The sequence below is a fragment of the Pseudomonas sp. TMW22090 genome, from assembly GCF_022496665.1.
GTDB lineage: Bacteria > Pseudomonadota > Gammaproteobacteria > Pseudomonadales > Pseudomonadaceae > Aquipseudomonas > Aquipseudomonas gregormendelii.
On the sequence record NZ_SCFH01000009.1, the window covers coordinates 171,956 to 229,626 of the forward strand.

At 61.5% G+C, this 57,671-nt stretch carries 43 protein-coding genes, 1 other RNA gene and 1 pseudogene (2 of these 45 running past the window's edge); 23 read left to right on the forward strand and 22 right to left on the reverse strand.

The window, feature by feature from the left end; all coding sequences use genetic code 11:
• The 5 genes from EQV97_RS23560 to EQV97_RS23580 form a co-directional block, all read left to right on the forward strand.
• Positions 1–872, forward strand: partial view of a zinc transporter ZntB gene (locus EQV97_RS23560; RefSeq protein ID WP_240890161.1) — the 3' portion only. Its footprint begins 124 nt before the window's first position; the window shows 872 of its 996 coding nt (coding positions 125–996); its start codon lies beyond the left edge, outside the window; it ends in the stop codon at positions 870–872.
• Between the two features lie 63 nt (positions 873–935).
• Complete coding sequence (locus tag EQV97_RS23565; protein ID WP_045060997.1) at positions 936–1,184, forward strand: hypothetical protein; 249 nt, start codon at positions 936–938, stop codon at positions 1,182–1,184.
• Between the two features lie 2 nt (positions 1,185–1,186).
• Positions 1,187–2,011 carry a mechanosensitive ion channel domain-containing protein gene (locus EQV97_RS23570; protein ID WP_008048604.1) on the forward strand — a complete coding sequence of 275 codons (825 nt, stop codon included), beginning with the start codon at positions 1,187–1,189 and terminating at the stop codon, positions 2,009–2,011.
• Between the two features lie 88 nt (positions 2,012–2,099).
• Positions 2,100–2,690 carry an RNA polymerase sigma factor SigX gene (sigX, locus tag EQV97_RS23575; RefSeq protein WP_045060998.1) on the forward strand — a complete coding sequence of 197 codons (591 nt, stop codon included), beginning with the start codon at positions 2,100–2,102 and terminating at the stop codon, positions 2,688–2,690.
• 107 nt (positions 2,691–2,797) lie between these two features.
• Positions 2,798–3,832: an OmpA family protein gene (locus tag EQV97_RS23580; RefSeq protein WP_045060999.1), complete on the forward strand. Its 1,035-nt coding sequence runs from the start codon at positions 2,798–2,800 to the stop codon at positions 3,830–3,832.
• Between the two features lie 199 nt (positions 3,833–4,031).
• On the opposite strand, the gene cobA is transcribed toward EQV97_RS23580, so the two are convergent.
• From cobA to EQV97_RS23615, 7 genes and pseudogenes are all read right to left on the reverse strand, one after another.
• Positions 4,032–4,790 (reverse strand): uroporphyrinogen-III C-methyltransferase, encoded by a 759-nt coding sequence (gene cobA, locus EQV97_RS23585; protein WP_240890162.1) that lies wholly within the window; start codon positions 4,788–4,790, stop codon positions 4,032–4,034.
• A 13-nt stretch (positions 4,791–4,803) separates the two neighbouring features.
• The gene (locus tag EQV97_RS23590; RefSeq protein ID WP_240890163.1) at positions 4,804–7,518 is read right to left on the reverse strand and encodes a nitrate reductase; all 2,715 of its coding nucleotides are present in this window, start codon (positions 7,516–7,518) and stop codon (positions 4,804–4,806) included.
• A gap of 32 nt (positions 7,519–7,550) precedes the next feature.
• A pseudogene (locus EQV97_RS23595) lies at positions 7,551–8,750 on the reverse strand (FAD-dependent oxidoreductase); the annotation flags it as partial.
• A 368-nt stretch (positions 8,751–9,118) separates the two neighbouring features.
• Positions 9,119–10,789: a bifunctional protein-serine/threonine kinase/phosphatase gene (locus tag EQV97_RS23600; protein WP_240890164.1), complete on the reverse strand. Its 1,671-nt coding sequence runs from the start codon at positions 10,787–10,789 to the stop codon at positions 9,119–9,121.
• 7 nt (positions 10,790–10,796) lie between these two features.
• Complete coding sequence (locus EQV97_RS23605) at positions 10,797–12,008, reverse strand: nitrate/nitrite transporter (RefSeq protein WP_122838096.1); 1,212 nt, start codon at positions 12,006–12,008, stop codon at positions 10,797–10,799.
• Between the two features lie 356 nt (positions 12,009–12,364).
• Positions 12,365–12,940 carry an ANTAR domain-containing protein gene (locus tag EQV97_RS23610; protein WP_240890165.1) on the reverse strand — a complete coding sequence of 192 codons (576 nt, stop codon included), beginning with the start codon at positions 12,938–12,940 and terminating at the stop codon, positions 12,365–12,367.
• 15 nt (positions 12,941–12,955) lie between these two features.
• Complete coding sequence (locus EQV97_RS23615) at positions 12,956–14,167, reverse strand: CmpA/NrtA family ABC transporter substrate-binding protein (RefSeq protein ID WP_240890166.1); 1,212 nt, start codon at positions 14,165–14,167, stop codon at positions 12,956–12,958.
• A gap of 370 nt (positions 14,168–14,537) precedes the next feature.
• Here EQV97_RS23615 and EQV97_RS23620 point away from each other — a divergent pair, with 370 nt between their 5' ends.
• Both EQV97_RS23620 and EQV97_RS23625 read left to right on the forward strand, forming a co-directional pair.
• The gene (locus EQV97_RS23620; protein WP_240890167.1) at positions 14,538–14,897 is read left to right on the forward strand and encodes a winged helix-turn-helix domain-containing protein; all 360 of its coding nucleotides are present in this window, start codon (positions 14,538–14,540) and stop codon (positions 14,895–14,897) included.
• A 75-nt stretch (positions 14,898–14,972) separates the two neighbouring features.
• Positions 14,973–15,992: a quinone-dependent dihydroorotate dehydrogenase gene (locus EQV97_RS23625; RefSeq protein WP_240890168.1), complete on the forward strand. Its 1,020-nt coding sequence runs from the start codon at positions 14,973–14,975 to the stop codon at positions 15,990–15,992.
• 174 nt (positions 15,993–16,166) lie between these two features.
• Here the strand turns inward: EQV97_RS23625 and EQV97_RS23630 are convergent, their stop codons facing one another.
• On the reverse strand, positions 16,167–16,382 hold the full coding sequence (locus tag EQV97_RS23630; RefSeq protein WP_003223300.1) for a ribosome modulation factor: 216 nt from the start codon (positions 16,380–16,382) through the stop codon (positions 16,167–16,169).
• Positions 16,383–16,911: 529 nt separating this feature from the next.
• On the opposite strand from EQV97_RS23630, the gene rlmKL reads away from it, so the two are divergent.
• Together rlmKL and EQV97_RS23640 are read left to right on the forward strand one after the other, a co-directional pair.
• Positions 16,912–19,182, forward strand: a complete 2,271-nt coding sequence (rlmKL, locus tag EQV97_RS23635) for a bifunctional 23S rRNA (guanine(2069)-N(7))-methyltransferase RlmK/23S rRNA (guanine(2445)-N(2))-methyltransferase RlmL (protein ID WP_240890169.1) — start codon at positions 16,912–16,914, stop codon at positions 19,180–19,182.
• A 222-nt stretch (positions 19,183–19,404) separates the two neighbouring features.
• Positions 19,405–21,795 (forward strand): diguanylate cyclase, encoded by a 2,391-nt coding sequence (locus EQV97_RS23640; protein ID WP_240890170.1) that lies wholly within the window; start codon positions 19,405–19,407, stop codon positions 21,793–21,795.
• 134 nt (positions 21,796–21,929) lie between these two features.
• Here the strand turns inward: EQV97_RS23640 and dacB are convergent, their stop codons facing one another.
• Complete coding sequence (dacB, locus tag EQV97_RS23645) at positions 21,930–23,390, reverse strand: D-alanyl-D-alanine carboxypeptidase/D-alanyl-D-alanine-endopeptidase (protein ID WP_122838102.1); 1,461 nt, start codon at positions 23,388–23,390, stop codon at positions 21,930–21,932.
• Positions 23,391–23,623: 233 nt separating this feature from the next.
• On the opposite strand from dacB, the gene EQV97_RS23650 reads away from it, so the two are divergent.
• Positions 23,624–23,968, forward strand: a complete 345-nt coding sequence (locus tag EQV97_RS23650) for a YggL family protein (RefSeq protein WP_007896965.1) — start codon at positions 23,624–23,626, stop codon at positions 23,966–23,968.
• Between the two features lie 57 nt (positions 23,969–24,025).
• Here the strand turns inward: EQV97_RS23650 and EQV97_RS23655 are convergent, their stop codons facing one another.
• Positions 24,026–25,216: a benzoate/H(+) symporter BenE family transporter gene (locus EQV97_RS23655; protein ID WP_045060297.1), complete on the reverse strand. Its 1,191-nt coding sequence runs from the start codon at positions 25,214–25,216 to the stop codon at positions 24,026–24,028.
• A 272-nt stretch (positions 25,217–25,488) separates the two neighbouring features.
• Between EQV97_RS23655 and EQV97_RS23660 the strand changes: the two genes are divergently transcribed.
• Positions 25,489–26,253, forward strand: coding sequence for a GntR family transcriptional regulator (locus tag EQV97_RS23660; RefSeq protein WP_045060296.1), 765 nt, complete (start codon positions 25,489–25,491; stop codon positions 26,251–26,253).
• 249 nt (positions 26,254–26,502) lie between these two features.
• Here EQV97_RS23660 and guaD read toward each other — a convergent pair whose 3' ends face one another.
• The 4 genes from guaD to xdhA all read right to left on the reverse strand — a co-directional run bounded on the left by guaD (position 26,503) and on the right by xdhA (position 32,924).
• Entirely contained in the window at positions 26,503–27,807 is a 1,305-nt protein-coding gene (gene guaD, locus EQV97_RS23665; protein ID WP_122838104.1) for a guanine deaminase, read from the reverse strand.
• Between the two features lie 9 nt (positions 27,808–27,816).
• Positions 27,817–28,662 carry a xanthine dehydrogenase accessory protein XdhC gene (gene xdhC / locus EQV97_RS23670; protein ID WP_240890171.1) on the reverse strand — a complete coding sequence of 282 codons (846 nt, stop codon included), beginning with the start codon at positions 28,660–28,662 and terminating at the stop codon, positions 27,817–27,819.
• A 415-nt stretch (positions 28,663–29,077) separates the two neighbouring features.
• Entirely contained in the window at positions 29,078–31,477 is a 2,400-nt protein-coding gene (gene xdhB / locus EQV97_RS23675; protein WP_122838105.1) for a xanthine dehydrogenase molybdopterin binding subunit, read from the reverse strand.
• Complete coding sequence (xdhA, locus tag EQV97_RS23680) at positions 31,470–32,924, reverse strand: xanthine dehydrogenase small subunit (protein WP_240890172.1); 1,455 nt, start codon at positions 32,922–32,924, stop codon at positions 31,470–31,472. Before xdhA ends, xdhB begins: the two co-directional genes overlap by 8 nt.
• A gap of 302 nt (positions 32,925–33,226) precedes the next feature.
• Between xdhA and EQV97_RS23685 the strand changes: the two genes are divergently transcribed.
• The 6 genes from EQV97_RS23685 to ffs all read left to right on the forward strand — a co-directional run bounded on the left by EQV97_RS23685 (position 33,227) and on the right by ffs (position 42,628).
• The gene (locus EQV97_RS23685) at positions 33,227–33,886 is read left to right on the forward strand and encodes a GntR family transcriptional regulator (RefSeq protein WP_045060291.1); all 660 of its coding nucleotides are present in this window, start codon (positions 33,227–33,229) and stop codon (positions 33,884–33,886) included.
• 2 nt (positions 33,887–33,888) lie between these two features.
• The gene (gene smc / locus EQV97_RS23690; RefSeq protein WP_240890173.1) at positions 33,889–37,377 is read left to right on the forward strand and encodes a chromosome segregation protein SMC; all 3,489 of its coding nucleotides are present in this window, start codon (positions 33,889–33,891) and stop codon (positions 37,375–37,377) included.
• Between the two features lie 256 nt (positions 37,378–37,633).
• On the forward strand, positions 37,634–38,488 hold the full coding sequence (gene zipA, locus EQV97_RS23695; RefSeq protein WP_194690491.1) for a cell division protein ZipA: 855 nt from the start codon (positions 37,634–37,636) through the stop codon (positions 38,486–38,488).
• A gap of 154 nt (positions 38,489–38,642) precedes the next feature.
• Positions 38,643–41,000 carry an NAD-dependent DNA ligase LigA gene (gene ligA, locus EQV97_RS23700; protein ID WP_122838108.1) on the forward strand — a complete coding sequence of 786 codons (2,358 nt, stop codon included), beginning with the start codon at positions 38,643–38,645 and terminating at the stop codon, positions 40,998–41,000.
• 195 nt (positions 41,001–41,195) lie between these two features.
• Complete coding sequence (locus EQV97_RS23705) at positions 41,196–42,362, forward strand: putative zinc-binding metallopeptidase (RefSeq protein ID WP_122838109.1); 1,167 nt, start codon at positions 41,196–41,198, stop codon at positions 42,360–42,362.
• Positions 42,363–42,531: 169 nt separating this feature from the next.
• Positions 42,532–42,628: signal recognition particle sRNA small type (gene ffs, locus EQV97_RS23710), an RNA gene on the forward strand.
• A 152-nt stretch (positions 42,629–42,780) separates the two neighbouring features.
• Here ffs and EQV97_RS23715 read toward each other — a convergent pair.
• Entirely contained in the window at positions 42,781–43,548 is a 768-nt protein-coding gene (locus EQV97_RS23715) for a TSUP family transporter (RefSeq protein ID WP_240890210.1), read from the reverse strand.
• Positions 43,549–43,696: 148 nt separating this feature from the next.
• Between EQV97_RS23715 and EQV97_RS23720 the strand changes: the two genes are divergently transcribed.
• Entirely contained in the window at positions 43,697–44,566 is an 870-nt protein-coding gene (locus EQV97_RS23720) for a LysR family transcriptional regulator (protein ID WP_240890174.1), read from the forward strand.
• 11 nt (positions 44,567–44,577) lie between these two features.
• Here EQV97_RS23720 and EQV97_RS23725 read toward each other — a convergent pair whose 3' ends face one another.
• Positions 44,578–45,315: a transporter substrate-binding domain-containing protein gene (locus tag EQV97_RS23725; protein WP_122838110.1), complete on the reverse strand. Its 738-nt coding sequence runs from the start codon at positions 45,313–45,315 to the stop codon at positions 44,578–44,580.
• Between the two features lie 146 nt (positions 45,316–45,461).
• Here EQV97_RS23725 and dnaX point away from each other — a divergent pair, with 146 nt between their 5' ends.
• From dnaX to EQV97_RS23750, 5 genes are all read left to right on the forward strand, one after another.
• Complete coding sequence (dnaX, locus tag EQV97_RS23730; RefSeq protein ID WP_240890175.1) at positions 45,462–47,558, forward strand: DNA polymerase III subunit gamma/tau; 2,097 nt, start codon at positions 45,462–45,464, stop codon at positions 47,556–47,558.
• Positions 47,559–47,624: 66 nt separating this feature from the next.
• Entirely contained in the window at positions 47,625–47,963 is a 339-nt protein-coding gene (locus EQV97_RS23735) for a YbaB/EbfC family nucleoid-associated protein (protein WP_028621409.1), read from the forward strand.
• A gap of 306 nt (positions 47,964–48,269) precedes the next feature.
• Positions 48,270–49,304 carry an NADP-dependent oxidoreductase gene (locus tag EQV97_RS23740; RefSeq protein WP_225569175.1) on the forward strand — a complete coding sequence of 345 codons (1,035 nt, stop codon included), beginning with the start codon at positions 48,270–48,272 and terminating at the stop codon, positions 49,302–49,304.
• A gap of 65 nt (positions 49,305–49,369) precedes the next feature.
• The gene (gene recR, locus EQV97_RS23745; RefSeq protein ID WP_045060282.1) at positions 49,370–49,972 is read left to right on the forward strand and encodes a recombination mediator RecR; all 603 of its coding nucleotides are present in this window, start codon (positions 49,370–49,372) and stop codon (positions 49,970–49,972) included.
• 100 nt (positions 49,973–50,072) lie between these two features.
• Positions 50,073–51,221 (forward strand): acyl-CoA dehydrogenase family protein, encoded by a 1,149-nt coding sequence (locus EQV97_RS23750; RefSeq protein ID WP_240890176.1) that lies wholly within the window; start codon positions 50,073–50,075, stop codon positions 51,219–51,221.
• 249 nt (positions 51,222–51,470) lie between these two features.
• Here the strand turns inward: EQV97_RS23750 and EQV97_RS23755 are convergent, their stop codons facing one another.
• The 6 genes from EQV97_RS23755 to EQV97_RS23780 all read right to left on the reverse strand — a co-directional run.
• Positions 51,471–52,019: an adenine phosphoribosyltransferase gene (locus EQV97_RS23755; RefSeq protein WP_045060280.1), complete on the reverse strand. Its 549-nt coding sequence runs from the start codon at positions 52,017–52,019 to the stop codon at positions 51,471–51,473.
• 79 nt (positions 52,020–52,098) lie between these two features.
• On the reverse strand, positions 52,099–52,833 hold the full coding sequence (gene fnr, locus EQV97_RS23760) for a fumarate/nitrate reduction transcriptional regulator Fnr (RefSeq protein WP_045060279.1): 735 nt from the start codon (positions 52,831–52,833) through the stop codon (positions 52,099–52,101).
• 93 nt (positions 52,834–52,926) lie between these two features.
• Positions 52,927–54,309 carry an oxygen-independent coproporphyrinogen III oxidase gene (hemN, locus tag EQV97_RS23765; RefSeq protein ID WP_194690775.1) on the reverse strand — a complete coding sequence of 461 codons (1,383 nt, stop codon included), beginning with the start codon at positions 54,307–54,309 and terminating at the stop codon, positions 52,927–52,929.
• Between the two features lie 177 nt (positions 54,310–54,486).
• Positions 54,487–55,170 carry a sulfite exporter TauE/SafE family protein gene (locus EQV97_RS23770; protein WP_122838114.1) on the reverse strand — a complete coding sequence of 228 codons (684 nt, stop codon included), beginning with the start codon at positions 55,168–55,170 and terminating at the stop codon, positions 54,487–54,489.
• Entirely contained in the window at positions 55,163–55,381 is a 219-nt protein-coding gene (gene ccoS, locus EQV97_RS23775) for a cbb3-type cytochrome oxidase assembly protein CcoS (RefSeq protein ID WP_045060277.1), read from the reverse strand. Before ccoS ends, EQV97_RS23770 begins: the two co-directional genes overlap by 8 nt.
• 24 nt (positions 55,382–55,405) lie before the next feature.
• A protein-coding gene (locus tag EQV97_RS23780; RefSeq protein WP_240890177.1) for a heavy metal translocating P-type ATPase crosses the window boundary here: on the reverse strand, positions 55,406–57,671 show its 3' portion. The gene runs 185 nt beyond the window's last position; the window shows 2,266 of its 2,451 coding nt (coding positions 186–2,451); its start codon lies beyond the right edge, outside the window; the stop codon is at positions 55,406–55,408.

The window sequence follows — 57,671 nt, forward strand, 5'->3', positions numbered from 1 at the left end:
TGTGGCTGCACTGGGACCGCAGTCATCCGCAGACCCAGACCTGGCTGCGCAAATACAGCGGCCTGACCGAGTTCAGCTGCGACCTGCTGCTTGAGGAGAACACCCGGCCGCGCCTGTTGCCGCTGCCGGACTGCGAATTTTTACTGTTCCTGCGCGGCATCAACCTCAATCCCGGGGCGGAACCGGAAGATATGGTCTCCGTGCGCATCTTCGGTTCGGCGCAGCGGGTCATTTCCCTGCGCCTGCGCCCGTTGCGGGCCACCGATGAATTGCTGGCGCAGCTCGAAGAAGGCAAAGGCCCGAAAACCGCCTCTGAACTTATACTTTATATGGCCCAGCTGCTCACCCACAAGGTGCAGGATCTGGTCAGTTGCCTCTCGGAAGTGGTCGATGAGGAAGAAGAAAAACTGGATGCCGACGAACGGTATACGCCCGAGCATGGAGCCATTTTGCAGATCCGTCGCAGGGCGGCTGCGCTGAAGAGATTCCTCGCTCCGCAGCGCGATATTTTCGGCCAGCTGACGCGGATAAAATTGCCCTGGTTCGTCGATGACGATGCCGATTACTGGAACGAATTGAACAACAGCCTGACGCGTTATCTCGAAGAGCTGGAATTGACCCGGGAGCGGGTGGGGTTGGTCCTCGAGGCCGAAGATCGGCGTTTGAGCGTGCGCATGAACCGCACGATGTACCGTTTTGGCATCATCACCGGGATCTTTTTGCCGATGAGTTTCCTGGCCGGTCTACTGGGTATAAATGTCGGCGGGATTCCGTTGTCCGACAGCCCCTATGGCTTCCTGGTGGCCTGCCTGATGATGGTCTCGGTGGCGCTCGGGCAGTGGTGGTTATTCCGTCGTTTGCGTTGGGTCTGACGATGCGTCATGTGACCCGGGCAAATTTGATCGCGTCTTTCACAGACATCACGAGAGGTGCGTATGCACGATCCGTTTGAACAGTCTTTGCGCGACATGCTCAAGGCATCACCGTCCACCCGGGACGACGATGCGTGCCTTGGACGTGTATTGAAAACCGCCAACCGCCAGGTCGGCGCCGGTGATCTGTTCAGTCTGCTGGGCCGCTGGTTGCCCGCGCTGATGATCGCCCTGAATAACGGATCGGCCCATGTCTCGCCGGTTTCCCGTCACCGTAAACCTACTGTTCGCACTGCTGATAAGGCTGATTGAATATGGAACTTGATCTCTGGACTCAGAGCCTCGTCACTGCAATGACTGCGTTATGGACCAAGGTTGCAAACTTCATCCCGAACCTCTTTGGCGCACTGGTGGTGCTGCTCCTGGGTTTCGTGGTGGCCAAGCTGCTCGATACGTTGCTGTCCAAACTGCTGGCCAAGCTGGGCCTTGATCGCCTGATGGGCGGCACCGGTTTGACCAAGCTGTTGTCCCGCGCCGGGCTGCAGGTGCCCATCTCGACATTGATCGGTAAAATCGTATATTGGTTCGTCCTGCTGATTTTTTTGGTGTCAGCTGCGGAATCTCTTGGACTTGAGCGAGTCTCAGCTACGCTAGACATGCTCGCGCTGTATTTGCCGAAGGTTTTCGGCGCCGCGCTGGTGTTGCTGGTGGGTGTGCTCCTGGCGCAACTGGCCAATGGGCTGGTGCGCGGAGCCGCAGAAGGTGTGGGGCTGGATTACGCGTCGGGCCTGGGGCGAATTGCCCAGGGCCTGGTGATCATCATCAGTATTTCGGTCGCGATCAGCCAGTTGGAGGTCAAGACTGACCTGCTCAACCATGTGATCGTCATCGTTTTGATTACCGTTGGTCTGGCCGTAGCGCTGGCCATGGGATTGGGAAGCCGGGAAATTGCCGGTCAGATTCTTGCGGGAATCTATGTGCGTGAGTTGTATCAGGTTGGGCAACAAGTGCGTGTTGGCGAGGTCGAAGGCCAGATCGAAGAGATCGGCACGGTTAAAACCACATTGCTGACCGACGAGGGTGAGCTAGTCTCACTCTCCAATCGGATCCTCCTGGAGCAGCATGTGAGTAGCCGCTAACCCGGCAAACCCTGCTAATGTATGCCGCCGCAAATGGCCCTGGAAAGGGCTGCGGCGGACATTGACCTGACTGTCGGCCCGACTTGTTTTGAATAAAGCTCAATCGCTCTCCACGCGCTACGACCCCCGCGAGCTCTCTGATGAGGAGTTGGTCGCGCGCTCGCACACCGAGCTGTTTCACGTAACGCGCGCCTATGAAGAACTGATGCGGCGTTACCAGAGAACATTATTTAACGTCTGTGCACGATATCTTGGGAACGATCGCGACGCGGACGATGTCTGTCAGGAAGTGATGCTGAAGGTGTTGTATGGCCTGAAGAACTTCGAGGGGAAATCGAAGTTCAAAACCTGGCTCTACAGCATCACGTACAACGAATGCATCACGCAGTATCGCAAGGAACGGCGTAAGCGTCGCTTGATGGACGCTTTGAGTCTGGACCCCCTCGAGGAAGCATCTGAAGAAAAGATGCCCAAAGCCGAGGAAAAGGGTGGACTTGATCGCTGGCTGGTGTATGTGAACCCGATTGACCGCGAAATTCTGGTGCTACGATTTGTCGCAGAGCTTGAATTTCAGGAGATCGCAGACATCATGCACATGGGTTTGAGTGCAACAAAAATGCGTTACAAACGTGCTCTAGATAAATTGCGTGAGAAATTTGCAGGCGTAGCTGAAACTTAGTTCGACGCAAATATCTCTTACGTGTAGGCAAGTTCTGATAGACTTGCCGCCGAGTTGTCCCCCGGTTTGCGGGACTGCTTCACAATCACCAGATGGGGATTTAACGGATGAAACTGAAAAACACCTTGGGCTTGGCCATTGGTTCTCTTATTGCTGCCACTTCGTTCGGCGCTCTGGCACAAGGCCAAGGCGCAGTTGAAATCGAAGGCTTCGCTAAGAAAGAACAATTCGACAGCGCTCGTAACTTCAAGAATGACGGCAACCTGTTCGGCGGTTCCGTAGGTTACTTCCTGACTGACGACGTTGAACTGCGTCTGGCCTACGACGAAGTGCACAATGTCCGTTCCGACAGCGGCCAGAACATCAAGGGCGCTAACACCGCTCTGGACGCTCTGTACCACTTCAACAACCCAGGCGACATGGTTCGTCCATACGTTTCGGCCGGTTTCTCCGATCAGAGCATCGATCAGAACGGCTCGAACGGTCGTAACCGTTCCACCTTCGCCAACGTTGGCGGCGGTGCCAAGCTGTACTTCACCGAGAACTTCTACGCCCGTGCTGGCGTTGAAGCTCAATACAACATCGACCAGGGCGACACCGAGTGGGCTCCTAGCGTCGGTATCGGTGTGAACTTCGGTGGCGGCTCCAAGCCTGCTGCTGCTCCAGTTCCAGCACCAGCTGAAGTCTGCTCCGACAGCGACAACGACGGCGTTTGCGACAACGTTGACAAGTGCCCGGACACCCCAGCCAACGTAACTGTTGACGCTGACGGCTGCCCAGCAGTTGCTGAAGTTGTTCGTGTAGAGCTGGACGTTAAGTTCGATTTCGACAAATCTGTTGTTAAAACCAACAGCTACGGCGACATCAAGAACCTGGCTGACTTCATGAAGCAGTACCCATCGACCAGCACCACTGTTGAAGGTCACACTGACTCCGTCGGTCCTGACGCTTACAACCAGAAGCTGTCTGAGCGTCGTGCAAACGCCGTTAAGCAAGTTCTGACCAACCAGTACGGTGTTGAATCGTCCCGCGTTCAGTCCGTTGGCTACGGCGAATCCCGCCCAGTTGCTGACAACGCTACTGAAGCTGGCCGCGCTGTAAACCGTCGCGTAGAAGCGCAGGTTGAAGCTCAAGCTAAGTAATTAGCTCGCAGCTCTGAGGAAAGCCCGGCTTAGGCCGGGCTTTTCTTTGCCTGCGATTTGGGTTTTATCCGGATTTTGCGATGGCCCTAAAAGATCGCTGCCTTCGGCAGCTCTCACGGGATCGTCCGCCCGCGGCCCGAACCTTCGGCAGCTCCTGCAGGATCGGGTTACCACAGGGGCATTGTGGGCGCCGCGGCGTTTACATGGATGTACGCTGGGGCCTGTAGGAGCTGCCGCAGGCTGCGATCTTTTGATCTTTGGCCACAGCCCCAATCACCAGAATCGCCGGGCTTTTCAATTCAAACGCACTCGCATCCTGTTCCATGTCGTTCAGGTCGCTGCGGCATTCGCGCTGATGCGCCAGGGAGGCGTTTTCGATCATGGCCACCGGCGTATCCAGGGCCATGCCCCCGGCAAGCAGTTGCTCACGGATCTCACTCAGCTTCGCCACGCCCATGTACACCACCAGGGTAGTGCCCCCCTGTGCCAGCGCCTGCCAATTCAGGCTGCTGCCATCCTGGGTATGCGCCGTCACCAGCGTTACTCCGCGCGCAACCCCGCGCAGGGTCAGGGGAATATCGCACTGCGTTGCCCCAGCCAGTCCGGCCGTAATGCCGTTTACCAACTCAACCTCCACCCCACGCTCGCGCAGCCACTGCGCTTCCTCACCGCCGCGGCCGAAAATGCACGGGTCACCGCCCTTGAGCCGCACTACACATTTGCCCTGGCGCGCATACCGCAGCATCAGGCGATGGATGAACGCCTGTGGCGTGGAGCGACAGCCGCCGCGCTTGCCCACGGCGATGATTCGCGCATGGGGGCAATGTTCCAGCACGGCGTCATTGACCAGGTCGTCGATCAGCACCACATCCGCTTCGCCCATGGCGCGCACTGCTTTGAGGGTCAACAATTCCGGGTCACCAGGGCCTGCACCCACCAGCCAGACTTTTGCGCTCATCGTATTTTCCTCATCAGATAATGGCGACTGGCTGAGCCGTGGCGGCCAGCATTCGCTTGATTTCCGGGACGCACGAACCGCACTGCGTGCCGCAACCCAATTCCTGTTTAAGACCCAGCAAGTCCAGGCCTCGACTGATTCCCGCGCAAACCGCGTTGTGGCTGACATTGCGGCAGTTGCACAGGGTTTTGTTGCCGGTGCCAATGGCGGCGCCGTCGCCGGGTGGTGCACTCAAGGGGGCGAGCATCCAGCGCCGCAGTGGTTCATCGGCGCGCCCTTCGAGCCACAGGTTGTGCAGCCAGTGCTGGGCCAGGGTTTCCCCGGCCAGGCGGATGGCGGTGATCCTGCCGTGTTCGATGCGTACGCGTTTGCCGATCGAGCGGCGCACGTCCTCGTAGGCCAGCACCGGCCCTTCATCCACGCCCAGGCACTGGTCGATGTCGCGCAATAACTGGGCGTCGGGCGCCGAGGCGCTGGCAGCGCGTATAAGCAGCGCCGGGCGCTCACGGCCAGTGAGGCTCAGGCTGGCGTAGGAAAATTCCTCACAGAGGGGGCGCAGGCGCTCCAGTTGCTGTTGAACGTTGCCTTCGACCAGGGCAAACAGCCGCCACGGCAGGTTTATCGGCTCCAGTCGCACGCCGCTGTGCTTGAGTTCGGGCTGCTTCGACAGGGGGTCAAAGGCCGGTTGGGTCAGCGTATTGACCCCGCCTTTGAGGAACCGGTCGCCCCAGTGCATGGGCAAAAACGCCTGGCCGGGCCGGACGTTTTCGTCACGCGTCACCGGCAGCACTACCGCGCCACGGCGACTTTGCAGGCTGACCAGGTCGCCGGACTGCAAGCGATGGCGGCGTAGCTCATCCGGGTGCAGGCTCAACACCGCTTCACTGACGTGACCGAACAGCTGCGCAGCGGTGCCGGTGCGGCTCATGCCGTGCCATTGATCGCGCAGGCGCCCGGTGATCAGGGTCAGGGGAAACCGCGCATCCCGTTGTTCCCTGGCCGCTCGATAGGGGTCGGCAATGAAGTGCGCGCGGCCGTTGGCGGTGGGGAATATTCCGTCACCGTACAGGCGCGGGGTACCTTGGCTGGCGCCGGGCGGGAAGGGCCATTGTTGCGGGCCGATCCGGTCGATCAAGGCATGGCTGAGCCCGGAAAGGTCCAGGTCGCGGCCTCGGGTCAGCTCCTTGTACTCATCAAAGATCTGCGCCGGCGTGTCGAGGGCAAACAGGCTGGCGTGCTCTGGACGCAGATGTTTTTCCAGGCGCTGTGCGAAATCCACCGTGATGGCCCAGTCCGGCCGTGCCTCGCCAGGGGCGATGACAGCCTGGCGCACGTGGGAAATGCGCCGCTCGGAGTTGGTCACAGTGCCCTCTTTTTCACCCCAGCTCGCGGCGGGTAGCAGCAGATCGGCAAAGGCTGCGGTTTCAGTGGTGCGAAAGGCTTCCTGCAACACCACGAATGGGCATGCCTGCAGGGCCTCGCGCACGGCGTTCTGGTCAGGCATCGATTGCGCGGGGTTGGTGCAGGCGATCCACAAGGCCTTGATACGGCCGCTGCGCACCTGTTCGAACAACTCGATGGCGCTCAATCCGGTGGTGTGCGGCAGTTGCTCAACACCCCAGTAGGCCGCCACTTCCTCACGATGATCGGCATTGGCGGCATCACGATGGCCCGGCAGCAGGTTCGACAGGCTGCCGGTTTCGCGGCCGCCCATGGCATTGGGCTGACCGGTCAGCGAGAAAGGTCCTGCGCCTGGGCGGCCAATTTGCCCGGTGGCCAGGTGCAGATTGATCAGCGCGCTGTTCTTGGCGCTGCCGGCCGTGGACTGGTTGAGCCCCATGCACCACAACGACAGAAAAGTCGGTGAGGTGCCGATCCACTGCGCGCACTGCTGCAGCTGTTGGACACTGATCCCGCACAGTTGCGAGACCCTCTGCGGGCTGTAGTCGCGCACCAGGCTTTTCAGCTCTGGCAGCCCCTGGGTATGCGCGTCGATAAAGCCATGATCAACCTGGTCCGCCAACAGCAACAGGTGCAGGATTCCGTGGAACAGGGCGACATCGGTGCCCGGCAGTATCGCCAGGTGCAGGTCGGCGAGGTCACAGGTGTCGGTGCGGCGCGGGTCGATAACGATGACTTTCATCTGCGGTCGGCGGGATCTGGCCTCTTCCAGCCGCCGGAAAAGTACCGGGTGGGCGTAGGCCATGTTGCTGCCGACGATCATCACGCAATCGCTCGACTCCAGGTCTTCGTAGCTGCACGGCGGGGCGTCCGCGCCGAGGCTGCGCTTGTAGCCGACCACCGCCGAAGACATGCACAGGCGTGAGTTGCTGTCGATGTTGTTGGTGCCCACCAGCGCCCGCGCCAGTTTGTTGAAACTGTAGTAATCCTCGGTCAGCAATTGGCCGGAGATGTAGAACGCCACACTGTCCGAGCCGTGTTCGGCGATGGTGCGGGCGAATACGCTGGCGGCGTGATCCAGGGCGGTGTCCCAGTCCGTACGGCCGCGGGCCAGGGTTTTGCCCAGGCGCAGTTCCGGATAGAGCGCCCGTGCCGCAAGGTCGCCTGTCAGGTGCAGGGTCGAGCCCTTGCTGCACAACTTGCCGAAGTTGGCGGGGTGGGCCGGATCGCCGCTGACGCCGAGAATGCGCTCGCCGTCATGTTCGATCAGCACACCGCAGCCGACCCCGCAGTAACAGCAGGTTGAAGCGGTGATCTGCCGGTCCATCAGCTTGCTTCCCGCAGGGCCGGCAAGCAGGCGTCGCCGAACATCAGGTGGTCACGGATTGGCTCAATGTCGTGGTTCTCCCGGATCTGGCGGACATACCAGCCGCCGTCTGCGGTATCGCCGTACAGGCAGGCGCCGACGAGGATGTCGTCCTTGATCACCAGTTTTTTGTAGATCCCGCTAATCGGGTCCGACAGGGTGATGGTCTCGGTACCTTCACCGCCCATGAAGTCGCCAGCGGAGAACAGGTCGATGCCGGTGACCTTCAGTTTGGTCGAGGTCACCGAACCCTTGTAGGTGGCGAAACCCAGCTGGGCCAGGTGGTTGGCGCAGACCTTGGCCTGTTCGAACAGGGGCGCGACCAGGCCGTAGGCGATGCCGCGGTGGCTGGCACATTCGCCAATCGCGTAGATGCGCGGGTCGTAGGTTTGCAGCGTGTCGTTGACCAGGATCCCGCGACTGCAGGGAAGGCCGGATTTCTCCGCCAGTTCGGTGCGGGGCCGAATACCGGCGGCCATCACCACCAGGTCGGCCGGGATCACGTCGCCATTGTTGAATTGCACCGAGCCGACCCGGCCATTGCCGGCATCGTGTAGCGAGTGGGTTTGTTCGCGCAGGCGAAAGTGCAGGCCGCGACCTTCCAGGGCGGTCTGCAGCAGCTGGCCGCTGGTCTTGTCCAGCTGTCGATCCAGCAGCCATTCGCCTATGTGCACCACGGTGACGTGCATGCCGCGCAGCATCAGGCCGTTGGCCGCTTCAAGGCCGAGCAGGCCGCCGCCGATGACCACGGCATGGGTGTGGGTCCTGGCGGTGTTGATCATCGCCTGGGTGTCGGCGATGTCGCGGTAGCCGATCACGCCCTGCAGCGTGTTGCCCGGAATCGGCAGGATGAACGGCGTCGAGCCGGTGGCAATCAGCAGGCGGTCGTACTCGGCTTCGGTGCCGTCATCGGCGATCACCCGGCGCCTGATCCGGTCGATCTGCACCACTTTGCGGTTAAGCAGCAGCTTGATGTTGTTGTCGAGGTACCAGTCCAGGTCGTTGAGCACGATCTCTTCGAACGTCTGCTCGCCCGCCAGTACCGGCGACAGCAGGATGCGGTTGTAGTTGGTATGGGGTTCGGCGCCGAAGACGGTGATGTCGTACAGGTCGTTGCTCAGCTTGAGCAATTCCTCCAGGGTGCGAACCCCGGCCATGCCGTTGCCGATCATCACCAGTTTTAATTTGTTCATCAGGTTCTCCGGGAGCTGGGACCCGCCGCATCTGGGCGTCTCAGGTCGTACTTGAACATTTCGCGCAAACAAAAAAAGGCGTCCCGCCAGTTGCCTGGCGGGGACGCCTTTGTCCTTGTCCCGTTCTATCGGGAAGCGCAGCCCTCTTCGTTGAGGGTGAGCTTTATGTCTGTTGGGAGAGTTAATGCAGTGGTTGTGCCAAGTCTGGAAGGCGGCACAATTGATGTCTCTCAGGTGGTATTTGAAGGCTGGCAGTGCCGTTCCTGCACTGAATCGAAGCGTGACGCCCTCTGTTGGAGCCTGTTCCTCATGGGCCAGTGAAGATCCCCTGTGGGAGCGAGCCTGCTCGCGATGGGCGCTCCCCGGTACTAACCATGAAAAACCAAAACCAGCAGCACCATATTCACCACCAGCGACACCAACGCCATGGTCCGCCACACCTTCAACGGTTCGCGCTCCAGCAAAGGTCGCGGTCGCACGCTCAAGCTGTGTCGCTCGCCCTGTTCCAGGAGCAGCAACCATTCTTCCGCCGTCTCAAATCGATTCGCCGGATCAGCCGCAACGGCCCGCTCCAGGCTCTGCGCGATCCACTCCGGCAGGTCCGGGCGGTAGCGACTGGCACTCACCGGCACAGCAAAGCGCGGGCGCTGGAATGCTTCGATTTCGCCGTGGGGGTAGTGCCCGGTCAACAGGAAGTACAGGGTCACGCCGACCGCGTAGAGGTCCTGTTGCAGGGTGGGTGGCGCGCCGCCAAAAGCTTCCGGCGCGATGTAGCTCGGGGTGCCGGGCAGGGCGCACGGCTGGTCTTCGGACAGGCCCGGGCAATAGACCAGGCCAAAATCCAGCAGGCGCAACTCGCCGTCGTCCCCCAGCAGCAGGTTCTCCGGCTTGATGTCGCGATGCAGAATCTGCCGGCGATGCAGCATGCCGACTGCGCGCAAAAGGCGTTCGGCCAGGTACAGCCATTGAGCCAGCGGCAGCGGTCCGACGTCGGCATAGAGTGCCGCCAGGGTCGAACCGGAATATTCACGCATCACGTAGTACAAATGTTGACGCTGACTGGCGGGATGGACTTCAGGAAAATGCCGTCCGGCAACGCGCTTGAGAAACCATTCCTCTGCCAGCAATGCCTGCCCGGCCTGGTGATCGTCGTGCAGGCGCGCGGGCAGGGTTTTCAGCAACCAGGGTTGCTGCTGCCCGTCATGCACCCGGTACAGCAGCGACTGCTGGCTTTGTCCTAGTATCGTGTCGACTTGCCAGCCCTCGAACAGCTGCCCCGGCTTTAGCGCTGGCGGCAGCGGCCATTGCTGCAAATGCACCAGGGCATCGCCGATGCTTGATTCTCCCAGGGCATCCACCCGCACCAGTAGTGCACTGGCATTGTCCTGGCTGCCCGCCAGGTGCGCGGCACTGACCAGGGTTTGCGCGGCACTGTGCAGATCCGGTTGATCGCGCAGGATTGCCGCGATCGCCGTATCGCCCAATACCGCCCAGACGCCGTCGCTGAGCAGCACAAAGCTCTCGTCCAGGCGTAACTCGCCATCGAGGAAGTCCAGCACCAGATGTTGATCCAGGCCCACCGCACGCTTGAGCACGTGCTGCATGCCGGGCTGATCCCAGACGTGGTCCTCGCTGATGCGCTGCAATTGGCCGCAATGCCAGCGATACACCCGGCAATCGCCGACGTGCGCCAGGGTGAAGCGCCGGCCGCGCACGACCAGGGCGCTGACGGTGGTCAGCAGCGGCTGCCCGCCGCCATTGGCCTGCAGCCAGCGGTTCTGCGCCAGCAGCAGGCGATCGAGGGCCTGGGCGACCGCCCAGGTTTCCGGCGTCGCGTAGTAATCCTGCGCCAGCGCCTGCAAGGTCGAGCGGGCTGCGAGCCCGCCGTCGGCGCATTGACTGACGCCATCGGCAATCGCGAACAGATAGCCTTTGCTCGCGGCCAGCGCCGGAGCGGGCGTGACCAGGCGCAGGGCGTCCTGGTTTTCCTCGCGCGGGCCGATGGCGCTGGCTTCAGCGAAACTCAGCTGCAGGCTCATTGCCGGTTCAGACCCGTGCAGCGGTGACGGCAGCAGAGCCCCAGGTGGTTCTCCAGCGACGTTTCACGCCATGCAGGCCGAACCAGGCGAGCACGCCCAGGCTGGCGAACAACCACAACGCCAGCTGGTAGCTGCCGGTGCTTTGCTTGATGGCGCCCATGCCGGCTGCCAGGGCAAAGCCGCCAATGCCGCCCGCCATGCCGATCAACCCGGTCATCACGCCGATTTCCCGGCGAAAACGCTGTGGGACCAGTTGGAACACCGCGCCATTACCTGCCCCCAAACCGAGCATGGTGCACACGAAAAGCGCCAGGGCAGCGTAGGAACTTGGCAGGTTGAAACCGACTGCCGCGATACACACGGCTGCCACGGTATACATCCCCAGCAGCGTGCGAATCCCGCCGAAACGGTCGGCCAGCGCACCACCCAAAGGCCGCATCAGGCTGCCGCCAAACACGCAGGCGGCGGTGTAGTAACCGGCGGTGACCGGGCTCAGTCCGTATTGGTCGTTGAAGTAGCCGGGCAGGGCGCTCGCCAGGCCGATGAAGCCGCCAAACGTTACGCTGTAGAAGAACATGAACCACCAGCTGTCGCGATCGCCCAGGGCCTTGAAGTAGTCGGTGACCGATTTGGCTTTTGGCCGCTCCGGGGCGTTTTTGGCCAACCAGGTGAAGACAATGAGCGTCAGGATCAACGGGATCAGGGCGAAGCCGAATACGTTGCTCCAGCCGAACGCCGCCGCCAGGACCGGGGCGATCAATGCGGCCAGCACCGTGCCGGAATTACCTGCCCCCGCAATGCCCATTGCCTTGCCTTGATGTTGCGGCGGATACCACTGCGATGCCAGCGGCAGGGCCACGGCGAACGACGCGCCGGCCATGCCGAGGAACAGCCCCAGCAGCAATGCTTGTTCGTAGCTGTGGATGCCGTGCTTCCAGGCCACGAACAAGGCACAGATGACAATCACCTGGCCAATGATCCCGGCGGTTTTCGGCGATAGGCGATCGGCCAGCATGCCCATGATGAAGCGCAGTATTGCCCCGGCCAGAATCGGCGTGGCAACCACCAGGCCGCGCTGCTGGGTGGTCAGCTGCAGGTCCGTGGCTATTTGTACGGCCAGTGGGCCGAGCAGGTACCAGACCATGAAGCTCAGGTCGAAATAGAGGAACGCCGCGAACAAAGTCGGGGTATGACCGGATTTCCAGAAGCTTGAATTCATCGCGCACCTCAGCTGTGAAGAGTCTCGAGTGGGAACCGTGAGCTAGCAGATGGGGCGCCTTGACGGCCGCACCACCGACCCCGTGCCATGGGGCCAAAACGAAAAAACGCCGCTACCGGATTTGCCAGGGCAAATGGGGTGAGCGACGTCTTTGTCGTAGGTGGGGCAACCGCCGTTGGTTACCTGTGGTGATTACGTTGCCAGATTTGTGCCAACCACTGAAACCGAGGTGCTCCCATCGCGGGCAAGACCGCTCCCACAGGGTGTTGGTGGTGGACGCAGCATTTGTGTACGGCAGACATCTCTGTGGGAGCCGGGCTTGCCCGCGATGGCGTCCGCGGGGCCAGCACAACGCCTCAGCCCAGCAACTCACTCATCGCAATAATCTGCTCCGCCACCTGAATCAGCTTCTGCTGCCGGCTCATCGCCTGGCGGCGCATCAGGGTGTAGGCCTCTTCCTCGTTGCAGTCTTTCATCCTCATCAACAACCCCTTGGCCAGCTCGATGCGCTTGCGTTCCGCCAGTTGCTGGTCGCGGGCATGCAATTGAGCGCGCAGGGCCTGGTCGCTCTCGAAACGCGCCATGGCCACGTCGAGAATCGGCTGCAGGCGCTGTGCGTGAATGCCTTCGACAATGTAGGCACTGACCCCGGACTTGATCGCCTGGCGCATCACGACCGGGTCATGCTCGTCGGTGAACATCACGATCGGCCTGGGCTGATCACGGCTCACCAGCACCACTTGCTCCATGACATCGCGGCTGGGTGACTCGGTATCGATCAGGATCACGTCCGGGCGCACCGTTTCGACGCGTGCGGGCAAGTCGATGGTCAGGCCGGACTCGTCGATCACCTCGAAGCCGGCTTCGGTCAAGGCGGCCTTGAGGCGTCCGACTTTCTTCGCCGTGTCGTTGATCAGCAGGATACGCAACATGTTCGCAGTCTCCTGTCAGCGGCTGGCGAGTAGGGCAGAGGCGTCGTGCAGGGCATGCAGCTTGAAACTGCGTGCATACCCGGCCGGGTCCGAGCCGTCCCAGACCTTGCCGTCGATCAACTGGCTGCGGCGCATGTCTGCGGGCTGGCTGGCAACTCCCACGGCGCTGGCGGCTTCGCGGTACAGGTCCAGTTGCTGAACCTGTCGGGCGACCGCCAGATAATCCGGATCGTCGCGCAGCAACCCCCAGCGACGAAATTGGGTCATGAACCACAGGCCATCGGACAGATAAGGCAAATTGACCTCGCCATCCCCGTGGAAGCGCAGGGCATGCGGGTCTTGCCAGCGATTGCCGAGCCCGTCGGCGTAGTCGCCCAGCAGCCGCGGTTCGATGCAATCGAGCGGCGCATCCAGGTATTGCGCAGCACTGAGCAGCTGGGCGGTGCTGCGACGGTTCTCGCTACTGGCTTCAATAAAACGACTGGCCTCGAGAATCGCCATGACCAGAGCGCGGGCGGTATTGGGGTACTGCTCGACGAAGGCGCGGGTGCAGCCCAGGACTTTTTCCGGGTGATCGGGCCAGATTGCCTGGGTGGTCGCCAGGGTGAAGCCGAGATTCTGTTTCACTGCACTGGCGGACCACGGCTCGCCCACGCAGAAACCGTCGATGCGCCCCGCCTGCAGGTGCGCGACCATCTGCGGCGGCGGCACCACCACGCTGTCGACATCCTGCAGCGGATGGATACCCTGGCTGGCCAGCCAGTAGTACAACCACATGGCGTGGGTGCCGGTGGGGAATGTCTGGGCAAACGTCAGCCGTGGGCGACTTTGGTGCACGTGGCGATCCAGTGCCTCAGGACTGGTCACGCCAAGTGCCTGCAAACCCGGGGAGAGGTTGATGCTCTGGCCATTCTGGTTCAGGCCCATCAGCACCGCCATGTCGGTGGCGGCGACGCCGCCTATGCCAAGGTGCACCGCATACACCAGGCCATACAGGCTGTGGGCGGCATCCAGTTCACCGCTGACCAGTTTGTCCCGCAGGCTGGCCCAGGACGACTGGCGCTTGAGGTTCAGGGTCAGGCCGTAAGGCTGGGCAAAGCCCTGGGTGGCGGCGACGACCACGGAGGCGCAGTCGCTCAGGGCCATGAAGCCGAGATTGATTTCGGTTTTTTCCGGGGCATCGCTGCCATTGACCCAGGCCAACGGGCCGGCGGAGGGTTCGTTCATCGACTGTGCACCTTAAAAAAAAGACGTCGCCACCGGTCCATGCGCGAGCAGAGCCGGGTGGCGACGCCATTGTCCTTGCGCTCATGTCCGACGGTGGTCCGAGCACTGATGTGAGTTGGGCTGCAAGGCATATGCCACCGGCCATCAGCTTTTCATCAGGATTCAAGCCGCCACCTCATCCATCCTCCCGCGATCATCCAATCCACCCTCCGACCGTGAGGGGTATCGGTGGTTAAAAATCCTACAAGCTGGATCGACATTTCCCCAGGTTGGTAAGCCTGGAGTCCTATGAAAGGCGCCTGCCCGACTCTCTATTGTCGCGCCATTCATCGTTGAGCCGGGCAGCGCACAGGCATAGGGAGTTGCGAACATGAACAGCGCCATTGATCATTACCCGTCCGAGTCATTCATGTTTGACCGGTGGCGGCTGCAGAGTGACGGCACCCTGCTGCACGCGGGCAGGGTCGTACACGTTCCGCCAAAAGAATTATGCGTGCTTCGCTTGTTGCTCGGTTCGGCCGGTTTGGTGGTCAGCAAGGATCAACTGCTGGGCGCGGTCTGGCCCGGGACCGATGCAGCCGAGGAGTCCTTGACCCGCTGCATCTACGTGTTGCGCAAGCTGTTGAAGGAGGACCGGGACTTCATCACCACCGTTTATGGCCAGGGGTATCGATTCGACTGCGCCGTGGTCGGGCCTGCTGTGCGAACCGAGCTGACGAACTCGATTTAACCGGTCTCTCGCACGCCAGCCTCCACCCCGGCTATAATCGGCGCCACTTTTCGCCGCCCAGAGTCAAAGCCGCCCATGTACACCCTGGCCCGTCAGCTGTTGTTCAAACTTTCCCCGGAAACCTCCCACGATCTGTCCCTGGACCTGATCGGCGCGGGCGGACGCCTGGGGCTCAACGGCATGTTGTGCAAGGCGCCGGCGAAAAAGCCGGTGACCGTCATGGGCCTGGATTTTCCAAATCCCGTAGGCCTGGCAGCGGGCCTGGACAAGAATGGCGCGGCCATCGACGGTTTTGCCCAGCTGGGTTTCGGTTTCGTCGAAATCGGCACCGTGACTCCGCGGCCGCAACCGGGCAATCCGAAACCACGGATTTTCCGTCTGCCGGAAGCCGAGGCCATCATCAATCGTATGGGCTTCAACAACCTTGGCGTCGATCACCTGCTGGCCCGGGTGGCTGCGGCGAAGTACAAGGGCGTGCTGGGCATCAATATCGGCAAGAACTTCGATACGCCCGTCGAGCGCGCCGTGGACGATTACCTAATCTGCCTGGACAAGGTGTATGCCCACGCCAGCTATGTCACGGTTAACGTCAGTTCGCCGAACACGCCAGGGCTGCGCAGCCTGCAATTTGGTGATTCGCTCAAGCAATTGCTCGCCGACCTGGCCACCCGCCGTGCGGAACTGGCCTTGCGTCACGGCAGACATGTGCCGCTGGCGATCAAGATTGCCCCGGACATGACCGACGAAGAAACCGCCCAGGTCGCCCAGGCCCTGGTTGAAACCGGCATGGACGCCGTCATCGCCACCAACACCACCCTGAGTCGCGTTGGCGTCGAAGGCATGGAGTATGGGGACGAGGCAGGCGGCTTGTCGGGTGCCCCGGTGCGGGAGAAGAGCACCCATACGGTCAAGGTGCTGGCAGCTGAACTGGCAGGGCGCCTGCCGATCATCGCCGCGGGCGGGATCACCGAAGGCAAGCACGCCGCCGAGAAAATTACTGCAGGGGCGAGCCTGGTGCAGATCTACTCCGGTTTCATCTACAAGGGCCCGGCGTTGATTCGCGAGTGCGTGGACGCCATCGCCGCCCTGAGATAACCCCCATGGCCCGGTGATTCCAGCCAATGCGGGCTGCGCTTTGGCGGGAAAGCAGCCATAAAAAAGGGCTCCTCGAAGGAGCCCCTGGGCCGAAGCCCGCCGCCCGGATGGGGCGTGCGTGGTTAATTGATGCAGTGTTCAGATTGTCGTGTCGGAGTGTTAGGCCCTGTAAAATTAGCCGACGGCGTGAAGTTCGTTGAGTCTGTGGATTCCCGCAGTGCCGGTCATACCGTCCCAGTTGTCGCCGCGTCCTTCTCGCCAGCCGTTAATCCAGGCTTGACGTACCGACGGTAGAGTAAATGGGCAAAGCTCACGGGATTTGCCACCAACGCCATATTGATATCCGCGCAAAAATGCTCTTTCCAACGGATCACGCTTAAGTCTTCTCATAGGGTGTTGCCCTCACTTGTTGACTGTATTTATCGCGTTGACCTCAATTGAGGTCTGGCAGAAATAACCTGCCGTTGGCGGCTCGCTGCCGGCGTCGCGAGCCAAGTTGTTGACGTCGTTGCGGCGTCAACCTGTGTTGAGTTCTAACCAATGCGTCACATCGAGGGAATGATCGTTTTGTCATAAGGACGTAACCATTAAGGTGGTATGGCCATAAGTAACATGATATTTGCCAGCGTTTGTTGGTCAAACCCCGGTATGATCGGCACCCCGCAGGATGATGACGTTAATCCCTTGCTGAGAATGCCTCGCGTTGAGCGAGCGCATTATTCGACGAAGGGTCGAGTTATGACATTTTGTTGCACCAACTTTTTTACCTGTCTTTGCATCTAAGCTCCTTTGCACCGAGCAGCAAGGATGGGTCGGCACACCTTCGTGCCACGCGGGCGTTCTTTTTGAAAAGCGCCTGATTGAAAACCGGACCGGCAATGCGTTGCCCGTTCACTCAGCTAAAGGTTCTGGAATTCCCATGTCCGATCGTTTCGAACTCTTCCTCACTTGCCCAAAAGGCCTTGAAGGCCTGCTCATCGAGGAAGCCGTCGGGCTTGGCCTTGAGGAAGCGCGTGAGCACACCTCTGCCGTGCGCGGCATGGCAACCATGGAAACCGCCTACCGCCTGTGCCTGTGGTCGCGCCTCGCGAACCGGGTGCTGCTGGTGCTCAAGCGTTTCCCGATGAAGGACGCCGAAGATCTCTACCACGGTGTGCTCGACATCGAATGGCAGGACCACATGCTCAGCGACGGCACCCTGGCCGTCGAGTTCAGTGGCCATGGCTCGGGCATTGATAACACCCATTTCGGCGCGTTGAAGGTCAAGGACGCCATCGTCGACAAGTTGCGCACCCCCCAAGGCGACCGTCCGTCGATTGATAAACTCAACCCCGACCTGCGCATTCACCTGCGCCTGGACCGCGGCGAAGCGATTCTGTCGCTCGACCTGTCCGGCCACAGCTTGCACCAGCGCGGTTACCGCCTGCAGCAGGGTGCGGCACCGCTGAAGGAAAACCTCGCGGCGGCGATCCTGATCCGTTCCGGCTGGCCACGTATTGCTGCCGACGGCGGCGCCCTGGCTGACCCGATGTGTGGCGTGGGCACCTTCCTGGTCGAAGCGGCGATGATCGCCGCCGACATGGCCCCCAACCTGCGTCGCGAGCAGTGGGGCTTCACCGCCTGGCTGGGCCACGTTCCGGCGCTGTGGAAAAAACTTCACGAAGAAGCCACCGAGCGTTGCGCCGCCGGCCTAGCCAAGCCGCCGCTGTGGATTCGCGGTTACGAAGCGGACCCGCGCCTGATTCAGCCTGGTCGCAATAACGTTGAACGGGCTGGCCTGAGCGAGTGGATCAAGATCTACCAGGGCGAAGTCGGCACCTTTGAACCGCGTCCGGACCAGAACCAGAAAGGCCTGGTCATCTGCAACCCGCCGTACGGCGAACGTCTGGGCGATGAGGCGAGCCTGCTCTATCTCTACCAGAACCTTGGCGAGCGCCTGCGTCAGGCCTGCCTGAACTGGGAAGCGGCGGTGTTCACCGGCGCGCCGGACCTGGGCAAGCGCATGGGTATCCGCAGCCACAAGCAGTATTCGTTCTGGAACGGCGCCTTGCCGTGCAAGCTGCTGCTGATCAAGGTCACCCCGGACCAGTTCGTGACTGGCGAGCGTCGCACCCCGGAACAACGCCAGGTCGAGCGCGAGCAGGCTGAAGTCCAGGTCGAAGGCAACGACGTCGCGCCAGGCAAGTACGAGAAGTACAACAAGAACGGCAACCCGATCAAACCGGCGCCGGTGGTGATCGAGCAGCCGCGCTTGAGCGAGGGCGGGCAGATGTTCGCCAACCGCCTGCAGAAAAACCTCAAGGCCCTGAGCAAGTGGGTCAAGCGTGAAGGCATCGACTGCTACCGCGTCTACGATGCCGACATGCCGGAATATTCCATGGCCATCGACCTGTATCAGGATTGGGTCCACGTCCAGGAATACGCCGCGCCAAAATCCATCGACCCGGAAAAAGCCTCGGCGCGCATGTTCGATGCCCTGGCGGCGATACCCCAGGCGTTGAACGTCGACAAGAGCCGCGTCGTGGTCAAGCGTCGCGAGCGCCAGAGCGGCACCAAGCAATACGAGCGCCAGGCCGCGCAGGGCAAGTTCGTCGAGGTCAACGAAGGCGGCGTCAAGCTGCTGGTGAACCTCACCGATTACCTGGACACCGGTCTGTTCCTCGACCACCGGCCGATGCGTATGCGCATTCAGCAGGAGGCGGCAGGCAAGCGCTTCCTCAACCTGTACTGCTACACCGCGACGGCCAGTGTGCAAGCAGCCAAGGGTGGCGCACGCAGCACCACCAGCGTCGACCTGTCGAAAACCTACCTGGACTGGGCGCGGCGCAACCTGTCGCTGAACGGCTTCTCCGACAAGAACCGCCTGGAGCAGGGCGATGTGATGGTCTGGCTGGACGCCTGCCGTGACGAGTACGACCTGATCTTCATCGACCCGCCGACGTTCTCCAACTCCAAGCGCATGGAAGGGATCTTCGACGTGCAACGTGACCAGGTGCAATTGATCGACCTGGCCATGGCGCGCCTGGCACCGGGTGGTGTGCTGTACTTCTCCAACAACTTCCGCAAGTTCGAGCTCGAGCCCAACCTGAGCGAGCGCTACGCAGTCGAGGAGATCACCGCCAAGACCATCGACCCGGACTTCGCCCGTAACGGCAAGATCCACCGCGCCTGGAAAATCATGGCGCGTTAAGCGTCCAACATCCCCCGGACGGCCCTGGGTGTCTTCGAATATTCCAGGGTGTCCCGCATGTCTTGGGATGTCCAGGGATGTCCTGTGGGAGCAAGCTCTGCTCCTACAGACGGCGGGCTACACAGTCTCTTCTACAGTGCTGGTCAAATTAGTGGCTAATAGCTATAACTCAACCCAGGGCCAGTGGGTTTTCCCGGCACTTGGCGTTTTGAGTCTGCCTATATGTCGCTGCACGTCATGCGCCCAAAGATCCTGGGGTTTATCAGTGAACACGTTTCGGCCTGGCTGGTCGCGCTGCTGGTATTGCTCGTGGGCGGGGTTTTTACCGGCTTGCTCGCCTGGTCGACACAAAACCTGTTCCACCATCAATTACGGCAACGTTTCCAGCTGCTGGCCAGTGAACGCTACAGCCGTATCGAAGAACGTTTCGAAGACCAGGAGCAGCGCCTCGACGGGCTGCGCCGGTTCTTTGCCAATTCCGGTTCGGTGTCCCGCGAGGAATTCGACGGGTATGCCAAACCACTTTTGCATCGCACCCAGGCTTACTCCTGGGCCCCACGCATATCCCGGTCTGAACGGGCGGCGCTTGAGCAAACCGCGCATCAGCAGGGCCTGAGCGAATTCAGCGTGCGCGACATGGATGCCGCAGGCAATCTGCAGATTGCCCCTGAACGCGACGAGTACGCCCCGGTGCTGTACACACAGAGCCAAAGTCGTCTCCCCACGCCGCTGGGCTTCGACTTGCTCGCCCAGCCTCAGCGCCGGGCGACGCTGGAGCGGGCTGATGCCCTCGGCGGCCTGGCGGTGTCGCAACCCCTTTACCTGGTGGGCATCGAACCCACTTATGCCCGCGGAATCCTGCTGGTGGCCCCCGTCAGCCGCCAGCCACAACCGGGGGCACTGCCCGAAGGCTACGTCATGGCCGTGATCAGCATGCGCCAACTGCTAGCGGATGGATTACCCGAGGAGACCCACGATTTTCTCTCGGTACGCATCCTGGACCTGTCCACCGCTGACCAGCATGAGGTGCTCTACGAATCGAGCAACACTCCCGCCGAAAGCGAGCTGTCCTCGACCCAACTGATTCGCCTGGCTGACCACGAGTATCAGGTCGAGATGCGCCCCAGCGTCGCGTTCACCCAGGCCAACCATTCCTCCCTCAGCAGCCTTGCAGCACTCGGCGGCATGCTCAGCCTGCTGCTCAGCGCCTTGCTGTACGTGCTGGTGAGCCAGCGGCAACGGGCGCTGAAAATGGTCGAGCAGCGGACCCAGGAGCTGCGCGCCCGCGAGCAGGAATTGCGCGGCACCCATGGCCAGTTGCGCGGCGTGCTGGACGCCGCGACGCAGGTGGCGATCATTGCCACGGACCTGCGCGGGGTCATCACCACTTTTAATGCGGGCGCCGAGCACATGCTCGGCTACACCAACGCCGAGGTGGTGGGCTGCATGACCCTGGAGAACCTGCACCTGCCCCGGGAGCTCCAGGCTCGCTCGGCGGAACTCAGTGCGCGCTATGGCAAGCCGATTCCAACCTGCCAGGCGATGCTGGTCGAAGGCGGCGAGGAGGGAGGCCACGAAGCGCGGGAATGGACGCTGGTGCGCAGCGACGGCAGTCACCTGGCAGTGAACATGCTGGCCACGCCAGTGCTCGACGAGCAGGGGCTTTGGGTTGGGCACCTGGCGATCTGCATCGATATCACCGAGCGCAAGCGGGTCCACGAGGCCCTGGCGGCACGGGATCTGTTGCTGAAGAAACTCAGCGCCCATGTGCCGGGCGGCATTTATCAATTCAAGATGGAGTTCGATGGGCGTTTCAGCGTGATCTACGCCAGCGACGGGATCCGCGAGATCTACGAACTCGAGCCCGACGTGCTGTTGCTTAACGCCGAGGCGATCTTCACGCGCATTCATCCACAGGACACCACCCGGGTGCGCGCCTCGATCCGGGCGTCAGCGGACACCCTCAGCCCGTGGCGCGAGGAATATCGCGTGCAGCTGCCCATCCGCGGGTTGCGCTGGGTGCGTGGCGAGGCTACCCCTGAGGAACTGCCGGGTGGCGGGGTACTGTGGCACGGCTACATCTCCGACATTTCCGACCTCAAGCGCGTGGAAGAGGAGTTGCGGGCGCTGTCGGTGACGGACTCGCTGACCGGGATTCACAACCGCCGCTACTTCCAGGAACGCCTGACCACGGAAATGGCCCGGGTCGAGCGCGGTGGCGGTGAATTGTCGGTCATCATGCTCGATATCGACCACTTCAAGCGCATCAATGACCAGCATGGTCACGCGGTGGGCGACCGGGTGCTGCAGGCGGTGTGTGAGCGCATCGGTGATCGGCTGCGGCGCACTGATGTGTTCTGTCGTCTGGGTGGCGAAGAGTTCATGGTGCTGTGCCCGGACATCAGCGGCGAGCACGCACACGTGCTGGCGCTGCAACTGTGGGAGGCGCTGCGCATGTCGCCGATCGATGGCGTAGGCACAGTGACCGCAAGCTTCGGGATTGCCAGCTGGCGAGCCGGTGAGGGCGCGGATGCGCTGTTATTGCGGGCGGATTCGGGGGTGTATGCGGCGAAGCAGGGGGGGCGGGATCGGGTTGAGGCGGAGATGAGTTAGGGTGGTTTGAAAAGATCGCAGCCTCGTTGCACTCGACAGCTCCTACACAGCTCCTAAAGGTTGCTATGCAAATAACCCTGTAGGAGCTGCCGAGTGAAACGAGGCTGCGATCTCTTGATCTTGATCTTGATCGATTACAAAACCGAAGCAGTCTGAGGCAGTTTCGGCTGGCGATACAGGTCCAGCAGCACCTGGTCCAGTACCGACGACGCACCAAACGGCGCTTTATCGTTGAGGATCGCCACCACCGCCCAGGTATTGCCGTTGACGTCGCGGCTGAAGCCGGAAATCGCTCGCACGGTGTTCAGGGTGCCGGTCTTGACGTGGGCTTCGCCGCGCATCGCCGTGGTCTTCAGGCGTTTGCGCATGGTGCCATCGGTACCGGCAATCGGCATCGAACTGATGAACTCGGCGGCATACGGGCTGCGCCATGCGGCCTGCAGCATCGCCGCCATTTCACGGGCACTCACGCGCTCGGCGCGAGACAGGCCGGAGCCGTTCTCCATGACCAGGTGCGGCGCGGTAATGCCTTTTTTCGCCAGCCATTGACGCACCACGCGCTGGGCCGCCTTGGCGTCATCGCCGTCGGCGTCGGTGCGATAACGTTGACCGAGGCTCAGGAACAGCTGCTGGGCCATGGTGTTGTTACTGTACTTGTTGATGTCGCGGATGATTTCCGCCAGGTCCGGCGAGTAGGCCCGGGCCAGCAACTTGGCGCCGCTTGGCGTCGCAGCCAACACGTCCTTGCCCTGGATGCTGCCGCCCAGTTCCTTCCAGATCGCCCGCACGGCGCCTGCGGTGTAGGTCGCGTGGTCAAGCAGCGACAGGTAGGTCTGCGAGCTGCAGCCTTCACCCAGCTGGCCGCCAACCGTCACGGTCACGCTGCCATCGGGCTGGGTCACGGGGTTGTAACGTACGCCACCGGTGCATTGTTTGGAATTGATGGCCTTGACCTGGTTTTCGATGCGAATCGACGCAATGGGCGGCTCGACCGACACCAGCACCCGGCCATTGTCGTTACGCGCGACAAAGCGCAGCGCCTTGAGGTTGACCAGCAGCGAATCCGGTTTGACCAGGAACGGCTTGTTGTTGTCATTGCCGTCGTCGTTGAACTCGGGCAGCTGCGGCTGGGTGAAGAAGTTGCGGTCCAGCACCAGGTCGCCGGTGATCTGGGTCACGCCATTGGCGCGCAGGTCACGCATCAGCAGCCAGAGTTTTTCCATGTTCAGCTTCGGGTCGCCGCCGCCCTTGAGGTAGAGGTTGCCGTTGAGGATGCCGCCGCTCAGGGTGCCATCGGTGTAGAACTCGGTTTTCCACTGGTGATTCGGGCCGAGCATTTCCAGGGCTGCGTAGGTGGTGACCAGTTTCATGGTCGAGGCCGGGTTGACCGAGACGTCGGCGTTGAAGATGGTCGGCGTGCCCGGGCCATTGAGCGGGATCAGCACCAGGGACAGGGCGTTGTCCTGCAGCTTGCTGGCCTTGAGGGCTTTTTCGACGTTGGGGGTCAGGGCAGTGTTGATGGGGGCTGCGTTGACGGGAAAGGCCAATGGAAGAAGCAAGCCGGCCAGCAACAATGGACGCAAAGATTTGATCATGTGAAATAGAACCCTGCGGTCGAGGGGGAAAAAACGAGGGCATGAAGATAAATTCCCTCAGTGGTCATGAAAGTGTCGGCATTATGCCCCAAGGTTTATCCGCATGTGCCGTGAGCGGGGCACCTAATCCGCTATTTTTTTACCAGCGGTAGGCCGCGCTTCCCATAGAGACGGGCAATTGGCGGCTTAAACTGCTAAAGTGCCGCCCGTTATTACTTATGAGGATTGTTCCAATGGCGACTAACCGTTCCCAGCGTCTGCGCAAAAAATTGTGCGTCGATGAATTTCAAGAGCTGGGTTTCGAGCTGAACCTGGATTTCAAAGAAGATTTGGCTGATGAAGCCATTGATGCTTTCCTCGACGCGTTCCTGAAAGAAGCCATGGAAGCCAACGGCCTGGGCTATGTTGGCGGCGACGACTTCGGTCTGGTATGCCTGCAGAAACGTGGCTCGGTGTCCGAAGAGCAACGTGCAGCCGTTGAAGCCTGGCTCAAGGGCCGCAGCGAACTGACCGAAGCGACTGTCAGCCCGCTGATCGACGTCTGGTACCCGGAAAAGCCGATTAATCCGGTAGCTTGATGTCATGAAAAACGGCGACCCAAGGGTCGCCGTTTTTTTATGCGATCTTTTAGCATTTCAGGCTTTACGCCAATTCAAGATCACCAGCGTCAACACCCCCGCCACAATCCCCCAAAACGCCGAGCCTATGGAAAACAGTGTCAGCCCCGACGCCGTGACCATGAAGGTGATCAGCGCCGCTTCGCGCTCCTTGACCTCGGTCATGGCAATGCTCAAGCCATTGATGATCGACCCGAACAACGCCAGCGCCGCAATCGACAGCACCAGCTCCTTGGGCAATGCTGCAAACAGTGCCGCCAGCGTGGCGCCGAATACCCCGGCAATGCCGTAGAAAATCCCGCACCACACCGCCGCCGTGTAACGCTTGTTGCGATCTTCATGGGCATGCGGCCCGGTGCAGATGGCCGCGCTGATGGCCGCCAGGTTGATGCCGTGGGAGCCGAAGGGCGCCAGCAGCAACGAGGCGATGCCCGTGGTGGTGATCAGCGGCGAAGCCGGCACGTTGTAGCCGTCGGCGCGCAGCACGGCGATGCCTGGCATGTTCTGCGAGGTCATCGCCACCACGAACAGCGGGATGCCGATGCTGATGGTGGCGGCCAGGGAAAAGTGCGGGGTGGTCCAGACCGGCGTGGCAATTTCCAGGTGAAAGGCGCTGAAATCCAGCAGCCCCATGAATCCCGAGAGTGCGGTGCCGATCAACAGCGCGGCCAACACCGCGTAGCGCGGTGACAGGCGCTTGATCACCAGGTAAGTGAAGAACATGCCCAGCACCAGCGCGGTGCGATGCTGCGCGGCGACGAAGATCTCACTGCCGATCTTGAACAGAATGCCCGCCAGCAGTGCGGCGGCGAGGGAAGCCGGGATCTTTTTCACCAGGCGTTCGAAGCTGCCGGTCAGGCCGCAGATCGTCACCAGCAACGCGCAGGTGATGTAGGCGCCAATGGCTTCGCCGTAGCTGACGCCGCCCAGGCTGGTGATCAGCAAGGCCGCGCCGGGGGTCGACCAGGCGATGGTGATCGGCGTGCGATAGCGCAAGGACAAGCCGATGGAGCACACCGCCATGCCGATCGAGATCGCCCAGATCCACGACGAAATCTGCCCGCTGCTCAGGCCCGCTGCCTGGCCGGCCTGGAACATCAGCACCAGGGAGCTGGTGTAGCCGGTCATCATGGCGATAAAGCCGGCGACGATGGCCGATGGCGAGGTATCGGCCAGTGGGCGGAGCTGCGTGTGCGTGGCGTCGTTCATGACGGGGTGTTCCTTATTGCCTACGAAATTATCCAAAGCCCAGCGACCGCTCCTACGGGGATCGCATTCCGGCTGCGGATTCTGCGATCAAGCCTAAACTCAAAAGTAACCGATCGTTGCAATACAGCGGCGCCAACAAACAGCCATACAGTCGTGTTGCCACCATCCATTGTGTACAATCGCGGTGTTTTTTACGCGATACTTGCCAGCGACCCACTGTGCCGTATTACAGTCACGGTCTATTCGCCGCAGTTCTCCCGACTCGAGTGCCCATGAACGAACAGTTGCAGCCCCTCAAGAAACAACCGCGAGCAGGCAAAGCCGGCCGCAGCGGAACCCAGGACGATATTGTCTACGCGCATATCTTCGAGGCCATCCTCGAGCAGCGCCTGGCGCCCGGCACCAAGTTGAGCGAAGAAGCGCTGGGGGAAATTTTCGGGGTCAGTCGTACCATCATCCGTCGCGCGCTGTCGCGCCTGGCCCATGAAGGCGTGGTGCTGCTGCGCCCGAACCGCGGTGCCGTGGTCGCCAGCCCAAGCGTCGAGGAAGCTCGCCAGGTGTTCCTGGCGCGGCGTCTGGTCGAGCGCGCTATCACCGAGCTGGCGGTACAACATGCCACGGCCGAGCAAATCGCCGAGTTGCGCCAGATGGTCAACGACGAGCGTGACAGTTTCTCCCGAGGTGATCGCGGTGCCGGTATTCGTTTGTCGGGCGAGTTCCACCTGAAGCTGGCCGAAGCGGCGAAGAATGCCCCGCTGATCAGCTTCCAGCGCAGCCTGGTGTCGCAGACCTCGCTGATCATTGCCCAGTACGAAAGCGGCAATCGCTCCCACTGTTCGTATGACGAACACACCCAGCTGATCGACGCCATCGAGGCGCGCAATGGCGAGCTGGCAGTGGATTTGATGATGCACCACATGGATCACATCGACAGCAAGCTCAATCTCGACGAGGAAAGTGCGTCGGATGATCTGCATGCGGTGTTCTCGCATTTGTTGCAGACCAAGAAGCCGGGGCGGCCTGCGGCGAAAATCTGATCTTCGTGGTGCGCCTATCGCCAGCAGGCTGGCTCCCACAGGGTTTGAGGTCGCACGCAAATCTTGTGAACCCCACAAATACCTCTAGGAGCCAGCAGGCTGGCTCCCACAGGGTTTGAGGTCGCACGCAAAAACTTGTAAACCCCACAAATACCTGTGGGAGCCAGCCTGCTGGCGATAGCGGCAGGACAGGCAATAAAAATCCCCCGGGCTGAAAAGCGCCGGGGGATTTTTTATGCATGCAATTTTCTACCGCTGATGCACCTGAGTCCCCGCCGCATATGTCTGCAGCACCGTGCGGTCATCCCCCAGGGTCATCAGCACAAACAACGTCTCGGCAATGTTGTTGGCCTGTTTCAAGCGGTAGCTCAGCAGCGGTGTGGCGTTGTAATCCAGCACCAGGAAATCGGCGTCGGTGCCGGGCTTGAGCGTGCCGATCTTGTCTTCCAGGCGCAGCGCACGAGCGCCGCCCAAGGTGGCCAGGTACAGCGACTTGAACGGGCTCAGCCGCGCGCCTTGCAGCTGCATCACCTTGTAAGCCTCGTTCAGCGTCTGCAACAGCGAGAAGCTGGTGCCGCCGCCAACGTCCGTCCCCAGGCCCACGTTCAACTTGTGTTTTTCAGCCATCGGCAGGTTGAACAGGCCGCTGCCGAGGAAGAAGTTCGACGTCGGGCAGAAGGCGATGGCCGAACCGGTCTCAGCCAGCCGCGCGCACTCGTCGTCGCACAGGTGCACGCCATGAGCGAACACCGAACGCTCGCCCAGCAGTTGGTAATGGTCGTAGACGTCGAGGTAGCCCTTGCGCTCCGGGAACAGCTCCTTGACCCACTCGACTTCCTTGAGGTTTTCGCTGATGTGGGTCTGCATGTACAGGTCAGGGTATTCGCCGAGCAACTGGCCGGCGAGGGTCAGTTGCTCCGGGGTGCTGGTCGGTGCAAAGCGTGGCGTCACCGCGTAGTGCAGGCGACCCTTGCCGTGCCAGCGCTCGATCAGCGTCTTGCTTTCGACATAGCTGGATTCGGCAGTGTCGGTCAGGTAGTCCGGGGCATTGCGGTCCATCATCACTTTGCCGGCGATCATGCGCAGGTCCAGCTGCTCGGCGGCTTCGAAGAACGAGTTCACCGACTGCGGATGCACGCTGCCAAATACCAGGGCGGTGGTGGTGCCGTTGCGCAGCAGTTCCTTGATGAAAATGTCCGCGACTTCGTCGGCGTGGGCCTTGTCGGCGAACTGGCTTTCGCAGGGGAAGGTGTAGGTATTAAGCCAGTCCAGCAACTGCTCGCCGTAGGCACCGACCATGCCGGTTTGCGGGAAGTGGATGTGGGTATCGATGAAACCTGGGGTGATCAGGGCGTCCTGATAATGGTTGATCTCGATGTCCGCCGGCAGGGTCGGCAGCAGGTCGCTGGCGTGGCCAAGGGCGCTGATCTGGCCGTTGTCCACCACCAGCAGGCCGTCTTCGAAATACTCATAGGAAGCTTCGATGCCAACTTCGGCGGGGTCGGCGATGCTGTGCAAAATGGCGGCGCGGTAGGCTTTGCGAGTCAAAGGCATGTGTATTTCTCAACTGGAGGCTTGGCTGCGACGTGAAGCGGGCAGCAGTTTGGCAATCGATGATCCGGCGCTGGCAGTCTGCTGGCCGAAACTGGCGTTGTACGTGGCGATGATTTCGCCGGCGATGGAGATGGCAATTTCCACAGGCAGTTTGCCTTTGACTTCGCCAATGCCCATCGGGCAGCGCATGCGTTGCAGCACGGCGCTGTCGAAGCCGCGGTCGCGCAGGCGGTGTTCGAATTTCACCCGTTTGGTCTTCGAACCGATCAGGCCGAAGTAGGTGAAATCGTTGCGCTTGAGCAAGGCGGCGGTGAGTTCAAGGTCGAGCTGGTGGTTGTGGGTCATGACGATGCAGTAACTGCCAGCGGGCAGGTTATCGATTTCATCCACAGGCTCTTCGCTGACGATCTTGCGCACGCCGTGGGGGATCTGCTCGGGGAATTCCGATTCCCGCGAGTCGATCCAGCGCACCCGGCAGGGCAGGCTGGCAAGCAGTGGCACCAGCGCGCGGCCGACATGGCCGGCACCGAACACGGCGATCTGGGCCTGCACCTGGCCCATCGGCTCGAACAGCAACACCGTCACGCCGCCGCAGCACTGGCCCAGGCTGGCGCCCAGGCTGAAGCGCTCCAGGTGGGTGTCCTGCCGGCCGCTGGCGAGCATCTCCCGGGCGATCTGCATGGCCTTGTATTCCAGGTGCCCGCCACCGATGGTGTCGAAGGACTGGTTGGCGCTGATGACCATTTTCGAGCCAGCGTTACGCGGAGTCGAGCCGAGTTCTTCGATGATGGTGACCAGCATACAGGGCTCACCCTGGTGTTGCAGGTCGGCGAGGGCGTCGATCCAGTTGTACATGTTTCACCTCAAACTCTTTGGTGTCTGTTCGACCGTCATCGCTAGCAAGCTAGCTCCCACAGGTTTTTCTGGTGTTCACAAAATCTGGATTCAGTACAGAATCCTGTCTGAGCCAGCCTGCTGGCTAAATCGCTAGCAGGCTAGCTCCCACAGGTTTTTCTGTTGTTCACAAAATCTGGATTCAGTACAGAATCCTGTCTGAGCCAGCCTCCTGGCTAAATCGCTAGCAAGCTAGCTCCCACAGATTTTTCTGTTGTTCACAAAATCTGGATTCAGTACAGAATCCTGTCTGAGCCAGCCTGCTGGCTAAATCGCTAGCAGGCTAGCTCCCACAGTTTTTCTGGTGTTCACAAAATCTGGATCCAGTACAGAATCCTGTGGGAGCCAGCCTGCTGGCGATTAGCCGCGCCGCGGTTTAAAGCGAAGCCAGCTCGGCCTCTGCTTCAACCGCTTTCGCCGCCTTCAACTGCCGCATCTGCTCACAGCCCCACAACACCCGTTCCGGGGTCGCCGGTGCGTCGATTTTCGGTTGATGCCTGTAATCGCCCAGGCTCGCCACCGCATCCTTGATCGCACACCAGGCCGCGATGCCGAGCATGAACGGCGGCTCACCGACGGCCTTGGAATGGAACACCGTGTCTTCCGGATTCTTGCGGTTTTCCACCAGCTTGACCCGCAGGTCCAGGGGCATGTCCGCCACCGCCGGGATCTTGTAGCTGGCCGGGCCGTTGGTCATCAGCTTGCCCTTGTTGTTCCACACCAGTTCTTCCATGGTCAGCCAGCCCATGCCCTGGATGAACCCACCCTCGACCTGGCCGATGTCGATGGCCGGGTTCAGGGAGGCGCCAACGTCGTGGAGGATGTCGGTGCGCAGCATCTTGTACTCACCGGTCAGGGTGTCGATGATCACTTCGCAGCAGGCAGCGCCGAAGGCAAAGTAGTAGAACGGCCGACCCCGGGCCTGACTGCGGTCGTAGAAGATTTTTGGGGTCTTGTAGAACCCGGTGCTCGACAGCGATACCTGGGCGAAATACGCCTGCTGGATCAAGGCTTCGAACGTCAGGATATGGTCGCGTACCCGCACGTGGCCGTTGTGAAACTCCACGTCCTCTTCGCTGACCTTGTACTGGCGCGCGGCGAATTCCACCAGGCGTTTCTTGATGGTCTCGGCAGCGTTCTGCGCGGCCTTGCCGTTCAGGTCGGCACCACTGGAAGCGGCGGTCGGCGAGGTGTTCGGCACCTTGTCGGTGTTGGTCGCGGTGATCTGCACCCGGTCCATTTCCACCTGGAACACTTCGGCCACCACCTGAGCCACCTTGGTGTTCAAACCCTGGCCCATTTCAGTGCCGCCATGGTTGAGGTGGATGCTGCCATCGGTGTAGATGTGGATCAGCGCGCCGGCCTGGTTGAGGAAGCTGGCGGTGAAGGAAATGCCGAATTTCACCGGGGTCAGCGCCAGGCCTTTTTTCAGGATCGGGCTGTTGGCGTTGTAGCGCCGGATCGCTTCCCGGCGTTCGGCGTACTGGCTGCTTTCTTCCAGTTCGGCGGTCATTTCCTCGAGCATGTTGTGCTCGACGGTCTGGTAGTAGTGAGTGACGTTACGCTCGGTCTTGCCGTAGTAGTTGGCCTTGCGCACCGCCAGCGGGTCGAGGCCCAGGTGCCGGGCAATGGCGTCCATGACTTCTTCGATCGCGACCATCCCTTGCGGGCCGCCGAAACCACGGTAAGCGGTGTTGGAGGCGGTGTTGGTCTTGCAGCGATGACCGTTGATGGTCGCATCGCCCAGGTAATACGAGTTGTCGGCATGGAACATCGCCCGGTCGACAATCGAGGCCGAAAGGTCCGGCGAGCAGCCGCAGTTGCCGGCCAGTTCCAGGGCGATGCCATGCAGGCGCCCGGTGCTGTCGAAGCCCACGTCGTATTCGACATAAAACGGGTGACGCTTGCCGGTCATCAGCATGTCTTCGACCCGCGGCAGGCGCATTTTGGTCGGCTGGCCGGTCAGGTGGGCGACCACCGCGCACAGGCACGCAGGGCTCGCCGCCTGGGTTTCTTTGCCACCAAAGCCGCCGCCCATCCGGCGCATGTCGACCACGATCTTGTTCATCGACACGTCCAGCACCTCAGCCACCAGTTTCTGCACTTCGGTGGGGTTCTGGGTCGAGCAGTAGACGATCATCCCGCCGTCTTCGGTCGGCATCACCGAGGAGATCTGGGTTTCGAGGTAAAAGTGCTCCTGGCCGCCGATGTGCAGCGTGCCCTGGATGCGATGTTCGGCGGTCGCTAGCGCAGTGGTGGAATCGCCGCGTTGATGGGTGTGACTGTCGAGTACAAAGTGGCGCTTGCGCAGGGCCTCTACCACGTCCAGCACCGGCTCGAGGTCTTCGTATTCGATGATCGCCGCCATCGCAGCTTTGCGCGCGGTTTCCAGGTCCTTCGCCGCCACGGCCAGCACCGGCTGGCCGACGAACTGCACGTCATCGATGGCCAGCAAGGGATCGCCCGGCATCAACGGGCCGATGTCTTTGAGGCCCGGCACGTCTTCGTGGGTGATGGCGATGCGCACGCCTTCGAAGGCATAGCAGGGGCGGGTATCAATGCTGATGATTTTCGCGTGGGCACGGTCAGAGAGTCGCGCATAGAGGTGCAGCTGGTTGGGAAATTCCAGGCGGTCGTCGATGTACTGCGCTTCACCGGACACATGCTTGGCGGCGCTGTCGTGCTTGACGCTGCGGCCGACGCCGGTGGTCAGGTCCTTGGCGAACAGTTCAGCCAGTTCGGCTTGGGTCTTCTCTACAGCGTGATGATTAGACATAAGCGGTCACCCGAGTCTCGATGTGCGGTGTTTGCAGTTCGATAAAGTATTTGCGCAGCAGGTTTTGCGCGCTGAGCAGGCGGTATTCCTTGCTGGCGCGGAAGTCCGAGAGCGGGGTGAAATCCTGTGCCAGGGCCGCGCAGGCGCGTCCCACCGTGGCGTGGTTGAACGGCGCGCCGAGCAACACGGTTTCGCAGTGACTGGCCCGTTTCGGAATCGCCGCCATGCCACCGAATGCCACGCGGGCATCGGCGATCACACCGTTTTCAATGCGCAGGTTGAACGCGGCGCAGACGGCGGAAATATCATCGTCCAGGCGCTTGGAAACCTTGTAGGCGCGGAACAGCTGTTCAGCGCTGGCGCGCGGGATGATGATCTTCTCGATGAACTCGCTTTCCTGCCGCGCAGTCACGCGGTAGTCGATGAAATAATCTTCCAGGGCCAGGGTGCGGCGGGTTTCGCCCTTGCACAGGACGATCTGCGCGCCCAAAGCGATCAGCAGCGGCGGCGAGTCGCCAATTGGCGAAGCATTACCAATGTTGCCGCCCAGGGTGCCCTGGTTGCGGATCTGCAATGAAGCGAAGCGCTGCAGCAATTCACCGAAGTCCGGGTATTCGGCCTTCAAGGCTTCGTAGCAGTCCGACAGGGCGGTGGCGGCGCCGATTTCCAGGCGATCGTCGAAGCGCTCGATGCGCTTCATCTCCGCGACGTTGCCGACGTAGATCATCACCGGCAGGGTGCGGTGGAATTGTGTGACTTCCAGCGCCAGGTCAGTGCCGCCAGCCAGCAGCCGGGCCTGTGGATAAGCATCATAGAGGTCGGCCAGGTCGGCCACGGTCAGCGGCACCAGGCAGCGTTTGTCACCGCTGTTGAGTTCGCCGATATCGGTCGGCGCGATGGCTTTCAGGCGGGTAATGGTCTCGGCTTCGCGGGCATCGAACTGGTCCGCAGGCTTGCCGCAGCAGGACTGCTCGGCGGCCTCCAGGATCGGCCGATAGCCGGTGCAGCGGCAGAGGTTGCCGGCCAGCGCTTCGTGGGCCTTGTGCGAGTCGGGTTGATCGCTGTTCTTCTGCAGGGCGAACAATGACATCACGAAGCCCGGGGTACAGAAGCCGCACTGCGAACCATGGCATTCGACCATGGCCTTCTGCACACTGTGCAGCTCGCCCTGGTGCTTGAGGTCTTCGACGCTGATCAGTTGTTTGCCGTGCAGGGACGAGACGAACGTCAGGCACGAGTTGAGGCTGCGGTAACGAATGTGCTCGCGGCCAGCGTCGTCCGTCTGCAGTTCGCCGACCACCACCGTGCAGGCGCCGCAGTCACCGCTGGCGCAGCCTTCTTTGGTGCCGGGTTTGCCCACATGGTCGCGCAGATAATTGAGCACGGTCAGGTTCGGGTCCAGGGCGTGCTCACTACGGAGTTCCTGGTTTAGTAAAAACTGGATCACGGAAGGCCTCGCAGACTCATTATTGTTGTTAACCGCTTTGCACCGAATTTATCAGGTCTGACTTTTCGGTCAATGATTTTCTGACTTAAAGGTCAGGAAATAGCAATTTGGCGATCAACAGCGCGTTCCATCAGTATTGACCCTTGCGGGGCGCCTGGTTTGTTTCGGGATTTTTGTTTGGTTCTTTTTTAACAATCCTGCGTGAATCGTGCCAAAAACCGCCGGGTGGGCACTCCGCCATGACCCCTCATGTGCGCTACACTGCGCCGCCTGTGCAGATCGAAAGAGTTTGAAGGACAATCATGACGTTCAAGGCGCCGGACAGCCTCGCCGAGCAAATTGCTCACCACCTCGCCGAACGCATCATTCGCGGTGAAATGAAGCCCGGGGAGCGGATCCAGGAACAGAAGGTCACGCTGGCCCTCAATGTCAGTCGCGGCTCGGTCCGCGAGGCGCTGCTGATCCTCGAGCGCCGCCACCTGATCGCGATCCTGCCGCGGCGGGGCGCGCACGTCACCGAATTGACCGCGCACAAGGTGCAGAGCCTGTGCACGCTGATGTGCGAGCTGTACATCCTGCTCGGCAATGCCGTGGCAACCGGCTGGCAGGTCCAGGCGGACATGGCGCCGTTCGTGCAAATCCAGCAGCGCCTGGCCGACAGCTACGAGCGCCAGGACATCCGCACCTTCGTCGATGACAGTTTTAACGTCATGCGCGCGGCGTATCCCTTCGCCAACAACCCGTATCTGCAGGAAACCGTCGAGAACCTGCAGCCGGCCATGAGCCGCGCCTATTTCCTTGCCCTGGACCAACGCAAAGCGTCGATGAGCGAGTTCCTGGAACTGTTCGAACGCCTGCTCGCTGCTGTATTGGCCCGGGACTTCCCGCTGATCCGCACGGTGCTGACGGCCTACGCCCAGCGCAGCAGCGATCTGGTGGTTTCCGCCCTGACGGACGCTTAAGCGTGCGGCTCAAGTGCATCAAGCTGGCGGGGTTCAAATCCTTCGTCGACCCGACCACCGTCAACTTCCCGAGCAATATGGCGGCGGTGGTCGGGCCCAACGGTTGCGGCAAGTCGAACATCATCGACGCCGTACGCTGGGTGATGGGCGAGAGCTCGGCCAAGAATTTGCGCGGCGAGTCGATGACCGACGTCATCTTCAACGGCTCCACCAGCCGCAAACCCGTCAGCCAGGCCAGCATCGAACTGGTGTTCGACAACTCCGACGGCACCTTGCTGGGCGAATACGCCGCCTATGCGGAAATATCCATCCGGCGCAAAGTCACCCGCGACAGCCAGACCACCTACTACCTCAACGGCACCAAGTGCCGGCGTCGCGACATCACCGACATCTTCCTCGGTACCGGCTTGGGGCCGCGCAGCTACTCGATCATCGAGCAGGGGATGATCTCCAAGCTGATCGAGTCCAAACCCGAGGACCTGCGCAACTTTATTGAAGAAGCCGCGGGCATCTCCAAGTACAAGGAGCGCCGGCGCGAGACCGAAAACCGCATCCGTCGCACCCACGAAAACCTCGAGCGCCTGACCGACCTGCGCGAAGAGCTCACCCGTCAACTCGAGCGCCTGCACCGCCAGGCCGAGTCGGCCAAGAAGTACCAGGAACTCAAGGGCGAGGAGCGTCAGCTCAAGGCGCAATTGTCGGCCCTGCGCTGGCAGGCATTGAATGACCAGGTGGGGCAGCGCGAAGCCATTATCGGCACCCAGGAAATCACCTTCGAGGCGCTGGTCGCCGAGCAGCGCAATGCCGATGCGAGCATCGAGCGCTTGCGTGACGGGCACCACGACCTGTCCGAACGCTTCAACCTGGTGCAGGGACGTTTCTATTCCGTCGGCGGCGACATCGCCCGCGTCGAGCAGAGCATCCAGCACGGCCAGCAGCGACTGCGCCAGTTGCAGGACGACCTGAAGGAAGCCGAACGCGCGCGCCTGGAAACCGAATCGCACCTGGGGCACGACCGCACGCTGCTGCTGACCCTCGGCGAAGAGCTGGACATGCTCACCCCGGAGCAGGAGGTCACCAGCGCGGCCGCCGAAGAGGCCGCGGCAGCCCTGGAAGAATCCGAAACCACCATGCATGGCTGGCAGGAGCAGTGGGACACGTTCAACCTGACCGCCGCCGAGCCGCGGCGCCAGGCCGAAGTGCAGCAGTCGCGCATCCAGCAGCTGGAAACCAGCATGGAGCGCCTGGCCGACCGGCAGAAGCGCCTGGGTGAAGAGCGCGCGTTGCTTTCAGCCGACCCGGAAGACGCCGCGATCATGGAGCTCAGCGAACAGCTGGCGGCCAGCGAGGCGACCCTGGAAGACTTGCAGGCCAGCGAAGAAGCCCAGGTCGAACGCCTGGAGCAGTTGCGCCAGGAGCTGCAGCAGGCGCTGTCGGCGCAGCAGCAGGCCCAGGGTGATCTGCAGCGGCTCAACGGTCGCCTGGCGTCCCTGGAAGCCCTGCAGCAGGCCGCGCTCGATCCGGGTACCGGCACCGCCGAATGGTTGCGTGAACAGCATCTGGCCGATCGCCCGCGCCTGGCCGAAGGCCTCAAGGTTGAAGCAGGCTGGGAGCTGGCGGTAGAGACCGTACTGGGTGCCGACCTGCAAGCCGTGCTGGTGGATGATTTCAGCGACTACGACCTGGCCGGTTTCGCCCAGGGCGACCTGCGCCTGCTGAGCCCGGCCAGCGATGGCCTGCGCGTGCCCGGCAGCCTGCTGGACAAGGTCGAGGCGCAAATAGACCTGGCACCCTGGCTGGGGCAGGTCAAGCCGGTCGACAGCCTCGAACAGGCCCTGGCGCTGCGCGGCCAGTTGAGCGCCGGCGAAAGCCTGATCAGTCGCGACGGTTACTGGGTCGGCCGGCATTTCCTGCGGGTGCGCCGGGCCAGCGAAGCCGAGAGCGGTGTGCTGGCGCGGGGCCAGGAAATCCACAACCTTGGCCTTGAGCGCGAAGAGCGCGAAGCCACCGTCGAGACCCTGGAAACCCAACTGCAGAATCTGCGGGCGCAACAGCGGCAGCAGGAGAACGGCCGCGAACATTTGCGTCGCCTGTTGCAGGACGAAGCGCGCCAGCAAGGCGAATTAAAAGCCCAGTTGTCCGCCGGCAAAGCCAAGGCCGAGCAGCTGTCATTGCGTCGCACCCGGCTCGACGAAGAACTCACCGAGCTTGCCGAACAGCGCGCCCTGGAACACGAAAACATCGGCGAGGCGCGCCTGCAGTTGCAGGAAGCCCTCGACAGCATGGCGCTCGATACCGAGCAGCGCGAGTTGCTGCTGGCGCAACGGGACAGCCTGCGCGAGCGCCTCGATCGAGTGCGCCAGGAAGCCCGCCAGCACAAGGATCACGCGCACCAGCTGGCCGTGCGCCTCGGTTCGCTCAAGGCGCAACACGATTCCACGCGCCAGGCCCTGGAGCGCCTGGAGATGCAGTCCGAGCGCCTGACCGAGAAGCGCGAGCAACTGAGCCTCAATCTGGAGGAGGGCGAGGCACCGCTGGAAGAGCTGCGCCTAAAGCTCGAAGAACTGCTCGACAAGCGCATGACCGTCGACGAGGAACTCAAGACCGCGCAGATCGCCCTGGAAGATGCCGACCGCGAATTGCGCGACGCGGAAAAACGCCGCAGCCAGGCCGAGCAGCAGTCGCAGCTGATTCGCAGCCAGCTGGAAACCCAGCGCATGGAATGGCAGGCCCTGACCGTGCGCCGCACCTCCTTGCAGGACCAACTGCTGGAGGATGGCTACGACCTGCACGGCGTGCTCGCCACCCTCACGGCCGAGGCCAGCGAGAAGGACGCCGAGGAAGAGCTCGAGCGCATTGCCGCGCGCATTCAACGCCTGGGCGCGATCAACCTCGCAGCCATCGACGAGTACACGCAACAGTCCGAGCGCAAACGTTATCTGGATGCGCAGAACGACGATCTGGTGGAAGCGCTGGACACCCTCGAAAACGTCATTCGCAAGATCGACAAGGAAACCCGTAACCGCTTCAAAGATACCTTTGATCAGATCAATGGCGGATTACAGGCACTTTTCCCAAAAGTTTTCGGTGGAGGGCGCGCCTATTTGGAACTGACGGGCGAAGATCTACTCGATACAGGGGTGACGATCATGGCGCAGCCGCCCGGAAAGAAGAACAGCACCATCCATTTGCTCTCCGGCGGTGAAAAAGCCCTGACTGCACTGGCCCTGGTTTTTGCGATCTTCAAGTTGAATCCGGCGCCGTTCTGCATGCTCGATGAGGTTGACGCTCCACTGGATGACGCTAACGTTGGACGCTACGCCCGACTGGTCAAGGAAATGTCGCAGACGGTGCAGTTCATCTACATCACCCACAACAAGATCGCCATGGAAATGGCCGATCAACTGATGGGGGTGACGATGCACGAGCCGGGCTGCTCCAGGCTGGTGGCGGTGGATGTCGAGGAAGCGATGGCGATGGTGGATGCCTGAGGCGCATTTGCAGGAAGGGACTACAGGTGCGAATGACGTGTTTGAGGGCGTTGTCCTACAGCTAATTTGACATATTCGCACTGGGCGGGAAGACAGACGGTGTAAAGTTGCCTTTGGTCGTGCTAGTTTAATATCAATTTTTCGTATACGTGGGCAAAACGCCTGTCAGAACATAGAGTTGGCGCCACGTTTTAAAGCGGTTTGCGAGTTGTAAACCCCTTATTTTTCAGCATTTTTTATAGAGGCACGGGATTACATGGAAATCGGTCTGCGCGAGTGGCTGATCGTCATCGGCATCATTGTCATTGCCGGTATTCTTTTTGATGGCTGGCGCCGTATGCGCGGCGGCAAGGGAAAACTGAAATTCCGTCTTGACCGAAATTTATCCAATCTGCCGGACGAGGACACCAGCGCCGAGCTGTTGGGCCCGCCCCGCGTCCTGGACACCCATAAGGAACCGCAGCTGGACGAGCATGATCTGCCGTCGGTGAGCATGCCGGCCCGTGACGCCCGTGAATCGGGTGCCAAGCGTGGCAAGCGTGGCCATGGCGAGCCGTCCCAGGGCGACCTGAACCTCAACCTCGACCTGGACGGCGGCCCGAGCTTCAGCAGCCGTGACGACGATTTCCCGGACGACACCAAGCCGGCGCACGCCAGCAGCGAGCGGGATCAGCCGCAAGCCGAGGAAGTGCTGGTAATCAGCGTGATCTGCCGTGACGCGGCCGGCTTCAAAGGCCCGGCGCTGCTGCAGAACATTCTGGAAAGCGGCCTGCGCTTCGGCGAAATGGACATCTTCCACCGCCACGAAAGCATGGCTGGCAACGGTGAAGTGTTGTTCTCCATGGCCAACGCCGTGAAGCCGGGGGTGTTTGACCTGGACGATATCGACCACTTCAGCACGCCGGCGGTGAGCTTCTTCCTCGGCCTGCCAGGCCCGCGTCATCCGAAGCAGGCCTTCGAAGTGATGGTGGCGGCGGCGCGCAAGCTGTCCCAGGAATTGAACGGCGAATTGAAAGACGACCAGCGCAGCGTGCTGACCGCCCAGACGATCGAGCATTACCGTCAGCGCATCGTGGAATTTGAACGTCGTGCGCTGACTCAGAAACGATAGAGGCAAAAAGATCGCAGCCTCGTTTTACTCGACAGCTCCTACAGGGACCGCGTTATTTTCTGTAGGAGCTGTCGAGTAAAACGAGGCTGCGATCTCTTGATCCAGATAAGATTGAGCAGCCTAGGCTGCTCTTTTGCTTTATGAGAGAACACCCATGACCGCCGCCAAAACCCGCATTCTAGAGCTGCGCACCGAGCTCGATCAGCACAACTATCGCTATCACGTGATGGATGAGCCGAGCATTCCGGACGCGGAGTACGATCGCCTGTTCCACGAGCTCAAGGCCCTTGAAGCCGCGCATCCGGAACTGGTCACCAGCGACTCGCCCACCCAGCGCGTTGGCAGCGCGGCATTGTCGGCGTTCACCCAGGTGCGTCATGAAGTGCCGATGCTCAGCCTCGGTAACGCCTTTGAAGAAACCGACATGCGTGAGTTTGATCGTCGGGTCACCGAAGGTCTGGATCTGCCGGTCGGTGACCTGCTGGGCGGCGGTGCGGCGGTTGAATACAGCTGTGAGCCCAAGCTCGATGGTCTGGCGGTCAGCCTGTTGTATCAGGATGGCGTACTGGTGCGTGGCGCGACGCGTGGCGACGGTACGACCGGTGAAGACATCAGCGTCAACGTGCGCACCGTGCGCAACATCCCGCTCAAGCTGCAAGGCAGCGGCTGGCCGGCGACCCTGGAAGTCCGTGGCGAAGTGTTCATGTCCAAAGCCGGCTTCGAGCGGCTCAACGCCACTCAGCTGGAAGTCGGCGGCAAGACCTTCGCCAACCCGCGCAATGCCGCCGCTGGCAGCTTGCGCCAGCTGGATTCGAAGATCACCGCCAACCGTCCTTTGGAATTCTGCTGTTATGGCATCGGCCAGGTCTCGGCCGACATCGCCGACACCCACATCGGCAACCTCAAGCAGCTGCAACAGTGGGGCATGCCAATCAGCCGCGAGCTGAAGCTGGCCCACGGTATCGACGAATGCCTGGATTACTACCGCGACATCGGTGAACGTCGCAACAGCCTGGCTTACGAAATCGACGGCGTGGTATTCAAGGTCAACAGCATCGCCTCCCAGCGTGAGTTGGGCTTCCGTGCGCGCGAGCCGCGCTGGGCCATCGCGCACAAATTCCCGGCGATGGAAGAGCTCACGGAACTGCTCGACGTCGAGTTCCAGGTCGGACGCACCGGCGCGGTCACCCCGGTGGCGCGCTTGAAACCGGTCAAGGTCGCGGGTGTGACCGTGGCCAATGCGACCTTGCACAACATGGACGAAGTCGCGCGACTGGGGCTGATGATCGGCGATACCGTGATTATCCGCCGCGCGGGCGACGTGATCCCGCAGGTGGTGCAAGTCGTCACCGAGCGCCGCCCCGAAAACGCCCGGGCGGTGCAGATTCCCGAGCAATGCCCGGTGTGTGGCTCGCACGTCGAGCGCACCCAGCTGGTCAAGCGCAGCAAGGGCCGCGAGACGGTCAGTGAGGGCGCGGTGTATCGCTGCGTCGGTCGCCTGGCCTGTGGCGCACAGCTCAAGCAGGCGATCATCCACTTCGTCTCGCGCCGTGCCATGGACATCGAAGGCCTGGGCGACAAGAGCGTCGAACAGTTGGTCGACGAAGGGCTGGTGAGCTCGCCGGCAGATCTGTATGCCCTCAAGTTCGAGGACATCGTCGACCTCGAAGGCTTTGCCGAGCTGTCGAGCAAAAAACTCCTCAGCGCCATCGAAGACAGCAAGAAGCCGAGCCTGGCACGTTTCATCTACGCCCTCGGCATTCCCGATGTCGGCGAAGAGACGGCCAAGGTCCTGGCTCGCTCCCTGGGTTCCCTGGAGCGCGTGCAGCAAGCCTTGCCGCAAGTGCTGACGTACCTGCCGGACGTCGGCCTGGAAGTGGCACACGAGATCCACAGCTTCTTCGAGGACGCGCACAACCGCCAGGTCATCGCCGAATTGCTCAAGCACGGCCTGGAGATTCAGGACCAGGGCGAACTGGGCGCCGAATTCTCCGCCAGCACCACCCTGGGCGGGTTCCTCGACAAGCTGCACATCCCCTCGGTGGGCCCGGGCGGCGCACAGAAGCTGGCCGACAAGTTCGGCTCGCTGGAAGCGGTGATGAATGCCGACTGGCTGGACATGCGCCAGGCCTTGCCGGAAAAGCAGGCGAACGCGGTGCGGGAGTTTTTCGCTATTGAAGACAATCGCCAGCGCGCGTTGAAGGCCGAGGCGCAGTTGAACGAGTTCGGCATGCACTGGCTGAGCGAGAAAAAAGTCGTCGAAGGCTTGCCGCTGGCCGGGCAAACCTGGGTCCTGACCGGTTCGCTGGAACTGATGAGCCGCGATGTGGCCAAGGACAAGCTGGAAAGCCTGGGCGCCAAGGTCGCAGGCTCGGTATCGGCCAAGACCCATTGCGTGGTGGCAGGACCGGGTGCGGGTTCGAAACTGGCCAAGGCCAACGAGCTGGGGCTCAAGGTGCTGGACGAAGAGGCGTTTGTCGGGTTCCTGAAAGACCACGGCGTCCCGATCTGACAAACAGGATCAACAGATCGTCCGATCGCGGCCCGAGCCTGCGGCAGCTCCTACAGGGCGCTCACACCACCCCCGTTGGAGCTGCCGGAAGGCTCGGGCCGCGATCGGACGATCTTTTGATCCACCCAACAAACTCCGGGAACGATATCCCGGCCCCAATGATCTAGTCTTGGCCAGCCCCAGGGAGAGATCGCCATGTACCGCTTCTTCGAACAGCTCAGTTCCCGCATCGCCGCGCCTTTTATCAGCGAGACGTCCCGCAACAGCAAGGTCTGGCAGTGCCGCTGCGGGCAGTCGCTGTTCTTCAGTAACAGCCAGTGCCTGGCCTGCTCGGCAATGCTGGGCTATCAGCCGGAAAAAAGCCGCCTGTCCTCCCTGCAACCCGGCCCGCAGCCCGACACCTGGCTGCTCGACGCCGAGCCCGAGGCAGGGCTGCTGCGCCGTTGCGCCAACCTCGACTCCCCAGCCGCCTGCAACTGGCTGCTGCCGGCCGATGACCACAACGCCCTGTGCATGGCCTGCAGCCTCAACCACACCATCCCGGACCTGACCATCACCGAGAATCACGAACGCTGGCGCAAGGTCGAGACGGCCAAGCGCCGTCTGGTGGCGCAACTGGTCAGCCTGGGGTTGCAGGTGATTCCCAAGACAGTCGACGAAGACACCGGTCTGGCATTCGACTTCATCGGCGTCGATCTCGAAGGGCAGGCGCCCACCACCGGGCACGCCAACGGCCTGATCACCCTGGACATCAAGGAAGCCGACGACGCCCATCGGGAAAAAATCCGGGTGCAGATGCACGAACCTTACCGCACGCTGCTCGGGCACTTCCGCCACGAGGTCGGTCATTACTACTGGGACCGCCTGATCGCCAACAGCCACTGGCTGGAGCCGTTTCGCAATCTGTTCGGCGACGATCGCGCCAGCTACGCCGAGGCGCTCGATCGCCATTACCAGCAGGGCGCCCCCCTGGACTGGCAGCAACACTGCGTCAGCGCCTACGCCACCATGCACCCCTGGGAAGACTGGGCCGAAACCTGGGCGCACTACCTGCACATGATGGACGCCGTGGACACCGCATTGGGGTTTGGCATGAGCGCGCGGGAGATGGATTTCGACTACCAGCCATTTCCGCTCGACACCCTCTACGACCCCCAGCATCCCGGTGGCCCGGCGTTCCTGTCCTTCGTCAACGCCTGGATCGAACTCGCCGGCATGCTCAACGAACTGTCACGCAGCATGGGCCAGCCGGATTTCTACCCCTTCGTCCTGCCACCAGCGGTGATCGCCAAGCTGCACTTCATCCACCTTGTGATCCAGGAGGAGGGTGGCAGGGCGGATGAGGTATTGGCGCAAGCATAATTCCGGCTGGTGCTGCCGAAGGCTCGGGCCGCGTTCGGACGATCTTTAAGGGCCAACGCATGTCATTGACCGGACTCATATTTTTTTATCCTGTCGAACGGTTGTAACTTCGTCTCAGATAGGTACAATGGCGCGGCTCGCCGACAGGTGAGTGTCGTTATGGTGACCCCATCGGTCCCCCCGCAACGATTACCCGTGAACCTGGTCAGATCCGGAAGGAAGCAGCCACAGCGGGAACATTGTGTGCCGGGGTGTGGCTGATGGGGTTACCACCTATATCCAAGTCGTTGCGCCTGCAACGATGCTCCAGTCAAAAACCTCAAAATGCGCCAGCGTCCAGATCACCTCAGCGGTGAACTCTGACGGGCAAGCGTGCTTGCAGTGATTTTTGTAAATTTCTGCGCTTCGAAAATAGCGATTAACCTGATATCGACAGTCCCATCCTCGCGATGAGGAACAGCAGTAGAATCAGAAAAAATACTCGAATAAATCCGCTGCCATAGCGCAGGGCTAGAAATGCCCCGGTGAGCGAGCCTGCGATATTGCACAGGCCAACGACTCCACCGACAGCCCATAAAATGTTGCCCGATGGAATAAAAAACAGCAGTGCGGCGCTGAATGTTCCCAGGTTAACCAGTTTTGCCGAAGCTGAAGCATTTAAAAAATCAAACCCGAAAAACTTCACAAAAACAAAAAGAAGCAGGCTGCCGCTGCCCGGCCCGAAGGCGCCATCATAAAAGCCGATTAAACCTCCGAAAAATACACCAAGCAGGAGTTCTCTTCTCCCGCATTGTATGTCAGTGCTGAATCGGCCTAAGTCCTTTTTGATAAAGGTATAGATCGCCATTGCCACCAAGATGATAAAAACTGCATATTCCATAAACTTTTTCGGAATGAGAGAAACCGATAGCGCGCCAAGGTAAGCGAATATAAATGCTGAAATCATGGTTGGAAGTATGAGCTTCCATACAATTCTAATTCTCTTCACGTAAGTGGATATGGAACAGAGGTTGCCGGCCAAGACAGCCAGTTTGTTGGTTCCAAAGACTGTGGCAAGACTATGGCCGGGTAGCGCGTGTATCAGTGCCGGCACCTGGACCAGTCCACCTCCGCCAACCGCAGCGTCAATCAAGCCGCCACAAAAAGCAAAAAAACCTAGCGCGATTAAAACTTGCTCGACGTCCATCAGGTATCCAGTGATTAATGCGGCCATGGGCTTCTATTAAATGGAAGAGCATTAGAAGCAGGCCAGGCCCGCACACTAATTGCTTGAGGAGTGCGCAACAAGTGCTTTATAGTGATTCAAGCATTCACTTAAAATGAGCGATATGTAAATGGAGCTGTCGCAGCTGAACATGTTCAAGGTGGTCGCTGAGCAAGGCAGTATCGTTCGGGCGTCCGAGTTGTTACATTGTGTTCCGTCAAACATAACAAACAGAATAAAGTTGTTGGAACAAGAGTTGGGCGTATCGCTTTTTATCAGGCAGGGCAGGGGGCTGGTGATCAGCCCCTCCGGGAAGTTGTTTCTTGGCTATGCAAATAAAATCCTTTCGTTGTGCCAGGAGGCTCGCGGAGCGCTGGATCCTGGGGCTGAGCCGTCAGGGGTATTGAACATTGGCGCGATAGAGTCTTCCGCCACCGGCAGGTTGCCCAAACTGTTATCCAGGTTTCATCAACATCATCCCGCTGTGCAGATGCAATTCAGCACAGGGGTATGGTCGCGGCTGATGAATGACGTCCTCGCTTATAAACTGGACGGTGCGGTGATTGCGGTCAAAAATCAGCATCCGGATATAGAGCACGTGGAAATCTATAAAGAGGAGCTGGTGTTAATCGCTTCACCCCACCTCGGAAAAATCCACACCCCGCAGGATTTGAGGGGCAAGGCTGTATTCATGTGGCCCGAAGGATGTCCTTACCGAACAGCGCTCGCGAGTTGGCTCGGTGAGCATCGAGTACCTGCTGCCATCACCAGCATAGCGAGCTACGGCACTATCCTCGGTTGTGTGAGCTCTGGAGCAGGCGTCTCCCTTGTGCCAAGGGGCGTTTTTGAGCAGTTCAGGATGATCGGGGATATAGACGGGCAGACCTTTGCCGACCTGATGCCGGTCCAGAATTATTTCATATGGAACAGGCACTCAACGGCGCATCGCGCGCGCGATGCGTTTGCAGATTTGCTGAAGGATGAGTTCAAGCGAGCCTGAGAGACCGCATCTCAGGGCTTGCCGATATACAGCCGAATGATGTCATCGATCTCACCGGACATTTTCATCCGCAACAAGGTGCGCAGGATGCGTTGCACTGGCACCTTGGGGTCATTACGTACATAACACCCCACCCGCTGCTCCTGCAGCACAGCAACACTTTGCAACTGTTGCTCCGGCAGCAAGCGCTGGTTAAACCAGTCCATCGTCCACTGGTTGCTCACTGCGTAGCGATAGCGTCCTGCCAGCAGTTTTTCCAGTACCTGTTCCTGGTTGCGCGCGTCTTCGCGGTCGAGCTTGTCGGCATCGAACAGCGGTTGCAGGGTCGGGTAGATGTAGCCGCGCACCGTGCCGATCGACTGGCGCGTCAGATGGGCCGGGTCGGCGGAAGTCAGCGGGTCAGGGCGGCTCAGCAGCACATCGGGCTGAACCCAAAGCGGAATGCTCCAGATATAGTCGCCGGACTGATTGGGCAGCCAGGACTGCGCGGCATAACAGCGCACATCGATCTCGCCATGCTCCATGGCGCTCTGCACCCGCGCCCGGGGCAGTACGTGAAATTCCGCAGGCACGCCCACCTGGGTCGCCAGGCTGAGCATCACGTCATACAGGATGCCCTGGGTCGGGCGACCGTGCTCAAACTGCACCATCGGCATGGTCCAGCTGTCGGGCACCACGAAGCGCAGCGGCGCCTCTGCGGCCGTGCCGGACAAGCTCACGAACAACAATGCCCCCAAGGCCAACCGCATAAAAGCTCCGGTACGTCTGAAACCTGAGCCGTTGAAAGCTCCCCCCTCCCATGCATCTTAGCCAGATTAGACGAGGCATCGGATGCAATTTTGGCCTTGCTCCGCTAGCATTAGCCGCTTGTGTTCCTTCGTGGCGACGGTTTTCGATGAGTTATCAGGTTCTTGCACGTAAATGGCGTCCGCGCTCGTTCCGCGAAATGGTCGGCCAGACCCATGTGCTCAAGGCTCTGATCAATGCCTTGGACAGCCAGCGGCTGCATCACGCCTACCTGTTCACCGGCACGCGCGGGGTCGGCAAGACCACCATCGCGCGGATCATTGCCAAGTGCCTGAACTGTGAAACGGGCATCACCTCCACGCCCTGCGGCGAGTGTTCGGTGTGCCGGGAGATCGATGAGGGGCGCTTCGTCGACCTGATCGAGATCGACGCCGCGAGCCGGACCAAGGTCGAGGACACCCGCGAACTGCTCGACAACGTGCAATACGCCCCGAGCCGTGGGCGCTTCAAGGTCTACCTGATCGACGAAGTGCACATGCTCTCCAGCCATTCCTTTAATGCGCTGCTCAAAACCCTCGAAGAACCGCCGCCCTACGTCAAGTTCATCCTGGCCACCACTGATCCGCAGAAACTCCCTGCAACGATTCTTTCGCGGTGCCTGCAGTTCTCCCTGAAGAACATGACCCCCGAGCGCGTGGTCGAGCACCTGACCCATGTACTGGGTGTCGAGAACGTGCCGTTCGAAGACGATGCCCTGTGGTTGCTGGGCCGCGCCGCCGACGGTTCGATGCGCGATGCCATGAGCCTCACCGACCAGGCCATTGCCTTCGGTGAGGGCAAGGTGATGGCTGCCGACGTGCGAGCGATGCTCGGCACACTCGATCACGGCCAGGTCTACGACGTGCTGCATGCGCTGATCGAAGGCGATGCCAGGGCGCTGCTCGAAGGCGTGCGGCACCTGGCGGAGCAGGGCCCGGACTGGAATGGCGTGCTCTCGGAAATTCTCAACGTATTGCACCGTGTCGCCATCGCCCAGGCGCTGCCTGAGGGTGTCGACAATGGCCATGGCGACCGCGACCGGGTGCTGGCCCTGGCCCAGGCGCTGCCGGCCGAAGACGTGCAGTTCTATTACCAGATGGGCCTGATCGGGCGCCGTGACCTGCCGCTGGCACCGGACCCGCGAGGCGGGTTCGAAATGGTCCTGTTGCGCATGCTTGCGTTCAGGCCGGCCGATACGGCGGACGCCCCGAGGCAGCCGCTAAAGCCAGTGGGGATCAGCCAGGCCACAGTTGATTCCGCAAATTCAGTGGCTGCCGCGCCGGTTGTTGCGCCGGTAGTCGCTACGGCAGTTGCACCTGTTGTTGCTGCACCCGTTGTTGCTCCAGCACCCGTTCCAGCACCCGTTCCAGCGCCTCAGCCAGCTGCGCCGGTTGCGCCGGTTGCGGCGCCAGAGCCAGTGGTGGAGCCGGTCGCCATCGAGGAGGTGGTCGACCTGCCATGGAACGACCCGGTCGAGCCCGAGGCCGTGCTGCAGCCCGCCGTCGAGCCGATGCTCGAGACTGCTGGCGAGCAGCCCGAATTACCGCCGATGCCGCTGCCCACGCCAGACAGCGTGGTGCCGGATGCGCCGGAGTGGGCCGCCGCGCCGATTCCCGAGCCGTCCGTGGCAGAAGTCGATGCCGCCACCCCGGGCACTGACCTGGACGACGAGCCGCCGCTGGACGAGGATTACATCGAGCCGGACATCGACTCGGCCTACAGCTACCTGGATGAGCTGGCCAGTGAACACGCTGCCGAGCCTGCGCCCGAGCCAGAACCCGAGCCGGCTGCCATGCCCGCCACCGGCTTGGCCTTGCAATGGCTGGAGCTGTTCCCGAAACTGCCGATCTCCGGCATGACCGGGAGCATCGCTGCCAACTGCACGCTGATCTCCGTCGAAGGCGACAACTGGTTGATGCACCTGGACCCGGCCCACAGCGCCCTGTTCAACGCCACCCAGCAGCGTCGCCTCAACGACGCGCTGAACCAGTACCACGGGCGCACGCTGACCCTGAGCATGGAGCTGATCAAGCCCGAACAGGAAACCCCGGCCCAGGCCGCGTCCCGGCGTCGGGTCAACCGTCAGCGCGAGGCGGAGGAATCGATCCATGGTGATCCGTTCATCCAGCAAATGATGCAGCAGTTCGGTGCAGTGATCCGTAACGATACTATTGAACCTGTCGAAGCCCTGGCCAGTCAGGGCTAATAACTGAAGGCGTTCGGCCACAGGTGCCGGGCGCCGTTTTAATCCAAGTACTTTGAGGTGATTCCCATGATGAAAGGTGGCATGGCCGGCCTGATGAAGCAGGCACAGCAGATGCAGGAAAAAATGGCCAAGATGCAGGAAGAACTGGCCAACGCCGAAGTCACCGGTAAGGCCGGCGGCGATATGGTCACCGTGGTGATGACCGGTCGTCACGACGTCAAGCGCGTGAGCATCGACCCAAGCATGGTTGAAGGCCTGAGCGAAGATGATCGCGAGATGCTCGAAGCCGTATTCGCCGCCGCCGTCAACGACGCCGTGCGCAAGATCGAAGCCAACAGCCAGGACAAGATGTCCGGCATGACCGCTGGCATGCAACTGCCACCGGGTATGAAACTGCCATTCTGATTCGCCAAAGCGCGTCGGTTGAGCTACAAAAAAATGCCAGGCGTTGAGCTTGGCATTTTTGTTTCTGCCGGTTGCTCATGTGCGACCGGCCCGCCGCCTTCGCGGGCAAGCCCGCTCCCACAGGGATTGAGGCGTGCTCCCGTTCATCGCGGGCAAGCCTTGCTCCCACAGGATAGAGGTAGGCCTGTGGGAGCGGGCTTGCCCGCGAAGCAGTCAACTCGGTCCACCTGACGAAACATCGAACGCCCCACCGCCAAAAAGGTCTGCTCCCTATACCCCCCATTTAACGATCAAGGAGAAGCTCACATGCCAGATGCATTGACCCTCAACCAACGTATCGTCCTGGCCTCTCGCCCTGTAGGCGCGCCGACCCCAGAGAATTTTCGCCTGGAGCGCGAGGCATTGCCCGACCTGGCCGACGGTCAGATTCTGCTGCAGACCCTCTACCTGTCGCTGGACCCCTACATGCGCGGGCGCATGAGTGACGCACCTTCCTACGCCGCTCCGGTTGAAATCGACGAGGTCATGACCGGTGGCGCTGTCAGTCGAGTGGTGCGTTCGCTTAATCCGAAGTTCCACGAAGGCGACCTGGTGGTCGGCGCAACGGGCTGGCAGAGCCATAGCATCAGCGACGGGCGCAACGTCATCCCGGTGCCCTCCGGCCTCCCAAGCCCGTCGATGGCCCTGGGCGTGCTCGGCATGCCGGGCATGACCGCCTACATGGGCTTGATGGACATCGGCCAGCCACAGGCCGGCGAGACCCTGGTGGTCGCTGCTGCATCGGGCGCAGTGGGCTCGGTGGTCGGCCAGGTGGCGAAGATCAAGGGCCTGCGGGTGGTGGGTGTGGCAGGCGGCGCAGACAAGTGCCGGTACGTGGTCGAGGAACTGGGTTTTGACGCCTGCATCGATCACAAGAGCCCGAGTTTCGCCGAGGACCTGGCATTGGCGTGCCCCAAGGGCGTGGACATCTACTACGAAAACGTCGGCGGCAAGGTCTTCGATGCGGTGTTGCCGCTGCTCAACGCCAAGGCGCGTATTCCGCTGTGTGGCCTGATCGCCGGGTACAACGCCCACGAAGCACCGACCGGTCCGGATCGCCTGCCGCAACTGCAACGCACCCTGCTGACCAAGCGCGTGCGCATCCAGGGCTTTATCGTGTTCGATGACTACGGTGATCGCCAGCCGGAATTCATCAGCGCCATGGCGCCGTGGGTGCGCGATGGCAAGGTGAAGTTCCGCGAGGACGTGGTCGACGGCCTGGAGAATGCCCCTGAAGCGTTCATCGGCCTGCTCGAAGGGCGCAACTTCGGCAAACTGGTGGTGCGGGTCGCTCAGGACTGAGCAATTGACGCTAAAGAGAGGCGCGGGTATAAACCGCGTCTCGTTGATTTGTCGGACGTCTGCCCATGAGCTTCAGCCCTTTGATTCGCCAACTGATCGATGCCCTGCGAACCTTGCCGGGTGTTGGCCAGAAAACCGCACAGCGCATGGCGTTGCAGTTGCTCGAGCGTGATCGCAGCGGTGGCTCGCGCCTGGCATCGGCGCTGAGCCAGGCCATGGAAGGCGTCGGTCACTGCCGGTTGTGCCGCACGCTGACCGAGGACGACCTGTGCCCGCAGTGCGCCGACACTCGCCGCGACGACACCCTGCTGTGCGTGGTGGAAGGCCCGATGGATGTCTACGCCGTGGAGCAGACCGGGTTTCGCGGGCGTTACTTCGTGCTCAAGGGCCACCTGTCGCCCCTGGACGGCCTGGGGCCTGAGGCCATTGGCATTCCGCAACTGCTGGCACGAATTGAAGAGGCGGGCACCTTTACCGAGGTGATCCTGGCGACCAACCCCACGGTGGAAGGTGAAGCCACGGCGCATTACATCGCCCAGCTGCTCAACAACAAAGGCCTGATCGCCTCGCGCATTGCCCATGGCGTTCCCCTGGGTGGCGAGCTTGAGTTGGTGGATGGCGGGACGCTGGCGCATTCCTTCGCGGGGCGCAAGCCGATCGCTCTGTAACCTCCGCGATGACGCCATCGCGAGCTCGCTCCTACATGTTTTGGTTGAAAACCAAGCAAGCGCTCGGTTAACTTCACTGGACCTTCAGTGGAGTTCGCCGATGCCTGCCTTCCAGGAATACTTCGATCCCAGCCACCAACTGGTCCGCGACAGCGTCAGACGATTCGTCGAGCGTGAAATCCTGCCGGACATCGACCAATGGGAAGAAGCCGAAAGCTTCCCCCGTGAGCTCTATCTGAAGGCCGGCCAGGCCGGGATCCTGGGCATCGGTTACCCCGAAGCTTTCGGCGGCTCACACGAAGGTGATCTGTTCGCCAAGGTCGCCGCCAGTGAAGAGCTGATGCGCTGCGGCTCCGGTGGTCTGGTTGCCGGTCTGGGTTCACTGGACATCGGCCTGCCACCCATTCTGAAATGGGCCAGGCCAGAAGTCCGCGATCGTGTTGTGCCCCAGGTGCTCAGCGGCGAGAAGATCAGCGCCCTGGCGGTGACCGAGCCGAGCGGCGGCTCGGACGTCGCCAACCTGCAAACCCGCGCCGTCCGCGAGGGCGATGTCTATCGGGTCAACGGCAGCAAAACCTACATCACCAGTGGCGTTCGCGCAGATTTCTACACCGTCGCCGTGCGCACCGGTGAGCCCGGCTTCGGCGGCGTCAGCCTGCTGCTGATCGAGAAGGGTACCCCCGGTTTTACCGTCGGCCGCCAGTTGAAGAAAATGGGCTGGTGGGCGTCGGACACCGCCGAACTGTTCTTCGATGATTGCCGCGTACCTGCAGGCAATCTGATCGGCGGCGAAAACATGGGGTTCGCCTGCATCATGGGTAACTTCCAGAGCGAGCGCCTGGCCCTGGCCTTGATGGCCAACATGACCGCCCAGCTGGCGTTGGAGGAAAGCCTGAAATGGGCACGTCAGCGCGAGGCGTTCGGCAAGCCCATCGGCAAGTTCCAGGTGCTCAAGCATCGCCTGGCCGAGATGGCCACTGCGTTGGAGGTTTCCCGGGAATTCACCTACCGTCAGGCGGCGAAAATGGCGGCGGGGCAGGGTGTGATCAAGGAGATTTCCATGGCGAAGAATTTTGCCACGGATACGGCAGATCGTATTACTAGCGATGCGGTGCAGATACTTGGCGGGCTGGGGTATATGCGCGAGAGTTTGGTGGAGCGGCTGTATCGGGATAACCGGATCTTGTCGATCGGCGGGGGGACTCGGGAGGTGATGAACGAGATTATCAGCAAGCAGATGGGGCTTTGAGGTTGGCGGTATGGCGACTGACGCCATCGCTGGCAAGCCAGCTCCCACAAAGATCCGCGCGGTATACAAATCTTGTGCAGGTCAAAGAACCCTGTGAGAGCACATGGGGCTGTGAGGTTGGCGGTATGGCGACTGACGCCATCGCTGGCAAGCCAGCTCCCACAAAGATCCTCGCCGTACACAAATCATGTGCATGACAGAGAACCCTGTGGGAGCGGGCTTGCCCGCGATGGCGTCGGAACAGGCGACTTACTTATCAGTCAACGCAAACTGCGTCAGGCAAAAAGTCGGTATTCCCATATCTTCCAGCTTCTGCGACCCACCCAGCTCCGGCAAATCAATAATCGCCGCCGCTTCATGCACCCGCGCACCCATGCGCCGGATCAGGTTGGCCGCTGCAATCAACGTCCCGCCAGTGGCAATCAGGTCATCAAACATCACCACCGAGTCACCCTCGCACAGGCTGTCGGCGTGCACTTCCAGGAACGCTTCGCCATATTCGGTGGCATAACCCTCGGCCAGCACATCAGCCGGCAATTTGCCTTGCTTGCGAAACAGCACCAGCGGCTTGTTCAACTGATAGGCCAACACCGAGCCAATCAGGAAGCCGCGAGCGTCCATCGCACCGATGTGCGTGAAGTCGGCTTCGACATAACGGTGGGCAAAGCTGTCCATCACCAGGCGCAGGGCCGTGGGCGATTGGAACAACGGGGTGATGTCGCGAAAGATCACGCCCGGCTTTGGAAAGTCGATCACTGGGCGGATCAGGGATTTGATGTCGAAGGAGTCGAAGACCATCGTCGAGGTGTCCTGGCAGGCTGCAAACGTCACAGTATAACGGCGGCTGAAGCGTTGCGCTCAACCGCCGTTGCCGTGATCAGCCTTCCAGGGAACCGCCGGCCAGGGCGCACAGCTGAATCGGATCGAGGATGTGGATTTCCTTGCCTTCAGCCGCAATCAGTTCGTTCTGCTGGAAGCGCGTGAACACCCTGGATACGGTTTCCACTGCCAGGCCCAGGTAGTTGCCGATTTCATTGCGCGACATGCTCAGGCGGAACTGGTTGGCCGAGAAGCCCCGGGCGCGGAAGCGGGCCGAGAGGTTAACCAGGAACGTGGCGATGCGCTCGTCGGCGGTCTTCTTCGACAACAGCAACATCATCTGCTGGTCGTCGCGGATCTCGCGGCTCATCACGCGCATCAACTGGCGGCGCAATTGCGGCAATTGCACGGCCAGTTCGTCCAGGCGCTCGAACGGAATCTCGCACACCGAGGTGGTTTCCATGGCTTGCGCGGAAACCGGGTGCTTTTCAGTGTCCATGCCCGACAGGCCGACCAGTTCGCTCGGCAGGTGGAAGCCGGTCAGCTGCTCTTCGCCACCATCACTGAGGCTGAACGTCTTCAGGGCGCCGGAGCGTACTGCATAAACGGAATCGAACGTGTCGCCCTGGCGGAACAGGAACTCGCCCTTTTTCAGCGGGCGGCCACGTTTGACGATGTCGTCCAGCGCATCCATGTCTTCCAGATTCAGCGAAAGTGGAAGGCACAGCGGGGCCAGGCTGCAATCCTTGCAGTGGGCCTGACCATGAGCGCGCAGTTTGACTGGCTCGGACATTTCTTCAATCCTTGTGGGAAAAACACACATAAGACGTAAGGGTAACCCACCAGAGGACTATCCGACCAGCACGCGGCGATTTGACCCAGGTCATTAGATCACCTTGGAAAACCGCTCGCGGTTGTGTTGTCCCAGATAACGGTCGAACACCATGCACACCGAGCGCACCAGCAATCGCCCGGCGGGCAGTACGGTGATGCGATCGTTGTCGAGCTCGATCAGGCCGTCCTTGGCCATCGTCTGCAATTGCGGCCAAAGTTCGCCGAAGTAGCCACGAAAATCGATGTTGAATGCCTGCTCGATCTCGGCGAACTCCAGGCTGAAGCGACAAATCAGCTGTTGGATCACCGCACGGCGCACCCGATCATCGGCATTGCACAGCAGGCCGCGGCTGGTCGCCAGTTGAGAAGTGGCGAGAGCGTTCTGGTAGAGATTCAGGTCGCTGCTGTTCTGGCTGTACAGATCGCCGATCTGGCTAATGGCAGATACGCCCAGGCCAACCAGATCGCAGTGACCGTGGGTGGTGTAGCCCTGGAAATTGCGTTGCAGGGTTGATTCTTCCTGGGCGATTGCCAGCTCGTCGTCGGGCAGGGCGAAGTGGTCCATGCCGATGTAGCGGTACCCGGCGGCGGTCAGTTGTTCGATGGTGCGCTGCAGCATTTCCAGCTTCTGCGCCGGGGTCGGCAACTCGTTGCTGTTGATCCGCCGCTGGGGCATGAAGCGTTCGGGCAGGTGGGCGTAGTTGAACACCGACAGCCGATCCGGCTGCAGCGCGATGACTTCCTCGACGGTGCGGGCAAAATTGTCCGGCGTTTGTCTTGGCAAGCCGTAGATCAGGTCGATGTTGATCGAGCGAAACTGCAGGGTGCGCGCGGCGTCGATCACTGCGCGGGTTTCCTCCAGGCTCTGCAGGCGATTGACGGCTCGCTGCACGGCAGGGTCCAGGTCCTGCAGGCCGATGCTGACGCGGTTGAACCCCAGTTCGCGCAGCAGGCCCATGGTTGACCAGTCGGCTTCACGCGGGTCGATCTCGATGCCGTAGTCGCCGGAGTCGTCGTCGAGCAAATTGAAATGCTTGCGCAGTTGCGCCATCAGCTGGCGCAGCTCGTCATGGCTGAGAAACGTCGGGGTACCGCCGCCGAAGTGCAGTTGCTCGACCTTTTGTGTCGGGTCGAGGTGGCAGGCGATCAGCTGGATCTCCTGCTCCAGGCGCTGCAAATAGGCGTGTGCGCGGCCGCGGTCCTTGGTGATGACCTTGTTGCAGGCGCAGTAGTAGCAGATGTTCGCGCAGAACGGCACGTGCACATACAGCGACAACGGCCGCAGCGCCTTGCGGCTATCGCGCAGGGCATGGAACAGGTCGAAGCTGCCGATAGTGGCGTCGAATTGCGCGGCGGTCGGATAGGAGGTGTAGCGCGGTCCCGCCAGGTCATAGCGGCGGATCAGATCGGTGTCCCAACGAATGGCGTCGAGCATCATGCGGGCATTCCCCCGGATAGGCTGGCAGTGTTGGCGAGTCTAGGGGGTGGGGCAATGGGGCATCTTGATTTGCATCAAGAGGATTAAGATCAAAAGATCGCAGCCTGCGGCAGCTCCTACAATGGGATTTGCGTACACCCTGTAGGAGCTGCCGAAGGCTGCGATCTTTTGATCCTAATGCCCCATCAACCAATGCTGATGCGGCCCCGGCAAGGTCCACAGCCCGAACAATATCACCAGCAACCCCCCGGCCATGCGCACACTGCGCTTGCGCAATAACGCGGTAACGCGTTCGGCCGCCAGCCCAGTGGCCAGCAGCACCGGCCAGGTCCCCAGCCCAAACGCGAGCATCAGCCATGCACTGTCCAGCGCATTACCCTGGCTCGCCGCCCACAGCAACGTGCTGTAGACCAGGCCGCACGGCAACCAGCCCCAGAGGGCGCCCAGCAGCAAAGCCCGGGGCAGGCTGGAGACCGGCAGGAGTTTGCTGGCAACCGGCTGGATATGCCGCCACAGGCCGCGACCGAGGCTTTCAATGCGGGTCAGGCCGCTCCACCAACCGGCCAGGTACAGGCCCATGGCGATCAGCAGCAACCCGGCAAGCACCCGCATGAACATCGCCGCCGGGCTGTTGGCCACCGCCCAGCCCGCCAGGCCGATCAGCAGTCCAGCGGTCGCATAACTGAGGATTCGCCCCAGGTTGTACGCCAATAGCAGCCGAAAGCGCCGGCTGCGCTGCTCCTTGGGAATCGCCAGGGTCAGGGCGCCCATCAGGCCGCCGCACATGCCCAGGCAATGACCGCCACCGAGCAGGCCCAGGATCACGGCAGACACCAGCAGGGGTGCCAATTCAAGCATGGGGCGGGGCCTTGTCTTCAGGCTTGTCCACGTGACCGCTGGCCTCGTCGACTGCAGCCGTGTGCTTGGGGTCCTGGTCGTCGAACAGAATGCTGTGGGCCGGGCCGTCGAGGTCGTCGTACTGGCCGCTGTCGACGGCCCAGAAGAAAATGTAGATCGCAATGCCCACGATCAGCAGCGCGGCCGGGATCATCACGTATAAGGCTGGCATGGGTTCACTCCATGCCCGCGCGGCTCAGGCCGGCAGCGGGCGGGTTTGTGGCGTGGCGCTGATGGCCGGCGAGCTCGGCAGGCGAGTCAGGCGCAGGGCATTGAGCACCACGGTCAACGAACTGATGGACATGCCGACCGCCGCCCACACCGGGGTGATCCAGCCGAGGGCAGCGAAGGGCAACATGAGGCCATTGTACAACCCGGCCCACAATAGATTCTCGATGATCACCCGCCGGGTCCGCCGCGCCAGGCTGAACGCCTGCACCAGCGCGTCCAGGCGGTTGGAGAGCAGCACGGCGTCGGCGCTGGTTTTCGCCAGGTCAGTGGCCGAGCCCATGGCGACACTGATGTCGGCGGCGGCCAGCACCGGCACGTCGTTGACCCCGTCGCCGAGCATCAACACCTTTCGCCCTTCGCGGTGCAACTGTTGCAGCACCTGCAGCTTGTCATCCGGGCGCAGGCCGCCCCGGGCTTCATCGATGCCCAGCTCGGCGGCAACGCTGGCGACCATGGGCGAACTGTCGCCGGACAGCAGCAGCGTGCGCCAGCCCCGGGCTTTGCATGCCGCCAACAGTGCCGGCGCATCGGCGCGCAGGCGGTCGTCGAGGACAAACCAGGCCAGGGGGCCATGCGCGTCGCCAAGCAGTAACCACTGGCCAGGTTCATCGGGCATCGCCGGCACTGCTGCGCCACTCAGTTCGCAGACAAAACTTGGCTGGCCAATGCGCAGGCGCTGCTCGCCCACCAGGCCTTCGAGCCCCAGCCCCGGCGTGCTGTGCACTTCCTCGGCGGCCAGCGGCGCGCGACCAAACGCCCGCGCAATTGGATGTTCGGAACGGTTCTCCAGCGCCGCCGCCAGGCCCAGGCACTGGTCACTGTCGAGCGCACCGAGGGGGCGGATCGAACGCAGGGCCAGGCGCCCTTCGGTGAGGGTGCCGGTCTTGTCGAAAATCACCGTGTCGATCTGATTCAGGCCTTCCAGCACATGCCCGCGGGTCAGCAACAGGCCCAGCTTGTGCAAGGTGCCCGTGGCCGCAGTGAGCGCCGTCGGCGTCGCCAGGGATAAGGCGCACGGGCAGGTCGCCACGAGCATGGCCAGCACGATCCAGAAGGCCCGCGATGAGTCCAGCTCCCACCACACCAGGCCGATCACGGCGGCAGCGATCAACGACAACAGCAAAAACCACTGGGCGGCGCGGTCGGCGATTTCCGCCAGGCGCGGTTTTTCCGCCTGGGCACGGTCCAGCAGGCGGACGATGGCCGACAGGCGCGTGTCCTGGCCGAGTGCCAGGACTTCAACGGTCAGCGCGCCCTCGACGTTCAGTGTTCCCGCGGTCACCGCATCGCCCAGGGTGCGCGGTTGCGGCAGGTACTCGCCGGTGAGCAGGGACTCGTCGACGCTGGACTGTCCGTCGAGAATCCTGCCATCGGCCGGCAGGATAGCGCCGGGATGCACCAGCACCTGATCGCCCAGGCGCAATTCGCTGAGCAGGATGCGCTCGCTCTGGCCGTCCGCACCCAGGCGCAGGCACGAGGCAGGCAACAGGTTGACCAGTTGCGCGGTGGCGGCGGCGGTGCGCTCCCGGGCGCGGCGTTCCAGGTAGCGTCCGGCCAGCAGGAACAGGGCGAACATGCCCACCGCGTCGAAATACAGTTCGCCGACGCCAGTGATCGATGTCCAGATCCCGGCCAGGTAGGCGCTGCCGATGGCCAGCGAGACCGAGACGTCCATGGTCAGGTGGCGGGTGCGCAGGTCGCGCATGGCACCTTTGAAGAATGGCGCACAGCTGTAGAACACGATCGGCGTGGTCAGAAACAGCGCGACCCAGCGCAGGATGGTGTGCAGCTCGGGGCTCAGGTCGATGTTGAATTCGGGCCAGGTGGCCATGGTCGCCATCATCGCCTGGAACCACAGCAGGCCGGCGACGCCGAGTTGGCGCAGGGCCAGGCGGTTTTCGCTGGCCAGTTGTTCACTGGCGCGGTCGGCCTGATAGGGGTGAGCGGCGTAGCCGATGTGGCGCAGTTCGCCGAGGACCTGGCTCAGCGGCAACTGCGCATCGGCCCAGCGTACATGCAGGCGATGGTTCGACAGATTGAGCCGGGCTTCGGCGACGCCAGGCAGGGCGCGCAGGTGTTTTTCGATCAGCCAGCCACAGGCCGCGCAACTGATGCCTTCCATCAGCAGGGTGGTTTCGGCCAGCTCGCCTTCATGACGCACGAACGGCGCCTGCACGTCAGCGCGGTCGTACAGCGCCAGTTCGTCCACCAGCTGCACCGGCAGGGCTTCG

Excerpts from the sequence above, each read along its gene's own strand:
- EQV97_RS23565 (WP_045060997.1), top strand. The coding sequence starts at position 936 with ATGCACGATCCGTTTGAACAGTCTTTGCGCGACATGCTCAAGGCATCA.
- EQV97_RS23570 (WP_008048604.1), top strand. The coding sequence starts at position 1,187 with ATGGAACTTGATCTCTGGACTCAGAGCCTCGTCACTGCAATGACTGCG.
- EQV97_RS23580 (WP_045060999.1), top strand. The coding sequence starts at position 2,798 with ATGAAACTGAAAAACACCTTGGGCTTGGCCATTGGTTCTCTTATTGCT.
- cobA (WP_240890162.1), bottom strand. The coding sequence starts at position 4,790 with ATGAGCGCAAAAGTCTGGCTGGTGGGTGCAGGCCCTGGTGACCCGGAA.
- EQV97_RS23590 (WP_240890163.1), bottom strand. The coding sequence starts at position 7,518 with ATGGACCGGCAGATCACCGCTTCAACCTGCTGTTACTGCGGGGTCGGC.
- EQV97_RS23600 (WP_240890164.1), bottom strand. The coding sequence starts at position 10,789 with ATGAGCCTGCAGCTGAGTTTCGCTGAAGCCAGCGCCATCGGCCCGCGC.
- EQV97_RS23605 (WP_122838096.1), bottom strand. The coding sequence starts at position 12,008 with ATGAATTCAAGCTTCTGGAAATCCGGTCATACCCCGACTTTGTTCGCG.
- EQV97_RS23610 (WP_240890165.1), bottom strand. The coding sequence starts at position 12,940 with ATGTTGCGTATCCTGCTGATCAACGACACGGCGAAGAAAGTCGGACGC.
- EQV97_RS23615 (WP_240890166.1), bottom strand. The coding sequence starts at position 14,167 with ATGAACGAACCCTCCGCCGGCCCGTTGGCCTGGGTCAATGGCAGCGAT.
- EQV97_RS23620 (WP_240890167.1), top strand. The coding sequence starts at position 14,538 with ATGAACAGCGCCATTGATCATTACCCGTCCGAGTCATTCATGTTTGAC.
- EQV97_RS23625 (WP_240890168.1), top strand. The coding sequence starts at position 14,973 with ATGTACACCCTGGCCCGTCAGCTGTTGTTCAAACTTTCCCCGGAAACC.
- EQV97_RS23630 (WP_003223300.1), bottom strand. The coding sequence starts at position 16,382 with ATGAGAAGACTTAAGCGTGATCCGTTGGAAAGAGCATTTTTGCGCGGA.
- rlmKL (WP_240890169.1), top strand. The coding sequence starts at position 16,912 with ATGTCCGATCGTTTCGAACTCTTCCTCACTTGCCCAAAAGGCCTTGAA.
- EQV97_RS23640 (WP_240890170.1), top strand. The coding sequence starts at position 19,405 with ATGTCGCTGCACGTCATGCGCCCAAAGATCCTGGGGTTTATCAGTGAA.
- dacB (WP_122838102.1), bottom strand. The coding sequence starts at position 23,390 with ATGATCAAATCTTTGCGTCCATTGTTGCTGGCCGGCTTGCTTCTTCCA.
- EQV97_RS23650 (WP_007896965.1), top strand. The coding sequence starts at position 23,624 with ATGGCGACTAACCGTTCCCAGCGTCTGCGCAAAAAATTGTGCGTCGAT.
- EQV97_RS23655 (WP_045060297.1), bottom strand. The coding sequence starts at position 25,216 with ATGAACGACGCCACGCACACGCAGCTCCGCCCACTGGCCGATACCTCG.
- EQV97_RS23660 (WP_045060296.1), top strand. The coding sequence starts at position 25,489 with ATGAACGAACAGTTGCAGCCCCTCAAGAAACAACCGCGAGCAGGCAAA.
- guaD (WP_122838104.1), bottom strand. The coding sequence starts at position 27,807 with ATGCCTTTGACTCGCAAAGCCTACCGCGCCGCCATTTTGCACAGCATC.
- xdhC (WP_240890171.1), bottom strand. The coding sequence starts at position 28,662 with ATGTACAACTGGATCGACGCCCTCGCCGACCTGCAACACCAGGGTGAG.
- xdhB (WP_122838105.1), bottom strand. The coding sequence starts at position 31,477 with ATGTCTAATCATCACGCTGTAGAGAAGACCCAAGCCGAACTGGCTGAA.
- EQV97_RS23685 (WP_045060291.1), top strand. The coding sequence starts at position 33,227 with ATGACGTTCAAGGCGCCGGACAGCCTCGCCGAGCAAATTGCTCACCAC.
- zipA (WP_194690491.1), top strand. The coding sequence starts at position 37,634 with ATGGAAATCGGTCTGCGCGAGTGGCTGATCGTCATCGGCATCATTGTC.
- ligA (WP_122838108.1), top strand. The coding sequence starts at position 38,643 with ATGACCGCCGCCAAAACCCGCATTCTAGAGCTGCGCACCGAGCTCGAT.
- EQV97_RS23705 (WP_122838109.1), top strand. The coding sequence starts at position 41,196 with ATGTACCGCTTCTTCGAACAGCTCAGTTCCCGCATCGCCGCGCCTTTT.
- EQV97_RS23715 (WP_240890210.1), bottom strand. The coding sequence starts at position 43,548 with ATGGACGTCGAGCAAGTTTTAATCGCGCTAGGTTTTTTTGCTTTTTGT.
- EQV97_RS23720 (WP_240890174.1), top strand. The coding sequence starts at position 43,697 with ATGGAGCTGTCGCAGCTGAACATGTTCAAGGTGGTCGCTGAGCAAGGC.
- EQV97_RS23725 (WP_122838110.1), bottom strand. The coding sequence starts at position 45,315 with ATGCGGTTGGCCTTGGGGGCATTGTTGTTCGTGAGCTTGTCCGGCACG.
- dnaX (WP_240890175.1), top strand. The coding sequence starts at position 45,462 with ATGAGTTATCAGGTTCTTGCACGTAAATGGCGTCCGCGCTCGTTCCGC.
- EQV97_RS23735 (WP_028621409.1), top strand. The coding sequence starts at position 47,625 with ATGATGAAAGGTGGCATGGCCGGCCTGATGAAGCAGGCACAGCAGATG.
- EQV97_RS23740 (WP_225569175.1), top strand. The coding sequence starts at position 48,270 with ATGCCAGATGCATTGACCCTCAACCAACGTATCGTCCTGGCCTCTCGC.
- recR (WP_045060282.1), top strand. The coding sequence starts at position 49,370 with ATGAGCTTCAGCCCTTTGATTCGCCAACTGATCGATGCCCTGCGAACC.
- EQV97_RS23750 (WP_240890176.1), top strand. The coding sequence starts at position 50,073 with ATGCCTGCCTTCCAGGAATACTTCGATCCCAGCCACCAACTGGTCCGC.
- EQV97_RS23755 (WP_045060280.1), bottom strand. The coding sequence starts at position 52,019 with ATGGTCTTCGACTCCTTCGACATCAAATCCCTGATCCGCCCAGTGATC.
- fnr (WP_045060279.1), bottom strand. The coding sequence starts at position 52,833 with ATGTCCGAGCCAGTCAAACTGCGCGCTCATGGTCAGGCCCACTGCAAG.
- hemN (WP_194690775.1), bottom strand. The coding sequence starts at position 54,309 with ATGCTCGACGCCATTCGTTGGGACACCGATCTGATCCGCCGCTATGAC.
- EQV97_RS23770 (WP_122838114.1), bottom strand. The coding sequence starts at position 55,170 with ATGCTTGAATTGGCACCCCTGCTGGTGTCTGCCGTGATCCTGGGCCTG.
- ccoS (WP_045060277.1), bottom strand. The coding sequence starts at position 55,381 with ATGCCAGCCTTATACGTGATGATCCCGGCCGCGCTGCTGATCGTGGGC.